We start from the raw sequence: 54726 nt of genomic DNA on the forward strand, positions 1-54726 counted from the left end.
GCGGGTGAATAATTACTTAACTTACTACAACGAAGAACGTATCCAAGAAAAATTAGGCTACCTCACACCGATAAAATATGGTGTGGCGGCAGCCTAATCAAGGTGTTTTTATTAGTGTCTCATATAGCTAGGTCAGTCTATCCTCCTTAAAAACGGTCATCTTCTTTTGTCATGTGCACCTGTTCGCGTGAGGTCAGGAGCGCATCAATCGCGAGTGCGATCGCAGCCGCCCAATGTAGCATCATGCCGAGGAACGGGATGAACCCGAGCACCGATGCCGTAATGCCGACGAGTGCCCCGACCGAAATTCGTTTCAGCCGCGACAGCGAAACAACGAGCAAGACGATATGGAACACGAGCATGAACCCGAGCGGCGTATAGCCCATACTGATGATGAACAGACCACCGATTGCTGGTATACCGAGGAACGCCTCGAAGGCAGCACCGAGCCATTTTAAATTCCGAACCATTTGTCCCACCTCACAGCTCTAACAGATAGAACTCATAGCCGCCGTTCTCCGCGAACCCGGCCCGCTTGTAAATCTCGAGCGCGGCCTTGTTCTCCGTCTCGACATCGAGTTCGAGCTTCGTCCGGCCCATGCGGAACAGCTGCTGGACCATCTGCTTCAACATTTTCGTGCCATACCCTTTGCCTTGCTCGTCCACCTTGACGCCGAACGCGTGGATGCTGCCGGCATCTTCGCCTGCGAGCAGGGCCCGGATGACACCGACGGGACGACCGTCGACCTCACCGATGTACGTCACTCGGTCCGGTGTGTCGATCTGTTGATAGATGTTCTCCGTCACGTCGAGCGGGTCGCCGAACGCCTCACTGAGCGTCTCGATGATGAGCGGACGGTCCGCTTCCGTCGCCTCGCGGAGCGAGACCTCGTTCGGTTTCAAGAACAGCTCGGCTTTTTTGAGAACCAAGTTGTATTCCGAGAACTGGTACGCCGCGCCGAGATGGTCGATGACCGCCTTGCCGTCTTTCGATTTACGGTCGATGACGAACGTGAACGCCTCACAGCCGTTCTGTGTCGCGTCCTGCTTCGCCGTCTCCAAAAGTGCCGTGAAAACGCCTTGTTTCCGGTAGTCCGGATGTACGAGCGCGTTCACTTCGTACTCGTTCGGGAGATACGGGAAGAGCATCATATAGCCGACGAGCGTGTCACCATCATAGACGGCGTAATCGTTCTGACCGACCGCCACATGTCCGAGTTTCACGTCAATCTTGTCAAATGCATTGACCGCTGCCTCGAGCGCCGCCACCTGTTCTGCTTGTCTCACTTCTTCTACTGTCCAATTCATGTGATCACCTCACGTCATATTGTAGCACAATCGAAAAAGCCCGCCGTAGCGGGCAGGCTCATAACGTACGGAACTCGAGCTCCGGAAGCGTCTCAAGCAGCTCCGCGATCTCATCCGTGTGCGCCTCGGCACCCGGGACGGCCTCGGTCGGTTCGACCCAGAAGAACGTCTTGTCGCTCGCACCGAGGTAGTTGCCGTAGCCGACTTCCTCTGCGAACGCCGCTTCCGATAGTTCACGGTCAATCAAGTCCAAATGAAACAACAACTGGTCGTCGCCGTCCTCGACGTTATAGTAGAGGTCGAACGTGCCGTAGCTGTTCTGATCGCCGACATCGACGACGTCTTGCGCCTTCTCGATATAGACGTCCCCACGCTCAATCGCCTCGACGATTTTCGACGGGAGAATGATCTCATAACCGAGCTCACGGTCACGGATCGTCTGCGTCGTATCGTCAGTCCGTCCCCGGGACGAGACGACACCGACCGTTGCGACGAGGGCACCCGTCACGCCGAGCGCGACCGCCCATTTCATTGTTTTGTTCATGTGGATTCACTCCTCTTTAGAATTGCCATGAGACGATTATCGCACAAAATGCCCTTAAATCATTAAATATTCTGAAAAAATGTTTAGCGATGCGTTGACGCACGTTCCGCAATCCCATACGATAAAAGTATCGCATTATAGAAAAGAGGAACTGACATGTCAAACGAACAACAATTGTCACGCGCACAGCTCGACGCGCTCTTAAAGAACGTCTTCGCCCTTCAAATCCCGGTCATTGAGAAGTTCATGACCGACCTGTTCAGAAAGTACGTCTCGACTGCGTCCACGTTCAAACAGGACATGGACACGATGAAAGCGACAGAATGGCATAAGCAGTTCTTCGGTCAGAAAGTGATGCCGCACTTGTTCATCGAGAACCTTGGCTTCGGCGCGTCGTTCCGTCATCAGGAGCAAGACAAAGTCGTCAAAATCCCGGACAATATGACAGTCGTCAAACCGGACTCGGACGACCAGATCGAAGAGATTCTCCAAAACCTCGACAAGACGATGGCGTCGATGGACAACATCAAAAACAAAGGACTCGTCAAAAAGTTCTATAAAGAGACGCTCGAACTCATCTGCCAGCTCGGTAGCCGGACTGGAATGATGGACGAGTTTTATGAGCAAGTAAAAGGCAGCTTAACGAAAGCTTGACCACCTATCCACGTCCTCGGACGTGGATTTTTTTAATGTCCGTTCCTTGTCTCGAACACCGCCAAGCGCTCGATATTGGCCAAAATCGGTTTCGCCTTCCCAATCAACGTCTGCGTCGTCTCAAGCGACAGCGATTGTTGATGCGCCTCCATACTTGCCCACACCTCATAGACGACGATCGACTCATCGTCGAGCGAGACGTTCACCCGGTACGCCGCGCACGTCGGCTCTCGTTCCATCGCCGTAGCCGCCTCGAGCAAAATCGCGAGTAGCGTCTCGCGCTCACCTGGTACGGCCGTCAGTTTCCCAATCAATCCATAGGACATATTCATCCCTCCTTGTCATATCGATTCGCCGCCGGCACCAAACTTTCCTTTACGTTGAATTGGCTACGGCTATGCAGCACGACCCCGACCATGACGAGCGAGATGCCGATGAGCGACAGTCCGGACGGCAGATGCGCTTGGAGAAAAATCAACTCGCCGATGAGCGCGAACAGCACCTCGAGCGCCTGGGTCGCCTCGACCGTGGCCAGTTTCCCCATATCGTGTTTGACGAGGTCGGTCGCCTTGAAGAAGAGCACTGTCGCGACGACGCCCGATAACAGTGCGACGAGTAGCGTCTGCGTCAGTTGCGAGCTCGATGGCGCCCCCGTCGTCAACCCGTAACCGAACAGGAGGAGCCAGACCGGGAGCGAACCGATACACATACCAAGGATACGCTCGAACACGTCGAGGTCGGTGTGGGCCATCATCTTCCGGTTGCCGAGCGGATAGGCGAATGCGGCAATCAATACCGGCACCACCCCAATCCATAGGAAACGCGGCTCAAAGTCGGCGAGGAACTCGACTTGCATCAAGACGACGCCGAACAGGATGAGTCCCGAGAAGCGGAGCGCCGTCCACGGAATCCGCTCCCGCGTCCCGTCACTCCGGCGGAACAGCGGTGACAACAGCGCCCCGGCGATAATTGTCACTTGCCACGTGCCGGCGATAAGCCAAGGTGGGGCGACCTCAGCGGCGAGACAGATCGGGACGTAAAACAGACCGAATCCGACCGTCCCCCAGACGAGCCACGGCCACGGCTCGTCGACGATGGCGCGACGTACCCGCGTCATGCCACCCCGGATGGCCACGACGAGCATGAGCAGTGGGATCATGAACAGGAAGCGGAGCGAGGCGCTATACGCCCAACTGCCCCCGCCGACCTGCATCGATTCATTCAAGACGAACGTGCTCGCAAAGAACAAGGCGGCGAGCACACCTAATAACAATGGACGCATACGTTCTCTCCTTTCTGAATCCCCACTTGTTCCCTATCCGTCCCGCATTTCCCTGCCTCCACCAAAAAAATCAAGCAGCGCCGGCTGCTTGATTCGTCTCAATGAATATCGCGTTTTCGGAAATTCCCACCTTTGACCTCGGACACCTCGTACACGACGACGAACGCCTCGGGGTCGACTTGGTTGATGATCTCCTTCATCTTCCGCTCCTCGAGCCGGTTGATGACGCACGTGATCTCGTATTAGCACTCTTTTGAGTACGCGCCTTGAATCTGGTTGAGCGTGGCGCTCCGGCCGAGCCGGTCCCGTACCGTCTCGACCATGACGTCCGGTACGCTCGTAATGATTTTGAACGTCTTCGCACCGCTCAGTCCTTCCTCGACGATATGAATCACTTTCGAGGCGATGAAGTAGGCGATGGCCGACAGGACCGCTCCTTGCAGGCCGAACACCGTCGAGACGACGATGAAGACGAACACGTTCAAGAAGAGAATCAAGTCGCTCGTCCCGAACGGCAACTTCCTCGACAACAGGACGGCCAGCATGTCAATGCCGTCGAGCGCGCCCCCGTTCCGGAGCGACAGCCCCATCCCTAGCCCGAGAATGATTCCGCCAACGACCGTGACGAGGAGCGTGTCCCCATCGATGATCGTCGGGACGCGGTGCATGATGACCGTCCCGACCGAGAGCGAGGCGATGCCCGTGACCGATAGGATGGCGAAGCTCTTCCCAATCTGCTTATAGCCAAGATAGACGAACGGGATGTTCAGGATGCCAAGGAACACGCCGAGCGGGACACCCGTCAGTTGGGAGCCGACGATGCTGATGCCGGTGATGCCCCCGCCCGATACGCTGTTCGGGATCAACACCGATTCGAGGCCGTACGCCGCGATCATTCCGCCGATGATGTTCATGATGATTTGAAAGCCCATGAGCCAGGCTCGATTGTCACGTTTCATGAGTAACGTCCTCCTTTTGATTTCAACTTTCCTAGTCTAGCATAAAAAAATAGTAGAATAACATCTTCGGTGTCGATGAAAAACTTGTGTCAGATTCTCTGCCGCTTCTGCTTCATCCCGTGTGAGGTTTGCTATACTGAAAAGAAAAAGGAGTGACCCCCGATGCAGCGTCCACCGATGCCTTCCCCGTCTCCGGAGGAAGTGCTCCGTTTGAAACGTGTCCACAATCCGATCAAACCGACCGAACTCCTCGCCAAGGGGCTACTCCTGTTGATTGGGTCGTTCATCTTCGCCATCGGGCTTGAGGCGTTCCTCGTCCCGAACCAAATCATCGACGGCGGCATCGTCGGCGTCTCGATCATCACGTCGTATTTGACGGAAACGAAGCTCGCCATCTGGCTCGTCCTGTTCAACTTGCCGTTCATCTTCTTCGGCTATCGCCAAATCGGAAAGACGTTCGCCATCGTCACGTTGATCGCCATCATGCTCATGTCCGGCTTTACGATTTTGCTCCATACGATCGAGCCGTTCACGGACGACCTGCTATTGTCGACCGTGTTCGGCGGCTTCCTGCTCGGAGCCGGCATCGGCCTCGTCATCCGGGCCGGTGGGTCGCTCGACGGGACCGAGATTTTAGCCGTGTCGTTCACGGACCGGCTCCCGTTCTCCGTCGGCGAAATCGTCATGTTCTTCAACATCTTCATCCTCGGGACGGCCGGCTTCGTCTTCAGCTGGGACCGGGCGATGTACTCGCTCATCACGTACTTCGTCGCCTTCAAGACGATCGATATTGTGCTCGAGGGACTCGACCAGTCGAAGGCGGCGTGGATCATCACGACGGCGCCGGACGACATCGGTCAGGCCATCATGGACCGGCTCGGCCGGGGCGTGACGTACTTGCACGGTGAAGGGGCCTATACGGGCGACGGCAAGAAAGTCGTCTTCACCGTCATCAGTCGATTAGAAGAAACGAAATTGAAGGACATCCTCGACGACTATGACGAGAAGGCGTTCCTCGCCATCGGCAATATCCATGACGTCCGGGGCGGCCAGTTCAAAAAGAAAAATATCCACTAAAAAAATCGGCCCCCCGGGACCGATTTTTTGTTTATCCGATTTTTGCTTGATCGCGCCCGCTCGTCTTCGCCGCGTAAAGGGCGGCGTCGGCCCGTTCGAACACGACCGTGCCCGGCTCGGCCCCGGCGAGCGATGCTCCGAGCGAAACCGTCATCGGGATGTGCATCCCTTCGAACGAGAACGGGGTGTCGCGGATGACCGTGACGATGTCGTCCGCGATCACCCGGACGTCACCGGCATCCTCGAGCACCATCAGAAACTCTTCCCCGCCGTAGCGCCCGACGAAGCCGTCCGGCGGACAGTTCGCCTGTAACGTTTGACCGATGTGATGAAGCGCCGCGTCACCGGCCCGATGGCCATATGTATCGTTCAACTGCTTGAACCGGTCGACATCGATGACGAACAGCGCCCAAGGGAGACCCGACATCTCGACCTCGTTCAATCGTTCGAGCGTCATATAGCGGTTCGGGAGACCCGTCAGCTCGTCAATCGTCGCCCGCTGCGTATGCAGCCGGAACATGCGCAGGTGCGTCTCAATCTGTTTCGCGACCCAGTAACACATCCAACCGCCGAGGAACGTCATGACGAAATACGGCAAGAACACGGTCGTGAACGCCTGGATCGGGACATTACCCGCAATCCGAAACAAGACGAGCACGGCCCCGAACACGAGATAGGCCGAATACAAGTGACCGCGTCGCATCACCAGTCGATTTAACACGAGCGACAACACGAAGAACAAGCCGAGCGTGCCGAACGAGCGGATGAATTGGTCGGTCATGCCGTCGAGACCGAAGCGACCGAGAAGAGTCAGCCCCATCGTGACGGCGACCCCGACCGGTCCGGCATAGGCGCCTGAGAGCGCGAGCGGGATAATCCGGAGGTCGACCCTTGCCTCTCCGACTTGAAACGAGTTGACCGTCAACAGTACGGCCGCGAGCCCCATGGCGAGACCGAACCAGATGCGGACCGCATAAGGAGAACCTGCCTGAATCGGCAACAGCTGGCGCATGAGATACAGGGCCAGCGATAAAACGAGATAGATGATACTGACATTGATGAAAAAAATGTTGATGACTTGACCCAAGCCTTGTCCTCTCCCGCCATTTATTTCCTCCTATCCTATCGTACAAAAGTGACACATGTCACCCTATCCAAATTTTAGGACAGCTAAAAAGCCGGAAGCTCACGCTTCCGACTTGTTTTGCATCATCTGTTTCATCAAGTTGGCGCTGTCGCGGGCCGATTCGTTCTCGGCCTGCATCTGGACGTACACCTCGTGGCGATGAATATCGATATGGCGCGGGGCATCGATGCCGAGCTTGACCTGGTCGCCTTCGATGGCGAGCACGGTGAGCGTCACATCGTCCCCGATATGGATGGCCTCGCCTTGTTTTCGTTTCAATACGAGCATCAGCGCACCTCTTCTTTCTGACCGCCGAGCGGGAACCGAGCCGGGTAGACGTCATCCAAGATGACCTGCTTCCCACGCCGCTCTTTCGTCTCGATGACGATCGGGGCCTTCAAGTTGAGCGTCGAGGCGTCGAACGGATCGCGGAGCGTCACGATGGCATACACCGAGACGTGTTCCGCCTCATCGATGCCGAGCTGCTCTTTCGCGCCGTCGGTCAACTCGAACGCATAGTCCGACTTGTGCCAGAACGGGTTCGTCACGACGAAGGCGCAGGCCGGATCCTCGAGCGACTGGAGCGACCAGAACGGGAGCTCGTCGCCGTACGGGATGAGGGCGAACGTCTTCGATTCTGGGAACCCGGGAATCTCGCTGACGAACGAGATCGTCTCGTCTTCATTTACTTCAATCTTGCCAAAATAGTCTGTCTCAATGAACATGGGTTGTCCTCACTTTCAACGCGTCTCATCATACATGCCACCGACCGGCCACATCTCGAGCGATGCCTGTTGACGGAGCGAGATGTCCGTCGTCCATGGCGTGAACGAGATGTCGGCCGGGGTGAGTGATACATCAATCTGTGCCGGCGTCAGGTTCCACTCGATTTTGACATCCGCCGGCGTATACGTCAACTTCACGCGGTCGAGCGACTTCGGCATGAAGTCCATGTCGACGACCGGGTACGGGGCGCTCGTCTTCTCAGCGGCCATCGCGGCGATCGGGTTGCCGTTCTCGATGCGCATGAGCCGGTCCCCGTCCCGGGCCGTGGTCGATGTCGCTTCCCGGGCCGCCTGTTCCCCGAGCTGACCGAAATGGCGCCCGAGCTCGAGCGCCGCCTTCAAGTTGCTTTCACTGCGCGCGACCGACGAGTCGACCTCGAGCGTACCACCTGTCGTCTGTTGGGTCATCTCGACCTTGCCTTGCGTCATCGACACATCGGCCCGGCCTTGCCGCATCTCGAGGTGGGGCCGGTTCGACGTGATTTGGATGGCGGCCTGCGTCTGCCGCATCTCAAGCCGGGCGATATTCATCGCTTACCGGAGGAAGTCGAGGAGCGTCGGTTGGATGATCCGGGCCCCGGCCGATAGCGCGGCCCGGTGCACCGTCTCGTGAGACTTGAGCTCCATGATGACTTTTTCGATGTCGATGTCCTCGTTATCGGACATGATCGTCTTGGCGATAATCTCATGTTCTTGCAGGCGGTTGTCGACAAGTTCTAACCGGTTGGCACGCGCGCCGAGCTCGGCCCGCTCCGTGATCAAGTTTTGGGCGATGACGTCGAGGTCGGCGAGCTCGTTCGAGAGCACTTCACCAGTCGTGTTCGGGTCGGCCAATTTCGAGACGAGGTCGTGCAGTCCGGCGAACACGTCGCTGCCGAACACCGTCTCCGGCTGCATGTTCACTTGAACGGTGATGCCTTTCGATACTTCGAAGGCGACTTTCCCGCTCGCGGCCGGTGCCCCGCCTGGGTAGATGCTGTTGACGTCCCCGTTAGGGTCGGCAAGGAACGCCTTCAAGGCGTCCATGTCGACGAGCGGCTGGTCCGTCTTCGTGCCGTTGTAAATATATTTCTCGCCCGACTTCGCGTTCGCGAGCGAGCCGATGTGTTCAATCAACTGATTGACCTCACTCTGGATGATTTGACGCTGTGACGACTCGTATGTGTCGTTTGCCGCCTGTGTCGTCAATTCACGAATCCGTTTGACGGCTTCCGTCACTTCGTTCAATGTCGAATCGGTCAAGTCCATCCAGCTCGTCGCTTCACTGACGTTGCGGCGGAACTGGTCGACCTCGCGCACCTCGGTCCGGTAGCGCATGCCCTGCATGGCGACGACCGGGTCCTCGGACGCCTTCTGAATCCGTTTCCCGCTGATGAGCTGTTCCTGGACTTGGGCGAGCTTGTTATAACTGCTCGATAAATGTTTCAAGTTCGTCTGTGTGAGCATCGTCTGTGTGACTCGCATCAAGCATTACCTCCCTACGACACCCATGCCGTTGATGATTTTGTCGAGCATCTCGTCGACAGCCGTGATGTTGCGGGCCGCCGCATTATAGGCGTGTTGATATTGGATCATCATCGTCATCTCTTCGTCGAGCGACACGGCGCTCACCGCTTGGCGGCGCTGGTCCGAGCTCGCCATGAGTGCGAATGTGCTCTGGGCGAGGCGTCCGCTCTGGTCGGCGGCGACGGCCATGTTGCCGATGACGTTCTGATAGTATTTGCCGATCGACGTGTCCGTCTGGACCGACCCGTCGAAGCTGAGCGTGGCCGACTTCAAGTTTGCCAAAGCGAGGGCCCCGCTGCCGTCCCCGATATTGCCATCTTGAGAAGCGGCGATCAAGTCGAGGTTGTTCATGATAGCGTCGCTCACTTTGATTGTCGCAGCGCTCGCCGTCCCTTCGAAGAAGTTCGCCGTTCCGGCGTTGCCTTTGGCGTCCATGTTTGTGCTATGGGCGGTGTTGAACGCCGAAGCGAACTTGCCGGCCATCTCGTCCAAGTCTTTCAACATCGTCGCGTAGACGCCGTTCACGCTGCCTGATTCTGGCGTGTCCGTGCCGTACATCTCGACGAGCGCTTTCCATTTGCCGTTCGGCATCGTGGCGTGCGTGAGTGCCACGTCCGCTCCACTTGCATCGGTCATATCGAGACCGTCGAACGATCCGACCGTGCCGTTGATGCCGTCGACGAGTTTGTGGTCGACGCCATTGATCGAGACGACGATGTCGATGCGGCCCTCAGCGACTTTTTGTGAGTTACCGCGCGACTCCCCGTTCGTATAGTCGACCGGGACGCGTGTGAAGTCCATGTATTGGGCGAGCTCGTCCATATAGCGGTCACGTTCGTCATACAGTTCATTCGGAAGCACGCCGAGCGGCTCCGCATCCCCGATTTGACGGTTGACCTGACTGATTTTTGTCATCAAGTCGTTCACTTTCTTGACGACGACGTCACCTTCTGAGGCGAGGTCGGCCTGCACTTTTTGGAGCGAGGACGACATGTAGTTGAACGTCTCAGCGAGCGTCATCGCCCGTTGGCGCACGACACTGCGCGCGCCGGCGTCATCCGGGTTGACCGACAAGTCTTGGAGCGAGGCCCAGAACAAGTCGAGCGATTTGGCGAGCCCTGTCTCGGAAGGCTCGTTGACGATATCCTCCATCCGACCGAACGCCGCCTCTTTCGTCGCGTAGTAGGCGTTCTTCACCGACTCGTCGCGGTATTGCTGGTCGATCATCAAATCGCGGATTCGGGCGAGCGTCTCGCCGCGGACACCAGTCCCGAACTGCCCGGCCTTCGTTCCCCCGAAGTTGACGCTGAGTTGTTCGGTCATGCCGAGTGACAAGCGTTGGCGCGAGTAACCCGGATTCGAGGCGTTGGCGACGTTATTCCCCGTCGCCTGGAGCGCCCATTGGTGCGTCGTTAAACTGCGTCGCGCCGTTTCTAATCCCATAAATGTTGAGCCCATCAAACTTCCTCCTTATACATCCCGGCTGAACGAGCGCGTCTCGAGCGCCTGTTGACCGTACGTGAAATCATCTGCCTCTGGCATGAGCATGTCCAAATGCCATTCGATATACCGGAGCGACTGTTCGAGCAGGACGGCGTTCAGTTCATTCTGCCGTTTCAGCTCGAGGACGACCGGTCGTAACGCTTCCTTCTCTTCATCGTCCAAAACGAGCGTTCCTTGAAGTCGTTCCGCTTCTTTTTGTTTGATTTGTCGGAGAATCGTCGCCTCTTCCTTGACGAGTGCGCTAAAAGCGGGCATGTCTCCGTTGACGAGCAGTCGTTCTTTGTCATAAGCCAGTTCGAGTAAACGTGTATGTAATGTGAGCATAAGTCTCTCCTTTGTCCAAAAAAAGAGCCGACTAAAGAAAGGGTGTCCCTTGTTTAGTCAGCTTCCGTGCCATCTTATTTATGCGAAGGTCTCCCTCGGACCCCGCTTTCATTCATCCTTGTAGAAAGCGTTTGGCGATGTCGCGCGCGTCCCGTGAATACGTCCCGGCGTTAATCTCCGCCTTCAAGGCGTTGATTTTTTCCAGACGCTCCGGGTGTTTCACCGGTTCTTCAAACCGGGCGCGGGCTTCGGCCGATATCGATAATTGGTCCGTTTGGCGTGTCAGCTCGGGCTTCGTCTCAGGTTGCGTTTTCTTCTCGTAAGTGTTCGGTAAGTGTACCCACTTTGCAGAATCGATGCGCATACGTGTCCCCCCTCTTCTCAGTTGTTAATCCAAACGATAAGCGCGAACGCTCTGTTTCGTGACGCTGGCTTGTAGCCCTTTCAGTTCTTGCTGCATGTCGGTCTGACAGTCCGCGCATACCTTTCCTTGGTTCGTCGGATTGCCGCAACGCACGCAGGCGATGTTCAGTGACGGATTGTCCTTGATGATCAGGCGTCCTTCATGGATGTATCGCGTGATATCAAGTTCGGAGACGCCTGTCGCTTCGACGAGGGCTCCGATCGTCGTCTGTTTGTTGGCGGGTTCGCGGATGAAGTCCCGGACTTTCAAGAAGTTTTGGAAATCGACTTCCGCGCAGGATGGGCAGTATGGCGAGCGGCTTTGTTTCATGAACAGCCGTCCGCACGTTTGACAAGTTGTTGCTTCCACAGTCATTCACCTCTGCCCTTTATATCGGACGCATTTTTAATTTGTTTAGCGTCCGGAACAGGCAAACGGCAGAAACTTGTTCCACCCCGGCCCAGCGCAAGGTGAGCGCCGCCTGATGGAGCGTCGTCCCCGTCGTATAGACGTCGTCGACGAGGACAATTTTGCCACAGCGTGGCAACTGCTGTACAGCGAACGGATTCGTACGGTGCCGCCTTTCTTCTTTCCCAAGTTCACGCTGACTCGAAACCTCGGATTTGACGAGCACCTGCTCCGTCGGTCCAATCATCCTTGCGAGCAGCTCCGCCTGATTGAAACGCCGTGTCCGCATCCGCTCCTCACTGAGCGGAATCGGGACGTAGACGACCCCTGGTTCTCGCGTCGCTCGCAGCACATTGCGTAGCTGTCGCGCCAGAACGACGTCGCCGCCGAACTTATAACGGTGGAGCCAATTCGCGCCCGACTCGTCATAAGCGAAGAGCGAACGGACGGTCAAGTCGAGACCAAGGGCGAGCCAACGGATACAGTCAGGACACGTCGCCCCGTCCGTGGTCGGGTGACCGCAGCGCGGGCAGCCCGAGATGATCGGGGTCAATCTCCCCTCGCAGTCCGGGCAGACCCAGTCTCGCTTCAACAACGTCGCCGGGCTCCACGGGACGGTGAACGGTTTCCGGCAGACGAGACAATTCATCGCCGGTTCGCCTCCTCGATCTCGCGGATGGCCCGGTCTTGCCGGAACGTGCGCTCGTGGTAGAAGAAGACGACATCCCCGGTCGGCGCGGTCGGTTTCCGACCGGCCCGCCCTGCCATCTGGACGAGGGCGCGGGACGAGAACAAGGCGTGGCTGCTGTCGAGGACGGCGACGTTGACCCCGGTCACGGTCATGCCCCGCTCCCAAATCGACGTCGCGAGCACGATCCCGTTCGTCGCCTCGAGCCATTCGAGTGTATCCGTCCGCTCATTGGTATCTGCCGAGACGGCCTGGTAGCCGAACCCGTTCGCCGCGAGCAGTTCCCCATAACGGACGAGGTCCGGCTTCGTCGGGACGAACAGCAAACGTGGGGACCCCTCGTATTGCCCGCTGAAGTCGAGGATGGCTTGCCCCGTCTCACGGACGAGTCGCGGCACCGGCAAGTCGTGGCCGTGATAGCGACGCGATAGCTGCACGGTCGGAAACTGGCGCTGCCAGACGGTCGGCGTCGCCGTCACGAACAAGAATAGGCCTTTCCCGGCTCGGCGGAGCGTCCACCAAAGTGCCAAATCGAAGGCGAACGGGAAGGCATCAGACTCATCGACGAGGACGTAATCGAAGACATGTCGTAAGTTCACGAGCAGCGGCGCCGTCGCGACAGTGATCATCCCAATCGTGTCCTTGTCCCCGCCCCCGTAGCGCCGGGTGACCGGGACGGAGAAGGCGGCCTCGAGCCGGTCGACCCATTCGATGGCGACGTCACGGCGCGGCGAGACGATGAGGACACGCTTCCCTTCATTGACGACGCGCGCGATGACCGGGAATGTCATCTCCGTCTTCCCGGCTCCGCAGACGGCATGGACGAGCCCGCTCGTCCGAGATTCCCACCAGGTGAGCAACTGCCGGCTGATGTGTTGCTGGTCGGTCGACAGCTCGAACGGCATGACGAGTTCCGTCGGTTCGACCGGTGTCGTGATGTCTTCTTCCCCGAGACGGTCGCACTGACAGATACGGCCGAGATGGAGGCAATTCCGGCAATAGCGGCACGCACCGTGGTGGCACGTGAACGAGCGGGTGTCCGCGCTCAGACAGCGTTGACAGATGCCGAAGCGGATGGCGGGCGTGCCGGTCGGAGCGATGATGAGTTGTCCCAATACAATCAGTCCTTTTTGAATGAGGATATCATATGAGAAGCCGTCGGACATGAGGCGTTGTCAGCATGTAGCGGCACCATTCCCGTACGGAACCTGAGCCATTTGCGACTTACGACCGAGGCGAACGGTGCAACATCTCTTTTATACTAAGCGTAGTCCAATAATTGGAAAGCAGGTGTCCGATGCACAAACGACCGCTTCATAACGTCTTGACCGTACTCGGAATGATGGCCGTGTTCTGTCTCGGTTGGTGGGTGTGGTATGTGCTGAACGGCAGTGAGGCGGCCGAACAACGAGCCGTCCGAGCAGCCGAAACGTATGTCGACACGACGTATCCCGAGATGGAACTCGTCGTGACCGACGTGACGTACTTATCCCTGTACGATGCGAAGTATTACGTCTTGTTCGCGTCCCCGTCCCATGTCGAAGCTGAGTTGTGGGTTCGCGTCACTCGAGCCGGAGACGTCGTGGACGACAATATCGGGGATGTCGCGAACGTCTCACGGTCATTGGACAGACGCGACGCCTTCGACTAACACCTATAATCAAAAAACTCGCCAGACGATTTTTCGTCTGGCGAGTTTTTCTCGTTATGCGTTCCGCTTGTAGAACATGATCGCCTCATACGCCCGGAGCGACAACGTCGTCCCGTCGAGCTGCGGCACGTCATAGTTGTGGCTGACGACCTCGGCCTGCGAGAAACCTGCCGGGATCTCATACGTCGTCTCAGGGCCGTAGAAGTTGGCGACGACGAGCACTTCCTCGTCTTCCGTCTTCCGCGTGTACGCCCAGACGTCGAGCGCGTCCGGTGTGAGGAGCGTATAGTCCCCGTCCGTCAACACGTCGAACTCTTTGCGGAGCGAGATCAAGTTCTTGTAGTGGTAGAACACCGAGTTCGGGTCGTCGAGCGCCGTCTCGACGTTGACATCGGTATAGTTCGGCGCCACGTTGATCCACGGCGTCCCGCTCGTGAAGCCGGCGTGCGGCGTCGCGTCCCACTGCATCGGCGTCCGCGAGTTGTCGCGCGACTTCTGTTTGATGGCGGCCATCATGTCCTCGTGCGACACGCCCTGTTCGCGTTTCAAGTTATAGGCGTTGAGCGTCTCGATGTCACGATACTCGTCGAGCGAGTCGAAGCCTGGGTTCGTCATGCCGATCTCCTCGCCTTGATAGATGTACGGTGTCCCTTGGAGGCCATGGAGCACGGTCGCGAGCATCTTCGCGCTCTCGACGCGATGGTCGGTGTCGTTGCCGAACCGGCTGACGACGCGCGGCTGGTCATGGTTGCACCAGAAGATGGCGTTCCAGCCCTTGCCGTGCATCCCTTCCTGCCACGTCGACATGATGTCTTTCAGTTGGATGAAGTCGAACGGGGCGGCGACGAACTTCTCGCCGTTCGGATAGTCGACTTTCAAGTGATGGAAGCTGAACGTCATGCTGAGCTCGCGCTCGTCCGGGCTCGAGTAGCGGACGCAGTGGTCGAGCGTCGTCGATGACATCTCGCCGACCGTGATGACGTCGTGGCCGTCGAACACCTCGCGGTTCATCTCTTTCAAATATTCATGGATACGCGGCCCGTCCGTATAGAATTTGCGGCCGTCCGAGTCGTCTTGCGGAAAGTCCTGCTGCTTCGAGATCAAGTTGATGACGTCGAGGCGGAACCCTTTGATGCCTTTGTCGCGCCAGAAGCGCATCATCTCATAGACGTCCTCGCGCATCTGCTCGTTCTCCCAGTTCAAGTCGGCCTGGGTCACGTCGAACAAGTGAAGGTAGTACTGACCGCTCGCTTCGTCATATTTCCAGGCGTTGCCGCCGAACTTCGACTCCCAGTTCGTCGGTTCGTCGCGCCAGATGTAGTAGTCGCGATACCGTTCGTCCCCGGCGAGCGACTTCTGGAACCATTCATGCTCGGTCGAGGAGTGGTTGACGACGATATCCATCATGAGCCCGATGCCACGCGCCTCGGCCTCGCGGACGAGCTCGTCGAGATCGTCCATCGTCCCGTATGATGGATCGATCGCGTAATAGTCGCTGACGTCATAGCCGTTGTCGTTTTGCGGCGACTTGTACACCGGGGTCATCCAAATGTATTCGATGCCGAGCTCGGCCAAGTAATCGAGCTTCGCCGTCACCCCTTTGATCGAGCCGGTGGCATTGCCTTCCGGGCTATAGAAGCTTTTCGGATAGATTTGATAGACGACGGATTTGCGCCAGTTTGGTTGTGTCATAGATGTAGTCTCCTTTTGTAAGAGTTTTCATTTCGATAGGAAAAGGGGAAGAACCTCCGTCCCTCCCCTTGTCAGTAATCTTCTTATGCGACTTTGTTTTTCTCGATCTCGCCTTTTTTCATGTAACGTTTCGACAGGGCGAGCGTCAACACGAACGGAATGACGAGGGCGATGACCATCCCGACGATAAAGATGAGAATCTTATCGGTGAAGATCGACAGGAATCCAGGAAGACCCCCGACCCCGACAGCGAACGCTTGGACGTCGTTCAATGTGATGAACACCGCCGCGACGGCCGACCCGATCATCGCCGAGTAGAATGGGAACTTGTTCGGCAAGTTCACCCCGAACATGGCCGGCTCGGTAATCCCGAAGAATGCCGAGATCGATGACGTCGAAGCCATACTCTTTTGTTTGGCGTCGTGTTTGAACACGAGGAACATCGCGAGTGCGGCTGCACCTTGGGCGATGTTCGACAAAGCGAGCATCGGCCAGAGGAACGTCCCGTTCGTCTCCGCGATGAGCTGCAGGTCGATGGCGAGGAACAAGTGGTGCATCCCGGTAACGACGAGTGGTGCGTAGAGCAGACCGAACAGGAGTGCCCCGACGACCGGTACCGCTTCGAATACGTTGACGATTCCTGTTGCAATCAAGTTACCGAGGCCACGTGTGAGCGGTCCGACAATCGAAAGCGCAAGGAAACCAGTGATGACGATTGTCGTGATTGGCACGACGAGCAATTGAATCGCATTCGGTACATGTTTTTTCAAGAAAATCTCAATATGGCTCAAAATGAAGGCCGCGGCCAAAATCGGAAGAATCTGACCTTGGTAGCCAACTTTCTCGATTTCGAACAAGCCGAGGATATTGAACGTCGGAACGTCGCCTTCCAGCGCTGCTTGTCCGTAACCCCATGCATTCAAGAGATCCGGGTGGACGAGCAAGAGACCCATGACGATCCCGAGCACTTCGCTGCCGCCGAACCGTTTCGTCGCCGACCAACCGACGAGTGCCGGGAGGAAGACGAACGCCGTGTTCGCCATCATGTTGACGAGATCCCATAACCCTTGTAGGTTCGGATATTCCTCAATCAGCGTCGCACCTTCGACGAACAGTCCTTCTGAGGCGAGCAAGTTGTTAATCCCCATCAATAGACCGGCAACGATGATGGCCGGGATGATCGGCATGAACACGTCCGAGAACACTTTGACGAGTTTCTGGAGCGGGTTCATCTTCTTGCCGCCAGACGATTTGACCTCGGCGACCGTCGCCGCTTCAAGCCCAGCGAGTTTGATGAACTCGGCGTAGACACGCTCGACGTCCCCGGCCCCGATGACGACCTGATACACACCCGAGTTTTCGAATGCGCCTTTGACGAGATCGGCTTCTTTCACTTTCGCTTCATTGACGAGCGACTGGTCTTTCAACGAAAGACGGAGCCGCGTGACACAGTGTGCTGCTTTGTCGACGTTATCCTTGCCCCCGATGGCTTCAAGGATATCCGCGGCGATTTGACGATAATCTGCCTTCATATTGTAGGCCTCCTTTGTTTGAAAACGTTTGTTGAAAACGGTTACTTATGAGTACAAACAAAGTTTAACTTATATAGATAAGTCCTGTCAACAACTTATCTATATAAGTTAGGTGTGACAACTATGTGACAGGCGTTCAGTATTTTTGTTCCCTCTTGCCTTGATTCAAAACGACAAAAAAGACTCCTTTCGAAAAAGGAGCCTTATCGGCGCGCCACATCGCTGAACTGGAACTTGTCGAGCCGGTGGCGGGACTCGGTATATTCGAACTGTCTGCCCTCATAGAGGAACGTGTCGTTCGTGATGACGATGACGTATTCATAATCGTGCAGATCGAGCCGCAACCGGTCGAGCTCGGTCACGTCCTCGGCCGCGATCTTCCGTTTGGCGTAACTGATTTGCATCCCGAGCTCGTGCTCGGCATAGGCGTAAATCGATTGCGCGGCGATCTCTTCTGTCAGGCCGGGCACGAGGTCTTTGACGAAATAGTTCACGTCCAAGATGACGTTCTCACCGTCGAAGTTGCGGACCCGCTCAATCCGGTACATCCGTGTCCCCGGCGTCAAGTTCATCCGGTCGGCGAGCCACGCCGGCGCCTCGATGTCCTCGAACGAGGCGACCGATGTCTGAATCGAGCGACCGAGCATGCTGGCGTACACTTCCGAGAAACTGACGATACCGTTGAACTGGAATTCGATTTGATCGCGCCGCAGCACGAACACGCCTTTCCCGTGATGCTTCCGGACGTAGCCGTGCTCTTGGAGCAAATCGAGCGCTTTCCGGACCGTCCCTCGACTCGCCTCGTACTCGTGCATGAGTTCGGTCTCGGACGGCAGTTTCGATTCCGCCGCATACTCGCCCGTCTTCATCCGCTCGGCGAGGCGCTCATAGATTTGACGATATTTGGCCACAGGCTCACTCCTCTCTATCGAAAAAGACGACCAGATGGCCGTCTTTTGTTTACCATTCGCGGCGATACCACGTGATGCCGATCGCGCCTGGTCCGAGGTGTGTCCCGATGACCGGTCCGAAATGACCGCCCGTGACATGCGCCTGTGGAAACTTCTGTTTCATCGAGGCGATTTCCTCAGCCTGACGTTCCGGGCAGTTGGCGTGGATGATGCCGATACAGTAGCCTGCCCCGTCGCCTTGAATCGACTGTTCCATCATCTCTTCGATGCGACGGACCGCCTTCTTGTACGTTCGAATCTTCTCAAACGGGACGATCATCCGGTCTTGGAAATGCAGCACCGGTTTGATTTGAAGGAACGACCCGACGAGCGCTTGCGCCGCGCTGAGTCGGCCGCCTCGTTGGAGGTGGTCGAGGTCATCGACGACGAAGTACGCCCGAATCAACTCGCGCATCTTTTCAAGGTGAGCCATGATTTCTTGCGCCGACGCGCCTGCATCGCGTAAATGAATCGCTTCCTCGACGAGGAACGCTTGAGGCATACATGAGATCTCCGAATCGAATGCGTGGACGTTGACGTCGACCATGTCGTTCAAGGCGATCATCGATTGATACGTCCCGCTGATGCCGCTCGAGAGCGTGATCGCGATCACGTCCGTCACCTCGTTCGGGAGACGCTCAATCAGTTCAATCGTTTCACCGATGCTCGGCTGGGACGTCGTCGGCAAGTTCCCTGCCTCGATCCGGTCATAAAAAGCCTCGGTCGTGATATCGACGGCTTCGCGGAACGACTCCCCGTCAAAAATCACGCTGAGCGGTGCGACGTGGACGTCGTGGCGCTCACAAAATTCGGCCGGCAAATAGGCGGTACTGTCGGTCAAAATGGCTATGTTTCCCATGCTATATCCTCACTTTACATCGTTTCATTTTCCAATTGAATGTGGATTCCATTCCATATTGTAGCATAAAAACGATGTATTGCATCGGTCGAGGTCAAATCTCGACCCATCCGCGACGGATGGCATCGACGACGGCTTGTGTGCGGTCGTTCACTTCCATCTTGCGGAGTACAGATGAGACGTGGTTCTTGACGGTCTTCTCGCTGATGAACAGCATATCGCTGATGTCGCGGTTCGAGCGGCCCTCGGCGAGCAAGTGCAACACTTCGACTTCACGGCGTGAGAGCAATTGGTATACCGGATCGTCGGTACGGCTCTCGACGTTACGGCCAGCCTGTTCGCCTTTGAATTGGAGTAAACGACGGTACTCTTTCAAGACGTTCGTCGTCACTTTCGGGTGTAAGTAGGCCCCGTCCTTTGCGACCGAACGCACGGCCGAGATGAGCTCGGTCGATGCGACTTCTTTGAGCAAGAACCCAGATGCTCCGGCTTCGAGTGCATGCGTGATGTACGACTCATCGTCGTGAATCGACAAGATGAGGACGCGCGTCTCTGGTGAGAGCACCGACAACTGTTTCGTCGCCTCAATCCCGTTCAATTCAGGCATGTTGATATCGAGAATCAAGATTTCCGGCTTGTGGTCCGCGGCGATGCGAATCGCCTCGATCCCGGTCCGTCCTTCGGCGACGACCGTGAACTCGTCCTCTAAATCAAAAATCCGTTTCAAGCCTTCTCGAAACAGCTCATGGTCATCCACAATCGCGATGCGTGTTTGTAATTGTTCCATCTGGATACTCCCCCTTGTTCTTGTCTTACGTGATCGGAATCGACATGCGGACGACTGTCCCTTTGCCGACTTCCGAATCAATGGTCATGCTTCCGTTCACCAGCTCGATCCGTTCTCGCATCCCCACGATCCCGAATGACTCTTCGCCAATCGAACTCGGCACGAATCCGACCCCATGGTCGCGTACATGAATATGTATCGCATCATGCGCTTGCTCGACGTTGACGATAATCTCCGCCGTCTTCGAATGTTTGATCGCGTTTTGGACGGCCTCTTGGACGAGCCGGAACACGTTAATCTCCAATTTCTCAGGCAGTCGGGCCCGCGACCCCCGGTAGTTGAGCCGGGTCTTGATGGCCGTGTATTCCTCAGTCTGATGGAGATACCGTTCGAGCGTTGGCAAGAAACCGAGGTCGTCAAGCGACATCGGACGAAGGTCGTAGATGAGACGCCGGACGTCGACGAGCGCGCCGCGGATGAGGCGTTTCAGCTCGTGCAGTTCGGCGAACGCCTCGTCTTTCCCCCGCTTGTCGAACGTCTTCTCGATCAAGTCGGCCCGAATCAAGATGTGGGCAAGCGATTGCGCTGGTCCATCGTGCATTTCACGGGCGAGGTGACGACGTTCACGTTCGGCCGCTTCAAAAACGCTGATTGCCATCTCTTGCTTCTTCATCATGTCCGAGTACTCTTGTTGCAGGTCGTCCCGCAGGAAGTTCAGCACGACGGAGACGCGGCTGACGAGCTTGTCGGCCCGCTCAATCGTGTCCTCGAGGATGAGCAGGCGGCGCTCAAGGTCGTTGCGACGCTGTTGGCCGGCCATCTCTTCTTTTTGGATGAGAAAACGCTCGAGCTGCATTTGGTTGGCGCGTTCGTACGCCTCCCGAATCTCTTGTTCGCTATGTATATGAAACTTCTTGCTCACTTGGACGAGTTTGTTCTTCGCCGCTTTCACGAGCAGGTCGAGCCGTTCCGACTCCTCGATGTAAAACTCAATCTTTTGCGTCAACTCTTTCAGTTCGTTCTGAATCAACGAATATTCGTTGGCCGAACTCTCGGTAATCCGGACGATCTCCTCTTTACTTTCCGTCACCGTATCAATCATATTTGTTATGATATGTTCTAAAGCTGTACGATCGGTAATATGATTCACGATGCCATCCCCTAATAATTCGGTAGTAAGTCCTCATCTATTCCTATTATCGTCTGCGGAACGTTCGTTTACAGTGAAACTTGGAGGCTCTCCTTCCCTTTCGCCGCAACTGGCGTTGACGCCTACTTGAATTTTAAAAAAAATATTCAAAAATAGAAAGGAGAATTTTCAGAAATGTCTGCTGAACAAAATTATACTATAAAACAAGACGGAGAATACGAGGTCGTCATTCAAAAGTCAAAATTTATCGCCCACTTCAAACGGGTCACGTCCGAAGAGGAGGCGCAGGCGTTCATCCAAGCCATCAAGAAGGCGCATTGGAACGCCAATCATAACTGTTCGGCCTATATCATCGGCGAACGGAACGAGTTCCAAAAAGCGAACGATGACGGCGAGCCGAGCGGGACGGCCGGGCTGCCGATGCTCGAAGTGCTCCGGAAACGCGAGTTGAAAGACACGGTCGTCGTCGTCACCCGCTACTTCGGCGGCATCAAGCTCGGCGGCGGCGGACTGATCCGCGCTTACGGTGGCACGGTGAGCGAAGGTCTCGACGCGGTCGGCATCGTCGAGCGCATCCCGATGCAACGCTTGACGCTAACGGTCGATTACGGCTGGATCGGCAAGGTCGAGAATGAACTGCGGCAATCGTCGTACCTCCTCGACGACATCGTCTACGCGGACACCGTCACGTTCCACATCTCGGTTCCGGTCGAAGAGACCGAGGCCGCGATGGCATGGCTCGTCGATTTGACGAACGGACAAGGGGGACTCGAGACCCAGGACCAGCGCATCATCGAACGTGATTTTGTGCGGTAGGTCACGTATACTAAAGGAAACGAATGAAATGAGGAGACGACATGGAACAAGACTCCCGCAAGAAACGCCCCGTGTGGAAGATCGTCCTGCTCGTGCTCGGCCTCGTCCTGTTGATTGGCGGGTCGGCCTTCGGCTACTTCGTCTTTAAGGCGAACGAGACGGCGGAGAACACGAACAGCGAGCTGACACGAGGTGACAAGTCGGACCGTCGGGAAGAGACGGTCGACCTGACGAAAGATCACTTCTCCGTCCTACTCGCCGGCGTCGATGGCGGTGCCTCGCTCGAGGAAGGACGGACCGACTCGCTCATGGTGGCGACGTTCAACAAGGAATCGCGCCAAGTGACGCTCGTCAGCATCCCGCGCGACTCATACGTCGACATCGTGACGACGGACGGCGAGTTCAAAGACAAGATCAACCATGCCTACGCCTACGGCGGCATCGACACGACGATTGCGACGGTCGAGAAGCTGTTCGACATTCCGATCGACTACTACGCGACGATCAACTTTGACGGCATCGAGGATCTCGTCGATGCGGTCGGCGGCGTCGAGGTCGATGTGCTCGTCCCGATCTCGGGCCGGGCGACCGGCAACGTCGAGCTCGAACCTGGCGTCCAAATGTTAGATGGAAAAGAAGCACTCGCCTACGCGCGCATGCGCAAAGACGACCCCGAGGGTGACGTCGGACGGGCGAAACGTCAACAGCAGGTGCTCGAGGCCATCATCAACGAGGCGACGACGATCAATTCGTTCACGAAGCTCAACCGGATCATGAATGCGGTCGGCGATAACATCCGAACGAATATGTCCTTGTCCGAGGCGTCACAGCTGCAGCCGTACACGAAGTCGCTCCGGTCGTTCAACCAAGAGACGCTCGCAGGCGGTGACTTGACGCTCGGCGGTGTGTATTACTACGAACTCGACCCTGCCGACTTGAGCGAGAAACGCACACTCTTGAAGAGCGAGCTCGGCCTGCCGGTGACGGCGGAAGACAGTGACAACGGAACCGGCGACGGCTTGAATGAAACGGAAGACGGTTTCAGCGAGACGACGACCTACTGACCAAACAAAAGCCCAAGGACACGATGTCCTTGGGCTTTTGTTGATGCTTCATGTCTTCGGTCGTCCGAGCAGACGCCGGGACGTCTGGATAATCGGCTTATAGTTCGGGTGAATCAACTCGGTCGACTCGACGATCAGCTCGATGACGATCAGGACGATGACGAACGTGATGATGGCTCCGAGCATCGTCGTCTTCGCGAACAGAATCGAGGCGATGCCGAAGAAGAACGTCATCCCATACATGAGCAGGACGGCTTGCCGCGTCGTGAAGCCCATATCGATTAACTGGTGATGCATATGCGACTTATCAGGCGACATCGGCGGACGCCCTTGCACGAGCCGACGGACGATCGCAAAAATCGTGTCCGAGATCGGCAGACCGAGCAAGAGGACCGGGACGACGAGCGAGAACAGCGTCACGTTCTTGAATCCGATCAAGGAGAAGACGGCGAGCATATAGCCGAGGAAGAGCGCCCCGGTGTCGCCCATGAATATCTTCGCTGGATAGAAGTTATGGACGAGAAAGCCGAGCGTGCTCGCCAGGAGCAACAGCGCCATCATCGTCAAATAAACGTTCCCTTGGATGATTGCGAGCAGCGCGATCGTCCCGAGGGCGATGCTCGAGACCCCGGCGGCGAGTCCGTCGAGACCGTCGATCAAGTTGATGGCGTTCGTGATGCCGATCAGCCAGAGCACCGTCACCGGGATGCTCCACGAACCGAGATACAGCTGTTGGTCGAACGGCAGGTTAATCAATTCGATGCGCATACCTGAGTTCAAGACGATGACCGTCGCGATCATCTGGCCCATCAGTTTGACGCGGGCCGTCAGTTGGAAGCGATCATCAATCAAACCGGTCAACAGGATGACGACCGCCCCAATCAAGATGGCATCGTTATAACGGCTCGTCGGCAATAGGAGCGCATAGCCGATAAAGAAAGCGATGAAGATGGCGAGGCCGCCGATCCGTGGCATCGTCCGTAAATGTACTTTTCGGGCGTTCGGGTGATCGACCGCTCCGATCAGAAAAGCAAACCGGCGAACGAGCGGCGTGATCAAGATGGCCATCACAAAACTGACCAACATGGCAATCCATAACATGGGCCAACGTTCCTCTCTCATAAAAAAATAGACTCTGGCGAATTATAGCATATTTCCCGTGAGGCGAGACGTATCAGAAATGTTACAACAAAAAATCCCGACGAGTGAATCTCGTCGGGTCTGGTCAGGCGTGGGCCGGGTGCGTCGTCACGTCATCCGTGGCTTCGTATGTATATAACCCGCGTCCTACTTTTTTGATGTCAGGATTGACGGACTCAATTTTCACCATTAGCTGGTAAATATTGCTAATGTGGTGACGATAACGCAACTCGAGCTCCATTTGAATGTCCCGCACGCTCATCGTCTTCCGTTCCTTCAACAGGTCTGTTACCTGATGGACATAGACCTCGAGTGGATAACGTTGATTGACGCGACGTGGGCGCATTCGTTTTGACGGATCGAGTAGCGATTCTTCTTCCCGCTTGTTCCGGTTCAGTTCCGAAATCAAATACTCGGCCCGGCGTTGCAGCTGGCGATACGACTCTTCGATCTCCATCAGTTCCCGATAAATATTTTCATTCACGTTTGTAGATTCCATGCACAAATCCTCCTCTACACCTAATTGATGTTCCCCATCACCCAAATTCATCAATTATTACCAGTTATTACTTGTTCCCATATAAAAGTGTAACGGTTTTGTAATGTACTTGTCATCTATTTTTAGGCATTTCTATCTATTTTAGGTCTTTTGGACCAACACAAAAAGATGACGACTGTTCGGGGCAGTCGTCATCTCACGGAAGATGATCGTAGTCTTTACGCGCCGACGCGTTCGAGGATGCGTGCGAGCGAGAGTTCATCGGTCGAAGAAACGATGAGGTCTGCATGACCGAGCATCGACTCTTCCCCGACGGCGACAGCAAACATGTTTGCCGCTTTGATTGCAGTTACGCCTGCAGCTGCGTCTTCAACGCCGATGGCATGTTCGGGTTTCACGCCAAGGGCAGAGGCAGCCTTCAAAAACACTTCGGGATGTGGTTTTGATTCGGCGACAGTTGCTGCATCGACAATGTGATCGAAGTAATGACGGACACCAAGTGCGTCTACGACCGCGAATGCGTTTTTAGAAGCCGAAGCCATTCCGATTTTGAGACCAGCCTCTTTAATTTCATCGAGGAATGAAATGATGCCCGGCAACAAGTCGGCTGAAGAGATGTGTTGAATGAGTTCAACGTAATGCTCGTTCTTCTTCTGTGCGAGTTCCGCTTTTTCATCCGGTGTGAAATCGTCCTGTCTTCCACCGAGCGCGAGGATGCGCTCGAGCGAGTCCGTCCGACTCACGCCTTTTAGCGTCTCATTGAACTCGCGGTCAAACGGAATATCGAGCTCTTCTCCAAGTTGTTTCCAAGCGAGGTAATGGTACTCCGCGGTGTCAGTGATGACACCGTCCAAATCAAAAATGACTGCTTCAATCGTCGACATACATGCTTTCCGCCTTTCCTTCTAATGCTTCTGTCGTCAGACTACATTAAGGGAACTTGACAAGTACCCGTTGCACGATTGGTCATTGATGCAAACGGTTGCACTTGTTCGATTTCTATTATAAATGAAAAAGCCATCATCATGCAACCGCTTTCGCAAAAAAATAAAAAAGCAGGAGAAGCAGGTGCTTCTCCCACGACTTATAATTGGATTCCGACGACTTTCACGTTCACCGATAACGGTGTCATGGCAAGCATCGTGTCCATGTCTTGCGTGATGCGTTCTTGCACGGCCGTCACCGTCTTGACGATCGATTGACCGTACGCGATGTAAAGTGACAAGTTGATTGTGACGCCTTCTGACGACTCGTCGACTTTGACGTGCTTCATGAGCGCGCGCTCTGACAATTTCGTATCTTCTTGTGTGAACGACACGTATTTCGTCTCTTTGACCACGACAGCGGCGATCATTTCCACGACGTGGCGTGAGACGTTGACGTCTCCTTCAGTGCTGTGCATTCCATTTTCGTATGGCATGGTGTCACTTCCTTAACTCTAGTTTCGCTTCCCACCTTAAAGTGTAGCGGAAAACCGCCATTTAGAAAAGGGGTTACGATTTGGCTTCCTTCACATCTTGGGCGCGACGGACGTCGATCTCGACGAGTGGCTTCAACAACTTGACGACCGGCGGACTGATAATGACCACGACCATCAAGAACGAGACGCCGAACAAGACGAGCAACTGGAGCCACGATGTCGGCATGAAGCCGGCCGGAACGAACGCCTTCCAGGCTACGACGAGGAAGACGTGCACCAAATAGACGTAAAGACTATACTTCCCGGCCCGGGTGAACACCGGCAGTTCTCGGCCAGGAATCATCAAGGCGAAGCTGATCGCCATGAGCGTCGACACTGTATAGACGATCAAGAAGGCGAACGGTCCGCTCCAGATCGCCTCTGGCACCGCCGTCTCATAGGCGAACCGGAACTTGAACAAATTACCGATATGATAGAATGTGCCCTCCTGTTGGAAGCTCATTGAGGCGAGCAGTCCGAGCGTGAGCGTCGTGAAGACGGCAAAGCCGCCGATCCGGTAACGGTTGCGCTGCTCGGCCCGCTTCGGCAGTTCAAAAAAGTTCATCGTGTTGCGCTCGCTCATCCAGTTCCCGATCAAGAAGAACGGATAGAACATGATGACTTTCCGAAGCGCAAAGAACCCGGTCGACTCGGCTTGGAAGCCGAACAAGAGCGCGAACAAGAGCGCAAACAGCACGTATCCTTTCAATTGTGTCACGTATGGGGTGATGACGTACCAGATGATGATCGCCATCAAATACCAGAGCGCCCAATACGGCGTCAAGATATTTAGCGCAGGGTTCTCGAGCGACAACAGCGGGATGCCCTCGGTGAAGGCGAACCACGAGCCGAGAATCACTTGCCAAATGACGTAGACGACGAACAACTGGATGACGCGCAAATAACGGTTCTCCCGGAAGAAGTAACCGCTCAACATGATGAACAACGGCATGTGGAACGTGTATAAAAATAAATAGACCCATTTCGGCAGGATGTCGTCATACGCGCCGCGTACGTCGGTCAACAAGTGACCGAACACGACGAGCAAGACGAGCACGCCTTTAATATTATCGTACCAATGATTTCGCATGTCTTTCCCTCTAGTTCTTTATTAGTTTTCTGATGTTCTCTCTTTTTTGCCTCATCCATCATAGCCGATTTTTTGAGCTGATGAAATTACGATTCCACAAAAAAATGATGACTTCACTGTCATCATTCCCCGGATTTGCCCTCCGCAAGCCGAAACGTCAAGAAATCTTCAAGCTAGAGCACGTTTCGCGCGTATTCAAATAGACGAGAGTGGGTACAGTATAGTATAGTAGTCTTACTAAATAATCAGAATATTCTAATAAAAGGAGGTGTGGAGAATGGCTTCCGTCATCCGTAACCGTCATCATATGGTGCATGACCCGAAACGTTCATTCTCTAACTTCGGATTTTGGTGGTTCACCGGCGCCTTTTCCGTCGGACTGCTCATCGTCGCCTTCGAACCCATCCGGGAACGATTTACCGCCATCCATCCGATTCTGTCTGCCCTGTCGTTCGTGTTCATCTCGTTCTTCATCGGTGTCGCCATGAAGCTCGCCCGGGACGTCTGGTGGCTTAATTATCTGCTTGAGCGCACATCGAACCGGTATATGTACATCGGCGCGGATACGCTCCGCGGTTGGCAGTACACGCTTGACTCCATCTGGTTATTGACCCGCACGTCACAAAAAAAGCTCGGCCGATTGTATATCCAAATCGACCGAACCGTTCGTTCTGAAGAGGCGAAACGTCTGTTCGCCGCCTATTTGATTGATCGAGGTGTGCTCGTCGTCTATTCGAGACCACCGAAACCGAAGAAGATGGCTTAACCGAGGAACGGTTCTAGCCATGCCCGAGCTGCCTCGACTTCTTCCATGCGCAGCTCGTGCCCACCTCCGTGATAGAAGAGTTCGACGTCCGCTCCGGCACTCCGTAGCGTCGACGTGAGCTCTTCTGTTTCTGTTTTCGGGCAAATCGGGTCACGTTCTCCGGCCGAGATAAACACGTTCGCACCAGCGAGGTCCGGTAACGTAAGCGAGCGGTCCGGGACCATCGGGTGGAATAAGAGCGACGCGTGGAATGCGTTTTGTCGGTACAGCGCCGAGCCGATCAAGTTGGCGCCGTTCGAATAACCGAGCGGAATCATCTTGGCCCGGTCGATGCCGTACTCTGTCGTGGCGTCATCCAAAAACGTCAAGAACCGTTCCGTCTGTTTCTTCAAGTCCTCGAGGTCGAGGACGCCTTCCGCGTGACGGCGGAAGAAGCGGGACATGCCGTTCTCGAGGACGTCCCCGCGCAGCGTCAAAATGTTCGCCTCGGGGGCGAGGATTCGAGCGAGCGGAATCAAGTCCTGTTCCGTCCCTCCTGTACCGTGCAATAAAACGAGTGTCGTCTCGGTCGTGCCTTTGATGAATTGATGAATCATGTCATGTCTCCTCTCGGGATTGTAATCGTCGGTAACGTGCGAGTGATCGCCTCGCGGTCTTGTTCGAACCAAGCCGGGAGTTTGAGTGTCGAGCCGAGGCCCTCCAAGCTCTCATCAATCAAAAAGCCAGGGGCATCGGTCGCCAGTTCGTGAAGAATTCGGCCGCCGTCATGGAAGTAGACCGAGCGGAAATAATGACGCTCTTTCACTTCGGTCGGGCGTAGCCCGAGCTCGAAGATGGCGTCTTGCCATGAGGCATAGTCTTCCCCGTCATTGATGCGCCAGGCGATATGATGGACCGTCCCCGAACCAGGAACCCCGTTCGGCAGGATGGTCTTTTTCACGTCGATGACGTTGCCGTAGTCGGCCGTCGCCTCAAGGCGAATCCATTCTGAATCTTCCCCTACCGTCTCAAAGCCAAACAGCCCCGTCAATAGGCGAACCGTCGCCTCCGGGTCTTTCGACAACAACGTCGCCCCGGCAAAACCAACAATCGCCTCGCGTGACGTCACGCCCGGCACGACCCAACTTGTCTGTTTCGTACTGGTCCGGGCGACAAGCTCGACGACAAGTCCGTCCGGGTCTTCAAACAGGAGCGACGGCTCGCCGAACCGTTCGGTCGCGACCGTACCGACGCCATGGTCGTTCAATCGTTTCTCCCAGAACAACAGACTGCCTTCCGGGACGAGATAAGCCGTGACCCCGACCTGTCCGCTGCCGACGCTACCTTTGCCGATCCCAGGGATCGGGAAGAACGTGATGACCGTCCCCGGCGCTCCTTGCTCGTCCCCGAAGTAGAGGTGATACGTGCCCGGGTCGTCGAAGTTGACCGTCTGTTTGACGAATCGAAGTCCGAGGACATTCCCATAAAAATCTAATGTACGTTGTGGGTCTTTCACCATCGCCGAGATGTGATGGATACCCGCTGATTGCTTCGTCATGTCATGTCCTCCTTTTTATTATCTTGATTTCAAGATAAATCATTTTTGAAGAAATGTGAAACTTTTTGCTCAACATGGCGTACGCTACTAGTAGACACCTATAAGGAGGTACATTCTATGACGTTACAAATTGATCGTGTCTCGAAGCAGTTCGGCGACTTCACGGCCGTCGACGACTTGAGCTTTCATGTCCCAAAAGGCGAGATGTTCGGGCTGCTCGGGGCGAACGGCGCCGGTAAGACGACGACGTTCCGCATGATTCTCGACATCCTCAAACCGAGTGCCGGGACGATTACGTGGGACGGCCGCAACGTCGATCATCGCATCGTCGGCTATTTGCCGGAAGAACGGGGCCTTTATCCGAAGTCACCCGTCCGTGACCAGCTCGTTTTCTTGGCTAGCCTGAAAGGCATGCGGCAGGCCGAGGCGAAGCGGGCCGTCAAGACGTGGCTCGAACGGCTCGAGATCCCTCAGTATGAGACGATGCGCGTCGAACAACTGTCAAAAGGGAACCAACAGAAGATTCAACTCGTGGCCGCCCTGCTCCACAACCCGGAACTGCTTATTCTCGATGAACCGTTCAGCGGGCTCGACCCGGTCAACGTCGAGATTTTAAAACGTGAAGTGCTCGCCCTCCGTGACGCCGGGACGACAATCGTCTTCTCCAGTCACCGGATGGAACACGTCGAAGAGCTGTGCCAACATATCGGCATTTTGAAAGGCGGCCGTGCCGTCGTCAGCGGCGACGTCCCGACGATCAAAACTCGTTACGAGGAGCCGGTACTATTCATCGAGACCGATCGCCCGGACCTGCTTCAAGCCCTCCCGGTCGTCCGGGCGGTCGAACCACATAAGGACGGCCATTTCGTTCGGCTCGACTCGTTCGACGACAGCGATGCGGTGCTCGGTGCCCTCGTGGCGAACGGGGCCGCCATCAAGACGTTCATGCGCCAGCCCGTCTCATTAAACGACATCTTCATCAAGGAGGTCGGCCAACATGTTTCATAACTTCGGACCACTTTACTCGTTCACGTTACGCTCGAAACTGCGCTCGAAGGCGTTCCTCATCTCGACGCTGTTGACGATTCTGTTCATCTTCGGTTTCACGAACATCGACCGATTGCTCGCGAATTTCGAGGACACAGACCAGGCGCAAGCCATCCTCGTCACCGACAATAATGAACTGACGACGCTCATGCAGTCGCTCGGTTATGAGGACATCGAATCGTCCGCGATCTCCGAGTCCGAAGCGCGCGCTGGGCTCGATAACGGCGACTATGAGATCGTCGCCTTCATCGAAGGGGATTCGGCCCGCGTTTTATCGGAACGGCCGGAACCGGATTTCACGACGGTGTTACAGACGGCGCTACGCGAAGTCCGGAACGCCGAACTGATTGAGGCGTCGAACATCGATCCGACCGTCCTCGCGGCGTTGAATGAGCCCGTGACGGTCGAGGAATCGTATCTCGGCCGCGGCGGAGAGAACTCGGACGAGCTGTTCTCGTCGTTCGCCTTCGTCTACGTCATGCTCATGTTGCTCTACGTCTCGATTATCACATATGGGTCGATGATTTCGACCGAGGTCACGACCGAGAAATCGTCGCGTGTCATGGAGCTCATCATCTCGACGACGCACCCGGTGACGCATATGCTCGCTAAAATCTCGGCCATCGGGACGCTCGCCCTGCTCCAAATCGCCATCTTCCTCGGCTTCGGTTACTTCAGCGCCCGCAGCAACGAGATGGCCCAGTCGGTCATCGACAACGCCGGCAACGTCCGCGCCGTCGTCTATCTGTTGACGTTCTTCACGCTCGGCTACCTGCTCTATGCGGCCATGTTCGCCGTGCTCGGCTCGCTCGTCAGCCGGGTCGAGGAGTCGCAACAGATGACGATGCCGGTCATCATGCTGCTGGTCGCCGGGTTCCTCGCCGCCATGTTCGGCTTGAACAATCCGGAGGCACCGATCGTCACGATCCTGTCGTACGTGCCGTTCTTCACGCCGATGCTCATGTTCCTTCGCGTCATGCTCGTCGACGTGCCGGTGTGGGAAGTCGCGTTATCAATCGGCATCATGATCGCCACAATCGGTGTGATTTTGTGGGTCGGCTCGAAATTTTATCGCGGCGGCGTCTTGTTCTACGGCAACAATGCGATTAAACAATGGCGACAAATATTACAGAATCGACAATAACGTTTACAGCATTTTCGTTTTCGTATACTCTAAAGAATGTGCAAAATGAGGAGGAAACGAACTATGCGATCACGATTACTCGCAGCTTTAATCTTTACTTTCATGACGACGCTCACGACGTTCATCTGTTATACCGTCTTCTTGGACGCCGATGCGCTGTGGCAAATCTTGCTCGCATACGCAGGAAGCACGTTCCTCGGGACGCTCGCTTTTTGGTATCCGGTCAGCCGGCGTCCGGAGACGTCGCGGTTCGGCGGCGCGTGGATCGGCATCTTGATCACAGCGACGACGCTCATCGGATTCACCGCAATCCGCTTCACCGTTCGTGGTGACGCCGCGTCCTTACTCGACTGGCAGACGATGCTCGCGAGCCTAGCCTACACGTTCGGTTACGTCGGCTGGGTGCTCACGATTCTCAATATCGTGCTCGGCTTCCTACTTGCCGGGACACGACCGAAAGTACGCTACGACGCGCGCATGGCGCGTTAAGCGACAGAACGGCCACCCATTCGGGCGGCCGTTCTTTTTTATACTCGAAACCAGTTCCAGAACGAAGCACCTTGTGCCACAATCACATAATCCAACCAATCCGAAAAATTGAAGGGCAAGCGGTTCAACCTAGCATCCTCTTCATCAAAGCTCAAAAACTCCCCAATCCACATCCGATTTTCCGTCTCGTTTATGTATTCACAAACCATCCATTCTCCGTCACGTCCTGCCCCTACCGGAAAAAACTGAGCCGAACAGTCCCAGAGTTGCCGATGCTCAAGGATCTCATCGATTGAGAACAATTCGATTGCTCCGCCGTATTCCGGGTCTTCGAACAGTTTGGCTCCGTTCTGTTCGATTAACCATGAACGGACCTCTGCGGGTGTTTCTTTTGGCAACCGCTCTAGCTCCGTCGCAGTAGCTGGACCGTTGAAGGAGAATGTCAGCTGGTTCACGTATCCTTCTTCTAACTGGACCTCCAGCCGATTGTTCATCAATCGTTCTTTCAGTGCTTGAACAGCAATCATCACACTTCTCCTTTCATCCATAATGAAAAACCGTGGTCTCCCACGGCCGTCACTGCAATTTATACGATTTGTCGACGACCCCGAACTCCGTGTATTGGAACGAGTTGTCGACGAACTGGTCCGGTACGAGCTGCTCGATATAACGAGCGAACGGCACAATCCGATGCGTCGGTTCATGCGAGCGTCCTAGGTCGAGCACAGCATCGACGAGCGCCTCGAGCGCTTGATGTGACGTCGGTTCCTCGTCTTCGGCGAAGATGCGACGGAGTTCTTCCTCATGCATCAGGTCGAAGATGCGCATGCGCGCCTCGAGCTGCCGCTGCATGTCCTCGGTCGACTTGCCGTGCATCGCCTCGTCGTAGGCGAGCTTCATCTGTTCGAGCTCCGGGACCGTCCCTTTCATGAGCACTTTGAGCGATTCACCCGTCCAAATATGGCGGGCCAAATAATTCGCGTCGATCTTGAGCGCCTCGGCGAGCGCCTCTATGTAAGGCATCGTCGGGTAGACCTCACTCAGTTCGGTCCGGCGAATAAAGTACGGAGCGACGCCGATACGATCGGCGAGCGCCTCGACCGAGATGCCGGCCCGCTCACGTAAAATTCGAATCCGATCCCCATAACCCCGATACGGTGCGTTCTTTCCATCCATGTGTCTCTCCCCCTCTCTTTTTAGTATAGTTCCCGAATCCATAAAAAAATACTCGGAAGCGTATGCCTCCGAGTAAAATGTGCAACTTATTTTTTCGTCAATTCGACGACTTCTGAAGAACCGGCTGTGACCGTGTCGCCTTCAGCAACGAGTTTGTTGACGCCAAAGCTGTCGTGGTTCGTGATGATCACTGGTGTGATCGTCGACGGCGCGTTCGCTTTGATGAAGTCGAGGTCGAATGTGACGAGCGTGTCGCCAGCTTTAACCGCTTGACCTTCTGTCACGTGCGTTTCGAAGCCTTCACCTTTAAGGTTGACCGTGTCGAGACCGATGTGAATCAAGTACTCGGCACCGTTGTCAGCGTTGATCCCAATCGCGTGTTTTGTCGGGAAGACAGTCGCGATTGTACCGTTGACCGGCGAAACGACTTTACCATCTGTCGGTTCGACGGCGATACCGTCACCCATCATTTTTTGCGAGAACACTTGGTCAGGAACGTTTGTGATGTCAATGACCTTCCCTGTAAGCGGTGAAACCGCGTTAAGTTGTTCTTCTTTACCACCGAATAGTTTTTTAAAGAATCCCATAGCTTAATCCCTCCAACATGTTCTGTTAATCAAAGTCTTAGCTTTTATACCCGAAAAGCTTCCTCTTCAATCCCTACCCTAGAAACGGTATAGTTGTAATAAGGTAGTGCGAATTCGTTTACACATCGTAAGAATACGAGTGTGCAACCGCTTTTGCAAGCCCTTTTTACACTTTATAAAAATTTCACACGATGGAGGCGCTTACAATGACGACTTTCACAAAATTGTCATATGAACGGCCCAATTTGGAGGCTCTAAACAGCCGATTGTCGGACTATTCAGTCGAATTGCAACAAGCCAGCACACTCGAGGAAGCGAACGAATTGATTCGCCAAATCAACCAGGAACGGAACGAATTCGAGACGCAAAGTCAGCTCGTCTCGATCCGCCACTCGATCGACACGCGCGATGCGTTCTACGAGGCCGAGCAGACGTTTTTTGACGATGCCTTGCCGGTGTACGAGAAAGAAGTACAAGCGTATTATCGCGTCTTGACCGAGCACGACCTCCGCAGCCAACTCGAACAGGAATGGGGCAGCCAGTTATTCGAACTCGCCGAGCGCGCGCTCAAGACGTTCGAAGAGTCGCTCATCCCGAAACTACAGGAAGAGAACCGATTGACGACCGCTTATCAGAAGGTCATGTCGGCGGCCCAAATCGAATTCGATGGCAAGACGCTCAACTTGTCCCAGTTCGGCCCGTATCTGCAATCTCCTGACCGTTCAGTTCGAAAAGCGGCGTCCGAGGCCCGTTATACATATCTCGCCGACAACGGCGACGAACTCGACCGCATTTATGGTGAACTCGTACGCGTCCGGACCGACATCGCTCACACGCTCGGCTTCCCGTCGTTCGTTGAGCTCGGTTACGCCCGGATGCAACGTGTCGGCTATGACGAGTCAAACGTCGACAACTTCCGCAAGCAAGTGCGCGACGTCATCGTCCCGCTCGCGACGACGTTAAAAGAGAAGCAGGCGAAACGGATCGGTGTCGACACGCTCACGTACTACGACGAGTCGTTCGTCTTCCCGGACGGCAACGCGACACCGAAAGGCGACGAGGCGTTTATCATCGAGGGCGGGAACACGATGTACCGCGAACTCTCGAAAGAGACGGACGAGTTCTTCCAGTTCATGCAACAGCGCGGCGCTCTCGATCTTACGGCGAAACCGGGCAAGTCCGGTGGCGGGTACTGCACGTACCTCCCGTCAGAAGGTCTCCCGTTCATCTTCTCGAACTTCAACGGGACGGCCGGCGACATCGACGTGCTCACACATGAGGTCGGTCACGCCTTCCAAGTGTACGAGAGCCGTCATTTGACGACGCCAGAATACGCGTTCCCGACATACGAGGCGTGCGAGATTCACTCGATGTCGATGGAATTCTTCTGCTGGCCGTGGATGGAGCTATTCTTCGGCGACCAAGTCGACAAGTACAAGTTCAATCACTTGGCCGGAAGCATCACATTCTTGCCATACGGCGTCCTCGTCGATGAGTTCCAGCACGTCGTCTACCGCAACCCAGAAATGACGGCCGCTGAGCGTCGCCAGGCATGGCGTGACCTTGAAAAAGTGTACCTCCCGCACCGTGACTATGAGACGAACGGTTATCTCGAGTCAGGAGCTTGGTGGCACCAACAAGGGCACATCTTCCAAAGCCCGTTCTACTATATCGACTACACGCTCGCGCAAGTGTGTGCCTTCCAGTTCTGGGTGCGCATGCATGAAGACCGTGAAGCAGCGTGGAGCGATTACCTCACGCTCTGCCAAGCCGGCGGCAGCCGCTCGTTCCTCGAGCTCGTCGAGTTGGCCGGACTCAAGTCGCCGTTTGAGGACGGCGTGTTGAAACAGACGATTGGACAGATTGAAGACTACCTGTTGAAGCATCCGTTAGCGAACTAAAACGAACCCACTCACGTCAGTGTGAGTGGGTTTTCTCGTGCTTGCTTAGGAATACATTCAGATGAAGGCGCAACAACAGTTGAGCCAGTGAGCTCGCCTGTGGTCTTCAAATCACATCTAACGGTTCTTTCCCACTCGGTGGCGGGAACGCCTCGTCGAGCGCATTGAAGTCATCCTCGCTCAGGTTGAGAAGCATCGCCGCGCCGTTCTCTTCGACGTGGGCTTTCTGCCCTGCTTTCGGGATGGCGATGACGTTGCCACTCCGCACTGTCCACGCGAGCAAGGTTTGGGCCGGTGTCGCACTGTACGCTTTGGCGATCTGGTTTACCGTCTCATCGTTGAAGACTTTCTCTTTCACATCGCTTCCTTCGGCGAGTGGGGCGTAAGCCATCATCGGGATGCCTTGCTCCTGTAAAAATGGCAACAAGTCGTATTCGACGCCGCGGCTGCCGAGATGATACAGCACTTGGTTGACGGCGCAATGTTTCCCGTTCGGCAAGGCGAGCAACTCCTTCATATCGTCGACATCAAAGTTCGACACGCCCCACGCCCGGATCTTCCCGTCCGCCTTCAACTGTTCGAGCCCATCGACCGTCTCCTCGAGCGGGATGTTCCCGCGCCAATGGAGCAAATAGAGGTCGAGATAATCGGTACCTAGCCGTTCGAGCGTGGCGTCACACGCCTGGACCAGTTTGTCGCCCCCGGCGTTATGTGGATACACTTTCGACACGAGGAACACGTCTTCCCGCCGGTCTTGGATTGCTTCGCCGACGAGCGCCTCCGATTTTCCTTCCCCGTACATCTCCGCCGTATCGATGACGTGTAATCCGCAGTCGAGTCCCGTCCGGAGTGCCTCGATCTCGGCATCCCGTTTCGATTCGTCTTCCCCCATGCGCCACGTGCCTTGCCCAAGGACTCTCATTTCACGGCCGTCCGGCAGTTCAGCCACGTGTTGTTTCAGTGCCGCCAAAATCAATGTGTGTGGTATGCGGTTCATGCCATCTCCTCCTTCGTCCATTGTTCATGTAACGGTCCGGTCGTCCCGAAAACAGGATCGGTCGCCGGTTTGTCGACTCGTTCGATGCGTAGGATATTGTCCGGTCGTTCTCCCGGTTTCCCGGTCAACGTATCGTAGTCGCGCCCGTCCGGATACGCACCGACGATGGCGAAGTCTGCACTCGCCTCGAGACGGCGATGTCCCGTCCCGGCCGGTAAAATCAAGACGTCTCCCATTTCAAGTGAAACGAGGTCTCCCGTCGCACCGCCGAGTTGGACCGTCGCCCGGCCCGACTTCACGCCCAGCACTTCATGTGTGTTGCTGTGGTAGTGATGGTAATCGAACACGCCGTTCACCCAGCTGTTCCCCCAGCCGTTATGTTCAAACGTCGCCTGCATGCCGTCCGTCTCGTCGAACACGCCCCGATATAACAGCACCGGAAAATCTGGATTGTTCGGAATCGAGCCGTCATCTTCAAATCGATATGTCAACATATCCATAGTTGCCCCCTCCTTTGTCTCTTGAGACTGTACCCGACATAAGGCAACAAAAAACGGCTGCTCGGCACGAGCAACCGTTTCGTCAGGAGATCACGTCTTCCCCAGGCACACATCATATCCAAAATCGGTTGGAAGTATTATCCCAGTCCCCATTTTCCCAGCAACAAGTGCTCAGTGATTGGCACGATTCAGGTCAGACTCAATGTCAATTTGGGGTATGACCCAGACGAGGTCATCGAGGAGCTTGGTGAATATGTGCTCCCCCATTTCCCACCGCTTTCGTAATACTCATGTACTCAAAAAAGACGACTTTCCTACATGGAAGTCGTCTCTTGCGTTACAGCCAGTGGCTCGGTCGCGTGTAAACGGGTGCCAGTCTTGTCTGCCGATCCCCTTTCATCGCGTTCACTTGCATCTGTGTCAAAAACAGACTATCAGTCAACGTTGCTCCTCGCACGTCCAAATCTCGCACGTCTGCCCCCATGAAATCGACATAGGACAGGTCTTTCCCACGTAAGTTAGCACCAATCAACAAGGCGCCTCGATAACACGTGCCTCTCACGTCACGCTGACTCACGTTTCGTCCAATCAAATCGGCCCGATCTTGCTCGTGTCGTGACGTCAACGTCAAGCCGTCCTGTTTCAATCCTTCCGCACGTATGTGCTGACTGAGTCGGACGAACAACGGGCGGACTTGTTGTCGGAATGCCATCAGCGCCGTCCCGGTCAACTGTTCAGGCGGCAACTCACGGAAAGCCAGTAGCTCTTCCAATAACGTCTCGAGTAACCGAGCATCGTGCTCAGGGATCTCCCGGGTCAGGATGTCAGTGATGTAGAGCAACAGCTCATGGACTTGGCTCATGATTGGCACCGTCGCGAACATGCGCGTCCCATCGACCTCCCCCTCCCGCCAGCTTCGTCCGTGAAACGTCACTTGTGACACGAACTGCCCGGCCCCGAGACAGTCGTACACCGTACATCCTTTGAAGCCCCGCTCACGCAGTTCGGAATGGATGTTGCAGGCATACGAATCTGCCAAATGGACACACGGCTGTCCTGCGGGTTTATCCATGGGGAAATCCTCAGATTTCAAGTAGTGGAACGCCACACAACAGAGACCGAAACAATTCGCACAATCCGGTTTGAGCGATTCACGCAGCATATGCAGATCGGGCATCGCCATTCATTGTCACTCCTTCATTGTATGTCTTGACTCTATACGTACAAGTATAAGGAATGTCCCTATTTTTCCATAGCCTTTATTCAATCAATCAAGTTTGCCTTCATCCTTTTCCCCATAAAACAGTTGCTCCCTCGTTCGCCTTTTCTGCTCTGCCTCGGATATTTCTTCGTAAAGCGCAATCACAGCATCGAACGAACTTTCGACGTCGATGCGTTGTTCCAATAGGTGATCAACATAGAATCCGTGACGCAAATTTTCGAGATGGAGTTCCGCTGTTTGATGGAACATCATCTCAAACTGTTCTTTTGCTCTTTGAATCTCGTCATGCGGTTTCCGATCCGTTAAAAGCCGCTGGTCAAAAGGGTCTGTTGAATGAATGAGCTCGTCCCACGCTTCCGGTGACAGTCTGGCTTTCCAATAATCATAGCCCGATTCAAAGCGTTGCAACGGTCGACCTGATGGAAACGATTTTTCGGCATAAGCTTCGTACAGTTTTCGCCAATGCTCGAAAAACCAATTGATCAACGCCATGTCCCAATCCATGAACATTTCTGATTTGTCATGCTCGACGAATTGGACCCTTCCGCCTTGATACGTCACCTCATAACGAATCGTCCCTTGAATGGACTCGTCGCGATAAAACATGTCATGGCGATACCTCATATCATCTAAATCGAGATCTGCCGGTTTCTCATACGCTTCGAGTGCACTCGCAAGTGATTGGACCGCTCCTGTCGTCACATCGGTGAACGTCACTTCAATCCGCTCAATGTTTCGGGGTGTCTCCAGAATCCCTTTGTTGTAACAGAAGGCCAAGACGAGCGGTCGTAGGCTGTCCGTCGACTCGGGAATGACAATCCATTCATGTAGCAGCGGGTCATTGTAATACCCCTCTTTGATTAACGCTTTTGTGTTGAGGCCGCCATTTCCAATAATTGTATATAGCAGAATATCAAGGTCTTAAACTTCACCGTATGGGATCATCCCATAGAAGTTCTCTTCTATCTCGTCACCCGTCCGGAAGTCCCGTCCGCTCCACCACTCCACGACAAAACGCCATCGCTCGACGAGCCACCATACCCACTCACCGCCGCTCATACCGGTTTGCCATTCATTCCGTTCATGGGCGACCCACTCGTCTTTATCGTACGAGACAGACTGAGAGGTCCCGTCTTGGTAGCGGATCTGATAGGTGAAGATACCATGTAACGTGTCTCGGTGAAGCAACGAATACGCCGATTCATTCAAATACAGCATGAAATCGATGAAGTTCACTGCTTCCTCAGACCCTGCCTCTTGAAACCATAGCTCAATCGATTCAATGACTCGTGGTTCCATCTATAGTTCGCCTCCCCATTACTTGTATTCGCACATACAAAAACCAACCTGCTTTCACACAGGTTGGTCCGTTCGCTCAGTTCACTTTATTCTCGAGCTGTTTCAACTTCGTCGAGTAGTACTCGATGATGTCGCGGCGCCGGATGATGCCGATGAAATACTTCCCGTCATCGACGACCGGCACGAAGTTTTGGTCGGTGATCGCATCGACGAGCTCCTCGATTTGCGCCGTGATGGCGACCGGCTTATACCGTACGCGTTGCTTGATATCTTTCAACCGTGTCCGGAGCACTTTTTCGTAATCTTCTTCCCCGCGAAGCTGCTCGGCGAGTGCCCAGAGTAAATCCCCTTCTGTCATCGTCCCGGCGTAAAAGCCGTTCTCGGATACGAGCGGCACCGAGGTGAAGCGATGATGCTTCATCTTCTCGAGCGCTTGCCGTACCGTCGACTCCGGGTCTAGATATTTGACGTCTTCTTTCGGATATAAAAAGAAAGCGATATTCATGTACAATCTCTCCTCAATCTAAAAATCCACCTCTTCATTGTACCATGTATTAGGGTCTAGTCAGCACAAAATGACCATCTAATCTGCATCTGTTCTGTCACAAGGAGGCTCATTCTCTCTATTTCGTAAAGCGTTTCCAAACAATCCGTCTGAAGTTGTTGCGACCACACAAACAGGCACGGCCCCGAACAGCTTCTCCAAAGCCAATCTTGACCGTGAATCAAACATCTTGTCTCACCTATATCGTTGACCAATCTAAACGGAATCACCCGAAACGGCTTCACTGTTGCTATACCCGAGTGAAGGTCATTCTAGCCTTAAAAACCGTAACAAACATGCTACAGATGGCCATCAAAAAAGCCTAGGAACGTCCTAGGCTTGTCTCACTCAAATAAATTCGAGCAACGTCTTGTTGAATTTGTCCATCTCGTCGAGGACGGTACCGTGACCGCTCTCCTCGAACCGTTCGATGCGCGAGTTCGGGATGCCTTTTTCCATCTCGAGCGCAAACTCGAACGGGCAAATTTTGTCGTGCACCCCATGGATGATGAGCGTCTCGACGTTCACTTTTGACAAATCTTCACGCAAATCTTCGTCGCGGAGTGCTTTCGCCGAAGCGATTGTCCCGTGACTCGAGGCGACGAGCGACAGATGATGGAACCAGTTTTGCGTCGGTTTCGAATGTTCTTTCTCGAAGAAAATCTCACCGAAGCCTTCGAGCATCTTCGGCCGGTCTTTCTTTGTGTCCTCAATCAACGCATCGACCTCGGCTTGCGTCATCCCGTACGGATAGTCCGGACGTTGCGTGAACACCGGCGCTGCGGCGCCGGAGAGGACAAGCTTCTTCAAACCGTCATCCGGGAAATCAACCTTGTAACGGATGGCGATGGCCCCGCCCATCGAAAAGCCAACGAGCGTAAAGTCTTTGACACCGAGACCGTTGACGACCATGTGCACGTCAGACGCCATCGTCGCATAGTCATAGCCCGTCGCCGGTGCATCCGACTTACCGTAGCCGCGATAGTCGATCCCGACGTAGCGATAGCCTGCGTCAAGCAGCGCATTCTTTTGATACTCGAACATGTTGTTGTTCGCCGGCCAGCCGTGCAGGAAGACGACGGCGTCGCCTGTCCCGACGTCCTCTACAAAAATATTCGTTCCATCATGTGCCGTAATATAGTTCCCCATTGGTCAAAACCCCCAGTTGGATTGTTGAGCGGCGTGCGTATTTGCCCACAACCCAACTTTTCCCGTTTGACCAAAGTGGAAACCTGTCAACTGTCACGCCAGAGCGATTCAGCTTTCAAGACGTGCTCGATTGCTCCCGCTCCTTCACGTAATACAGACGTCCGCCACGACTCGTCTTCCGGATAGAACATGGCCATGAATTCTTTGCGAATGCCGTTCCGGGCTTCCGGGTCTTTCGTCCCTTCAAAGTAAAGCCGGTTCTCGAGGATGATCGTCAAAAACTCGCGAATCGTTGCTTTCGTCGACGTCCCGAACGTCCCGAACTCGAACAACGCCGAGACGAGTTTCTTATCGGGATGATGCGTGTCTCGCACATAATAGAAATGGTTCGTCGAGTCCCCGAGCACGTCGGTCGGGTCATACGTCTGGATATTTTTCAATCCGTACGTCCGCTTCAGTTCATCCACGTCACGCCCGTCCCGTTCACTGATGACCATCGTCACCTCGTTCGTCGGGCCGAGCGCCGTGTGCCAGTCCATATGGACGACGCGGTCGTAGCGATCAAGCAAATCGTGTTGCACTTTTTTCAAGAAGATGGCGGACGGCTCATCCGACTCACCGCCGTAGTACACACCTTTAGGGAACTGGTATTGGCCCATCCCTTTCGCTTCGGTCATCGCAGCGAACCCGTCGAGTTTAATGCCAGAACCGAGGAACGAGTAGATATGTTCACGCGCCTCGTGATAGTCATCGATGACGCCGTCTGGGACGAACAAGTGACGCATGATTTCATATTCTTTATTGACGTTACGCGGGAGCGACTCTCGGTCGATGACATAGTTTCGATTCAAGTCGACGTTATGTTCATTGACGCGGCGGAATTGTTTCATCCCCCACGGATTGACGGCATGAATGAGACAGATGCCGGTCGATTCGTGCCGGACGTGTTGAAGTTGCGTCTCGACGAACTGGTGTGTCACAGCGGCTCCGGCATATCCTTCGATGCCGTGTTCGCCAATCGTCATGAAGAGCACCGCCTCGCGTGACCCCGCCGGTTCACCGATGATGACATCGATTGTGTCTTCCCCAATCGAGTGGGACATCACGCGTGCGGTCGGATAATAAGGTTTGACGCGGTCGAGCAGGGCGAGAAACTTCTCGCGTGACTCCTCGTATGATGATGAAAAATACTGACTCATAGTGACTCCCTCCATTCTAATCTTCTGTATCCCATTCCCATTCCTGACCCGACTAAAAACGCCTCCTTCCGGAGACATCTTCTGACACCTAATGGGCCCCGGCCTTCGTACCCCGGTTTTGACGGCGGAACTCAAACAAATAGACGAGCGGGGCGAACAGCACGGCACCAAACAACCAGTACGCACCCGGACTCACGAACAGCGTCTCGAACGCCCGGAAAAACCAGGCCATGAGCGAGAAGCCAACGATGAGTTCGGCTGTCCAGATGACTCCACGGCGGACAGCCAGCGTGAGCGTGTTTGTTTTTTGAAAGAGGGCTGCGAGAAAAGCGATTAAAAAGGCCGGAAAACTACTGAACCAAAGCATCCGATTGAGCGTCGATTCGGCAAAATACGTGTTGCCGAGCGACACCGTGATGACATAATGCGCGACGAGCACCAACAAGACGACAACCCAACCGATGAGGACGTCACGTTCCCATTTTTTCATCGTTCTCCCTCCGTTCCACGCAACAGAGCTACCTTTATATTTTCCCGTTTTACCGATGCTTCGGTCACATCCGCATAAAAAAAGACGCGTCCCATAAGGAACACGCCCGATTATTTGTCCATCAAGTGACGAGCCCATTCGGTCGCCCGCTCGAGTTCTCCGTCTTTGAGCGGCCCTTCCTTGTCGAGAACGATGAACGACTCTTTCAACACCGGTTCCGCTCCCTTGTCCAACAGCAATCGTTCAATCCGGGTCGAGGCATGGCCGAACCATTTGACGATTTTTCCGACGAAAAAGCCTTGATCTTCTTCAGCCATGCTCGTATCGAACGCCGCGGCCCGGATACCCCGGAGCGCATGATCCGATAAGCCGTCTAAAAAGGTTTTCACGTCCTCGGTCTCGCGTCCGCCGTGCGTCGGTGAGCCAACGATGAACAAATCGAGGTTGGCAAGGTCGCCGTACCCGACGTGGCTGATCTGCATGATGTCAACTCGGTGCAAGTCGCCGAACCCGTCCTTGATGGCATATGCGACTTTTTCGGTGCACCCGTACATCGAGTCAAAGATGATGAGGATTTTCATAGGGAATCCCTCCATTACACGAAAACACGACACGTCTACAGTTGACTGTTCCCTTAATGAACCGAACCTCATCATGGATTCATTTAATTTTCATGTCTTTTCTTCACACGTATAGACACAAAGACGATCACACCGACAGCAAGCGCCCCATACGCCACCTTATCCAAATGGTCACGCATGCTGAACGGAGCGTCATGCCGATACTCGGCCCGCTTCCACCCAGCCTCGTCCTCGACCGCGAGCACGTCCTCAATCGCTTCCCCGTTCACTTTCCGATAGGTCGTCCCGATCGGATACATGTTCGAGGCGTCCCCGTGATAGCTGCCGTCCATATCGTCGGCCATCGTCCTCACTTCACCGACGACCTCACCTAAGTCGCCCTCCAATACGGCGACATCCATCACCTCATACACCCGTCCGTCCAACACGACGAACGCATACGCCCACGACAAAGCTTGGGCCGACAAGGAGATGGATAGAAACAATAGCACCAATCCGATGACACGTCTCATCGAATCGCCCACACGAACGTCGCCGAGTCGCTCAAGTCAATCTCGTCCGGTTCGAGTTCCGGCATCGCCGCCTCCGAGAAGAGCACCTCGTCATGAAGTGTGAGACGCGTCGGCGAATAAAGATGGAGCTCGCCCCACGTATAGTCGATTTGAAGCAAATCGCCTAGCGTCGCCCCGGCCCCTTTCGCCAACAGTTCGGCCCGATGGCGCGCGTTCGCCGCCGCGCTCGCGAGCAGTTCATCTTGAACCGAATCCGCATCCTTGATCGTGAACGAGATGGACAGCTTCGGTTCGGCTAACGAGTTGCTGACGTGTTCGATGACCGCGGACAACTGTTTCGTATCGAGCGGAAACTCGAGCTTCGTCTTCTGCTGACAGACGTAACCCCGGAACCGAGACTTGTAGTTGCCTTGTTTGTCGCGGTAGCTCTCATAGTCGGTGTCGATCGAGAAGTCGGTCGTTTTGAGCGCTGCCTTCTCGAATCCGGCCTGCTCGACTGCCTTTTGCAGCCGCGTGACGGCGAGTGCCGCCCCGTTCATCGTCTCCTCATAGCGGACAGCTCGTGACGTTAAATCCATTCTCACGACAATCAAATCAGGCTTGGCCGATACTTTCCCTGTGCCTTTCACGGTGATGGTGCGGTCCATATGATTTCCCCCTTCTGAGTTTAAAATCATGTGATTTTTTAGACCAATTGATGGAGCCTCATTCGTGTAAGTAAGTTTCAGCTTTAATCTTCATAGAATTCATCAATCTCCCATCATCGGTGAGGTTGATTATTTTTACGCTTTTCACTTCTCACGCCCGAATTGTCAATGACACCACGAGTCCGATGAGATAGCCGAGTGCTGTTCCTGTCGCAATCCCATACACCAATTCAAATCCGAGTAGGAGCGAACTGATGATGCCAATCCCCGCTCCAAACACTAGTCCGAGTCCTACACCCGACGCTCGCCAATTCTGTTCTGTCATCGTAGTCTCCCCTCTCCTATATATCCCTTCCCGTTAACGGAACCGGTCCATCATGAACGCCTCTACGTCATCGAGTGTTTCAGCCCCACGTAGCGACGGATAGGCGTCTCGACTGAAGACGAGCCCTTCGTCCGTGTTCAGGAACATGTATCGCTCACCGTCCGGAAAGCCGTAATCACTCACATCCATGACTTGAAGCGTGGCCCCGTTTTGTGACCAGACGTGGGAAGTTTCATGCAGTCTCGGCATAAAAATCCCTTCCATGCCGAGGCGAAGCTCGGAGATGATGTCCGCATCCGACTGAAGCACTTTCGAACCGACACCTGCAACGGTGAGTACTTTCATCTCACTCCCCGGCTCAACCTCGCCCCGATAGACGTCTGTCACGCCGATCGTCACGATCGACTGATATTCCTCTTGTCCGTTGAAATCGAGCTCGATGTGGTCAATCTGTTTGACGACGCCTCGCACCACGACAGGCTCCCATTTCGAGAACAGTTCATCTTCACTCATCTCGATCAGGTTTGCCGACGACATCCCGACATCGATGTCCTTTTCATCGATATACGCGACCGACATATTGCTCGAGCTGTCCGACAGCGGGATCTGTTCTTTAAACCCATCCCATGTCACGGCAAAGAGTGTGACGGCAGCGACAGCGATGAGATCGCCCATCCAACGCCTATGTCTCCGTTTCTTTCCCTCGACTTCCATCGATTCCTCGACGAAACGGTCATCGACGTCCCCCATCAAACGTGTGAGCCTCATAGCGCCACCCCTTCCGCTTCGAGTACTTGCTTCAAGTCGTTCCGTGTCCGAAGCAGCACCATTTTCACCTTGCTCTCGCTCACGTTGCGTATCTTCACGATATCCTTGATCGACTGAAAGTGAAAGTAACGCCCCATGAAAATCTGCCGGGTCTCTTGCGGCAACTGGGCCAAAAAGTCGTTCAACAACTCGACGATTTCCGAATCGGTCGCGGCGGAGGCGGCGAGACAGTGCTCGAGCTCGCTCGCGATAAGCGGGACTTGCCCCGCTCCACGCTTCTTGGCGTTCGCTTTCTCATACTTGTGGAGCGCGACGTTCCGGACCAGCTTTGCCAAGTAGGCAGCGAACCGCGCTGGACGTGTCGGCGGAATTGCTTGCCACGCCTTCATGTACGTGTCATTGACGCACTCGTCCGCGTCCTCCCGGCTATGCAAAATGTTATAGGAAATCGTATGACAATAGCCGCCGTACTTTTGCGCCGTCGCCTCAATCGCTCGCTCGGAACGCCTCCAATACAAATCGATAATCGCTTGATCGTCCAATCGAATCCCCCTCTCGATGTACTTACATCTTTATAGACCGGAAATGAAGTCCATCGGTCACAACTTCTTTAATAGTTTTTTTGAGCGGCTCTTCGCGGCTGGACTCCCCGTCTCGAGTTGCGATTCGAGCAAGGTTTTCAGGTCGTCACGGAAGCGTGAATGCACGGCGCTCAAGTCGAAGATCGCCTGCAAGGAGTTGACGATGACGATGGCGCTAGTCTCCGTAGCAATCCAATCGGTGAGCATATGAACGACATCGGCCGCCTCGTCTTCCGTCCACATCAGCCGTGGCATGAGTTGCGCCAAGTGCCACCTCACTTCTTGTTGAGTGGCACGATGTAACTGTTGGAACAAGGACGCTTGATGCGCTTGAAGCAACTTTGGATGACGGCGTGTCACTTTCTCCATCGCGTCTGCGCTCCGCATCCGAACGACGGGACGGTCATCGGTCAAGCCGGTTATCAATTCGTTGAATCGGTCCGGGTCGTTCCCGACGTAGGCGACGACCTCATCGACGTGGCCGACCGAGCGCAAATCTCCGCCACTCAATACTTCTCGGATGTCCATTCTCCCACCTCTTTTCTCATTCTTAGTTTACAAAAAAAGGGACTCAGTAGACACTGAATCCCTTTCCATGCATATTAGTTATTCTCTTGCTTCAAACGGTCGATGATATTATCCGACTTCACTTTCGAAATCGCGTATACCATCGAAGAACCAACGATCAGGAAAATTATGACCGTGACGAACAAGATATCGCCCCACGGCAACGTGAACGGTGCTTCGAACGTGTTGATCTGCGCCCGGTAAATCAGGTACATGATCAGAACACTGACCGGCACCCCATACGCCAATGCTTTCATGCCATAGAAAATGCTTTCATAATACACCATCTTGTTGAACCCTTTCGGTGTCATCCCGACCGACCGCAGCATAGCAAACTCGCGACGACGGAGCGAGACGCTCGTCGAGATTGTGTTGAAGATATTCGCCACCGAGATGAGCGAGATCAAGACGATAAACCCATAGACGAAAATCGATAACAGCAACAACACCTGCTCTTGTTGTTCACGCTGCTCCGACACGTTGAAGATGTATTGGTCCATATTTTGTTCCGCCTCAATCACTTGTTGCGTCGCCTCAGGATTACTCGTGTTCAAGGCGATTGATGGACTTGATTGTTTCATCAATTGACCAATCGCATCCTCTTCAAACGTCCCTTCCCGAACGATCACATCAAGCCATCCAAGTGAGCTCGTCATCACACCGGTCGGGGGGACGTCGGTCATGGCGCCGATTTTGATCGTTTTGAGCGGTGCCGTCTCGTCCGTTGCGTTCTCGTCCCGGAGTTCAAGCGTATCGCCGATTTCGGTCTCAATCGTCTTCGAGTTCACAAATTTCTTCTTGTCGACGTCTTGATACGATACTTCATCAATCAAGACGGCACCCGGCATCTCCCCGTCTTCAAAATTGCTGGCGGATGCCCCGATCTGCTTCAAGTACGCATCGAAACTTTCATCATCTAATTGATAAAGAGAAACGTAGTACACAAATTTCCCATCGACGAACGTGGACACCAAGTCTTCATTCTCGGTGACCGCGCTCGGTAACCGCGCTTCGTCAACCACCGTCTGGACGGTCGTATTCTCGAAGTACGTCCCACCCGTCACATTGTCCAACGTCTCATAGCGACGTAAGTCATCCTTCGTGAGATTCGACCCGTTCACGAGGATATCGAACTCGTACGTGCCTTGTGACATCTCGAGTGACTGTTCGAGCCGGTCCGTGAAGTAACTGACGACTAAAAACAGCACGATACTGATGACGAGCGAGAACACCGTCGCCAAATACCGTTTCCGGTTGCGTTTTGTGTTTTTCAGCCCAATCTCCGCTTCCAATCCGAAGATCCGTCGCACGAGTTTCGAGGTCTTCACGTTCTTCGACGTCAGTCGCACGTCCTGGGTTTGACGAATCGCATCAATCGCCGAAATCTTAGATGCGCGGCGGGCCGGCAGGTAGCAGGAAATGAAGATTGTTACGCTCGAAATGAGGACCGTCAACAAGAGTGTGAGCGGTGTGACGACGACCTCAAACTTCTCCGTCACGTTGAGCGCCTTCTCCGCAAAGGCATTGATGAACAGGAACGTGACCCCGATTCCGGCCACCCCGGCAATGATACCGATTGGGATGCTAATCCCTCCGATGATCAGTCCTTCAAAAAAGACCGAGTTTCGTTTTTGCCGTTTCGTCGCCCCGACACTCGCGAGCATCCCGAGGTAGCGTGAGCGCTCAGATACGCTGATGGCAAAGGCATTATAGATGAGCGAAATCGAGCCGATGACGATGACCGCCATGATGATGCCACCGAACCCGTACAGCGTCTTGCGCAAGCCGTCATCATCGGTCACCCCATAATAGCGAAGCAACGACGCGTTATAGGCAATTCCTTCAATTTTCTGTTCGCGCATCAGTTGTTTCGTTTCTTCATAAATCGAGCCGTTCACGTCGTTCAAGGCGACGAACGTATCGACGATCGCACCGTTCAACGCTTTGTCGTCAATGTATCCGACGACCGTATAGCCCGGCGACCAAGTCGGCTCCCAGGCTGGGCGCGTCATCGTGCCGACGACGGTCAACGTCACCGTATCCTCGATTTTCAACTGTTCAAGCATCGTCTCCCCGTCACGGATCAAGCCATCGTTTTGGGTTAATACGCGACCTGATGATTCGTCCATGCGCTCACCGATCTCGAGCGTCAATTCATCCCCGATATTGTACGTGACTTGCGCATTTTGACGGATGGCCTCAGAAATAACGACTTCGCCTTCTTTGTTTGGCAAGCGTCCCTCCGTCAAGTCGACGGGAAAGTTCTTGAGCCCTGACGTGTTATAGTTCCGGACGTATAAGTACGGTTTATAAGCATTCTGTGAATTCTTTAATTCTGCATAGCCGTCACTTGAAAGGATGACATCCTTCGTCGATGCATCATTTCGAATTGCCTCGACCTGCTCCTCATTCGTGTTGATGTATTGGACGTGCCATTCTCCATTGTCCGCGATGTCTTGACGAATCATCAAGTCTAAGAACGATGAACCGAGTGTCGTCACAGCCGTGATCATCGAGACCGAAATGATGACCCCGATGATGGTGACGAGCGAACGCCGCTTGTTTTCACGCAAGTGTCGAAGCGTCATTTTATTGATGATGTTCATGAGCGGACGACCTCGTTCTTCGCAATCTTCCCATCCTCGATCGAGATGATCCGGTCGGCCTGCAAGGCGATTCGTTCGTCATGCGTGATGATGATCAGCGTCTGATTGAACTTCTTGTTGAACAGTTTGAGGAGGCTCATGATTTCTTCACTGTTTTGACTGTCCAAGTTCCCTGTCGGCTCATCGGCCAAGATGATGGCCGGGTTGCTGATGAGCGCCCGACCGATGGAAACGCGTTGTTGCTGCCCGCCAGACAATTGGTTTGGCAGATGAGTCAATCGGTTCGACAGACCAAGGATGCCGATGATGCGCTCCAAATGGGCGGCGTCGACTTTTTGCTCGTCCAACAACATCGGCAGTGTGATGTTCTCCTCGACCGTCAAAATCGGGATTAAGTTGTAAAACTGATAAATCAAACCGATTTGACGACGACGGAAGATGGCGAGCTGTGTCTCGTCTAACTTGTAAATATCCGTATTGTCGATCAACACCTGTCCACTCGTCGGCACGTCGACACCGCCGAGCAAATGTAACAACGTCGACTTCCCCGAGCCCGACGGTCCGACGATACAGACGAACTCGCCTTTTTTGACCGTGAACGACACGTCATCGAGCGCCCGCACTTCCATCTCGTCTTTTCCGTATACTTTCGATAAGTGTTGCACTTCTAATATGTTCATGGTTGCACCCTCCAGTACTTAATCTACTTTGAGTGTACCGAGCGAGTGTGACACGTCCGTGACTCAAAAGTGACTGTTTCGTCACTTAGACGATTGCTTTGTAGAATCGAATTTGAAACGCGGTCCCGGCTCCACGTTCACTGCGGACGGTCAGTTCACCTTGTTGGCTTGTGATGATGCTGTGGGCCATGGCAAGCCCGATGCCGACGCTGTCGTCACTCGCATTCATACCCTTATAAAAACGTTGGAAAATATACGGGATGTCTTGTTTGGCGATGCCGCTCCCCGTGTCACGGATGACGATTTCCGTGTACAGTGTGTTCTCGCTAAATTCGATGAACAGCTCCCCTTCTTCCGGTGTATGTTCGACGCAATTTTTCAAGATGTTGATGAGCGCCTCGGTCGTCCACTTCAAGTCGCCTTCGAACGTGACATCACGCTCACCCGTAATCTGAAGCCGCTGCATTTTGATATCGATTGGCACGAGCATCGGTTTCGTCACGGCTTGAACGAGTGCGGGGACGGATACCGGTTCCCGTTTGAACTGAATCGTCCCGGCATCGATTTTAGACAGCTTGAGCAGTGACGAGACGAGCCACTCCATCCGCTCGAGCTGCACTTGTACGTTATGCGTGAACTCTTGACGCTTGTCATCTGACAGCCGTGGGTCACTGAGCAAGTCCGCCATGACGGTCATCGAGGTGAGCGGGGTTTTCAGCTGATGGGAGATGTCGGAGAGGGCATCCGTCAACTTCTGCTTGTCCTCTTCGAGATGCGTCCCTTGCTCGGACAGCATCTTCGTCACTTTATAGATTTGGCTCTTCAATAGACTGAGCTCGCCTTCACGGTTGTCGCGGACATCGAGTTTATAATTGCCGTTGCTGATCTCTTGCAGGTAACTCGACAGCTGATTGATTTCCCGATAGCGCCACGTCGTGAACCGATATGTCACGATCAAGAACGCGACCGACAAAAGGAGGACGAGAATGACGGCCTCCATCGATAGGAACAAAGATGCGACGATAGAAGCCACCCCAATCAGCAGCAACAGACTGACTAAATAGATACGGATTTCTCGATTGCGCAACATGTCAGCGTTCCACCTTATAGCCAATCCCGCGAACCGTCTTAATCAACGTCGGCCGTTGCGGGTCGTCTTCGAGCTTCTCGCGTAACCGTTTGATGTAGACGGTCAACGTATTGTCATTCACGAAGTCCCCACCCATGTCCCAAATCTGGTCGAGCAGCTGGGCGCGGGACAACACTTGTCCTGTATGTCTGCCGAAGATGAGCAATAAGCGGTATTCAAGCGCCGTCAATAAAATCTCGCTCCCATCCTTTGTGACTTTGGCGTCTTGGGTATTGATTTCAACCGCCCCGATTGTCAAAACGGGTGAGCTGGCTTGTTTATGGTAGCGGCGCAATACCGAGTGAATCCGTGAGATGAGTTCACGGACCCGGAACGGTTTCGTGATGTAGTCGTCCGCCCCCATATCGAGTCCCATGACGACGTTCACTTCATCATCGAACGCCGTCAAAAAGATGACGGGCGTATCCTGTTTTTGCTTCACGAGCCGACATAAGTCATAGCCGCTCCCGTCCGGCAACGACAAGTCGAATAGACACAGGTCGATCGTATGTAACTGTTGTTCAATCAAACGTGTCGCGTCGGTCGCGTTCTGGCACAACGTCGTCGTGAATTGTTCTTGTTCGAGCGAATATTGGAGACCGGAGGCGATTGTCCGGTCGTCTTCCACGATTAAAATGTGCATGTCTACTCCTCCTGTTTCGTTTCGACTACTCAAACTTCTCTTCCAATTCTATCGAAAAAAGGGACCCAGTATACACTGAATCCCGGTAAAACATTATTCGACTGTCGATGCTGCCTCGGCAAGCGCCGCTTCTTCTCTATGATAGTTCTCAACGAACGCATCGAGATGTGCCCGCACTTCGTCTGTCGATTTTGTGTCCATGAGCTTCACACGGAGGTCACTCGCCCCGCGGAACCCTTTCACGTAAATCTTGAAGAAGCGGTGCAAGTTCGAGATTGAACGCGGCACCTCTTCTTGGAACTTGTCTTGCAGGTCGAGTTGGAGACGAAGCAAGTCGAGGTACTCTTCCATCGAGTGCTCACGCGGCTCTTTCTCGAACGCGAACGGGTTCTTGAAAATCCCGCGGCCGATCATGACGCCGTCGACACCGTACTTCTCGACGAGTTCGAGACCCATCTGACGGTCGAGGATGTCGCCGTTGATCGTGATGAGCGTATCCGGTGCGATCTCATCACGCAGTTTGACGATATCCGGGATCATCTCCCAGTGCGCATCGACTTTACTCATCTCGTTACGTGTGCGCAAGTGAATCGACAAGTTGGCGATGTCTTGCTTCAAGAGATGCGTCAACCAGTCGCGCCACTCGTCGAGCTTCGCAAAACCGAGACGCGTCTTGACGCTGACCGGGATTCCGCCGGCTTTCGCCGCTTGGATGAGTTCCGCCGCGACGTCAGGACGGAGGATGAGTCCGCTCCCTTTCCCGCGTTTGGCCACGTTCGGGACCGGGCAACCCATGTTGATGTCGAGGCCTTTATAGCCCATCTCGGCCATGCCGATGCTCATCTCGCGGAAGTAGTCCGGGTTGTCGCCCCAAATGTGGGCGACCATCGGCTGCTCGTCCTCAGTAAACGTCAAGCGTCCACGCAAGCTGCCTTTCCCTTCTGGATGGCAATAGCTGTCCGAGTTCGCGAACTCGGTGAAAAAGACGTCAGGTCGGCCGGCATGGGCGACGACATGGCGGAAGACGACATCGGTCACGTCTTCCATCGGGGCAAGTATAAAGAATGGACGCGGCAGATCGCGCCAGAAGTTTTCTTTCATAAAAATCATTCCCTTTCGTAGTCAATCCAATAAAATCACTTCATCTATCTTATTATGGACGCGGGAATGTATCAACTGACAATACTTTAAAAAGCTCAGCCTTGTTCATTTTCGATGATTTTAAAGAAGTGAGCAAATCCGTCCTGCAGCAAATACTCTAATATACGATTCGTGTGCTCAGATTCGACAACTTGAACATTCAACAGCGTTTGGAGCACCATCCCATCGATTGCAGCCATCGTCCACGCGGCGACCGCTCTCGTCGAGGGTCCGCGTTCAACGCCGTACGCTCTCACAAAGATAGCTTCGACGCGATTGATCCAATCCTCGTATTTTTCTTTAAACTTATTTTGTAACTCCACATTCCCGAGCATCGCCTCATGAGCCAAATAAAACTGCAAACGGCTTTCCGCATCTTTTTTGAGTCGGTCTTGCATCCCATCAAAGATTTCTTGAATGATTTCGCGGGCCTCTTTCTTATCTTCAATCGAGATGGTCGCGATTCGTCGAATCTCACCTAATCCTTCGTCCATCACGTCATACAGAATAGCCTCTTTCGAACTGTAATAATGATAGATCGCGCCCGTGCTAAAGCCTGCTTTTTTTGCGATTCCTCGAAGCGTCGTACCTTGAATCCCGTTTTCGATAATCGTCGCTCGCGCCGCTTCTAATATCTTTTGTTTTCCTTCGTTCATCATATGCCCGACGCTCCTCACGTAATAATGGCTAATTATATCATAATGATTTGTCTGATTTATGACATGTCCCTGTGACGTACCAAACCGTATTGACATCGCTCTCATTAGTTTGTTACACTTTTCACATAAACATAACGAACGTTCGGTATGTTTAAAGACATCATCTTTTCGTCGTTGCTTCATCACTATCCTTTAGAAATGAAAGGGGCGTTATCGTATGTTCTTCTTTGAGTCTATCCCTTGGTACAATGTCGTGATGTGGTTCGTCGTCTTCGGTCTATTAATCGGGTTGAATGAAATCGTCCGATCTAGCAAAAAAGCAAGTATCTTCATGTTCATGGCCGTACCGATCGCCTTAACCCCGATTTGGTTTTTCACCGCCGATCCTGAAATCACCTCATGGTTCCATTGGGTGAAAGTGTATTCAGCATTGGCCGGAAGCTTGATTTACATGGTCATCCGCTTCACCGATTACCATAAGAAGCATCCATGGTATTTGATGCTCGTCCCAGGTATTTTGGCACTCAACATCGTCGAGGCCGTCGTTCGAGAGTCCCAAGTCGGCATCATGGGATTTGAAGGGAT

The 54726-nt window shown here is 54.3% G+C and carries 66 protein-coding genes and 1 pseudogene (1 of these 67 only partly in view); 12 read left to right on the forward strand and 55 right to left on the reverse strand.

Annotated features, from left to right (window positions below; all coding sequences use genetic code 11):
- Positions 1–4 precede the first annotated feature (4 nt).
- On the forward strand, positions 5–97 hold the full coding sequence (locus KNP71_RS15985; protein ID WP_353048053.1) for an IS3 family transposase: 93 nt from the start codon (positions 5–7) through the stop codon (positions 95–97).
- A gap of 49 nt (positions 98–146) precedes the next feature.
- Here KNP71_RS15985 and KNP71_RS04185 read toward each other — a convergent pair whose 3' ends face one another.
- From KNP71_RS04185 to KNP71_RS04195, 3 genes are read right to left on the reverse strand one after another with little or no spacing between them, the layout of a single operon-like run.
- Complete coding sequence (locus tag KNP71_RS04185) at positions 147–470, reverse strand: hypothetical protein (RefSeq protein WP_214830068.1); 324 nt, start codon at positions 468–470, stop codon at positions 147–149.
- A 10-nt stretch (positions 471–480) separates the two neighbouring features.
- Entirely contained in the window at positions 481–1308 is an 828-nt protein-coding gene (locus KNP71_RS04190; protein WP_214830071.1) for a GNAT family N-acetyltransferase, read from the reverse strand.
- A gap of 58 nt (positions 1309–1366) precedes the next feature.
- Positions 1367–1852 (reverse strand): hypothetical protein, encoded by a 486-nt coding sequence (locus KNP71_RS04195; RefSeq protein WP_214763374.1) that lies wholly within the window; start codon positions 1850–1852, stop codon positions 1367–1369.
- 156 nt (positions 1853–2008) lie between these two features.
- On the opposite strand from KNP71_RS04195, the gene KNP71_RS04200 reads away from it, so the two are divergent.
- The gene (locus tag KNP71_RS04200; protein WP_021066568.1) at positions 2009–2506 is read left to right on the forward strand and encodes a hypothetical protein; all 498 of its coding nucleotides are present in this window, start codon (positions 2009–2011) and stop codon (positions 2504–2506) included.
- 32 nt (positions 2507–2538) lie between these two features.
- Here the strand turns inward: KNP71_RS04200 and KNP71_RS04205 are convergent, their stop codons facing one another.
- From KNP71_RS04205 to KNP71_RS04215, 3 genes and pseudogenes are all read right to left on the reverse strand, one after another.
- On the reverse strand, positions 2539–2832 hold the full coding sequence (locus KNP71_RS04205; protein WP_131472889.1) for a putative quinol monooxygenase: 294 nt from the start codon (positions 2830–2832) through the stop codon (positions 2539–2541).
- 2 nt (positions 2833–2834) lie between these two features.
- Complete coding sequence (locus KNP71_RS04210) at positions 2835–3788, reverse strand: DMT family transporter (RefSeq protein WP_214830074.1); 954 nt, start codon at positions 3786–3788, stop codon at positions 2835–2837.
- Positions 3789–3886: 98 nt separating this feature from the next.
- Positions 3887–4702, reverse strand: a pseudogene (locus tag KNP71_RS04215) (YitT family protein).
- Between the two features lie 207 nt (positions 4703–4909).
- On the opposite strand from KNP71_RS04215, the gene KNP71_RS04220 reads away from it, so the two are divergent.
- The gene (locus KNP71_RS04220; RefSeq protein ID WP_021066564.1) at positions 4910–5824 is read left to right on the forward strand and encodes a YitT family protein; all 915 of its coding nucleotides are present in this window, start codon (positions 4910–4912) and stop codon (positions 5822–5824) included.
- A gap of 31 nt (positions 5825–5855) precedes the next feature.
- Here KNP71_RS04220 and KNP71_RS04225 read toward each other — a convergent pair whose 3' ends face one another.
- The 11 genes from KNP71_RS04225 to KNP71_RS04275 form a co-directional block, all read right to left on the reverse strand.
- Positions 5856–6911: a GGDEF domain-containing protein gene (locus tag KNP71_RS04225; RefSeq protein ID WP_251132744.1), complete on the reverse strand. Its 1056-nt coding sequence runs from the start codon at positions 6909–6911 to the stop codon at positions 5856–5858.
- Positions 6912–7010: 99 nt separating this feature from the next.
- Positions 7011–7238 (reverse strand): carbon storage regulator CsrA, encoded by a 228-nt coding sequence (gene csrA / locus KNP71_RS04230; RefSeq protein WP_021066562.1) that lies wholly within the window; start codon positions 7236–7238, stop codon positions 7011–7013.
- Positions 7238–7675 carry a flagellar assembly protein FliW gene (fliW, locus tag KNP71_RS04235; protein WP_029595007.1) on the reverse strand — a complete coding sequence of 146 codons (438 nt, stop codon included), beginning with the start codon at positions 7673–7675 and terminating at the stop codon, positions 7238–7240. Before fliW ends, csrA begins: the two co-directional genes overlap by 1 nt.
- 15 nt (positions 7676–7690) lie before the next feature.
- Positions 7691–8266 (reverse strand): DUF6470 family protein, encoded by a 576-nt coding sequence (locus KNP71_RS04240; protein WP_131472892.1) that lies wholly within the window; start codon positions 8264–8266, stop codon positions 7691–7693.
- A gap of 3 nt (positions 8267–8269) precedes the next feature.
- Positions 8270–9199, reverse strand: a complete 930-nt coding sequence (gene flgL, locus KNP71_RS04245; protein ID WP_214716468.1) for a flagellar hook-associated protein FlgL — start codon at positions 9197–9199, stop codon at positions 8270–8272.
- Positions 9200–9205: 6 nt separating this feature from the next.
- A complete protein-coding gene (gene flgK, locus KNP71_RS04250) occupies positions 9206–10699 on the reverse strand; it encodes a flagellar hook-associated protein FlgK (RefSeq protein WP_214756325.1) in 1494 nt (497 codons plus the stop codon).
- 12 nt (positions 10700–10711) lie between these two features.
- Positions 10712–11068 carry a flagellar export chaperone FlgN gene (gene flgN / locus KNP71_RS04255; protein WP_029595003.1) on the reverse strand — a complete coding sequence of 119 codons (357 nt, stop codon included), beginning with the start codon at positions 11066–11068 and terminating at the stop codon, positions 10712–10714.
- Positions 11069–11180: 112 nt separating this feature from the next.
- Entirely contained in the window at positions 11181–11432 is a 252-nt protein-coding gene (locus KNP71_RS04260) for a flagellar biosynthesis anti-sigma factor FlgM (protein ID WP_021066556.1), read from the reverse strand.
- 24 nt (positions 11433–11456) lie between these two features.
- The gene (locus KNP71_RS04265; protein ID WP_029595002.1) at positions 11457–11840 is read right to left on the reverse strand and encodes a flagellar protein; all 384 of its coding nucleotides are present in this window, start codon (positions 11838–11840) and stop codon (positions 11457–11459) included.
- A 19-nt stretch (positions 11841–11859) separates the two neighbouring features.
- Positions 11860–12528 (reverse strand): ComFC family protein, encoded by a 669-nt coding sequence (locus KNP71_RS04270; RefSeq protein WP_214830077.1) that lies wholly within the window; start codon positions 12526–12528, stop codon positions 11860–11862.
- Positions 12525–13682 carry a helicase-related protein gene (locus tag KNP71_RS04275; protein WP_214756320.1) on the reverse strand — a complete coding sequence of 386 codons (1158 nt, stop codon included), beginning with the start codon at positions 13680–13682 and terminating at the stop codon, positions 12525–12527. Before KNP71_RS04275 ends, KNP71_RS04270 begins: the two co-directional genes overlap by 4 nt.
- A gap of 182 nt (positions 13683–13864) precedes the next feature.
- On the opposite strand from KNP71_RS04275, the gene KNP71_RS04280 reads away from it, so the two are divergent.
- The gene (locus KNP71_RS04280; RefSeq protein WP_131472897.1) at positions 13865–14218 is read left to right on the forward strand and encodes a hypothetical protein; all 354 of its coding nucleotides are present in this window, start codon (positions 13865–13867) and stop codon (positions 14216–14218) included.
- A 54-nt stretch (positions 14219–14272) separates the two neighbouring features.
- Here KNP71_RS04280 and treC read toward each other — a convergent pair whose 3' ends face one another.
- The 6 genes from treC to KNP71_RS15990 all read right to left on the reverse strand — a co-directional run bounded on the left by treC (position 14273) and on the right by KNP71_RS15990 (position 21188).
- Positions 14273–15910: an alpha,alpha-phosphotrehalase gene (treC, locus tag KNP71_RS04285; protein WP_214756318.1), complete on the reverse strand. Its 1638-nt coding sequence runs from the start codon at positions 15908–15910 to the stop codon at positions 14273–14275.
- Positions 15911–15993: 83 nt separating this feature from the next.
- Entirely contained in the window at positions 15994–17442 is a 1449-nt protein-coding gene (treP, locus tag KNP71_RS04290; protein ID WP_058764222.1) for a PTS system trehalose-specific EIIBC component, read from the reverse strand.
- A 203-nt stretch (positions 17443–17645) separates the two neighbouring features.
- Positions 17646–18311: a trehalose operon repressor gene (gene treR / locus KNP71_RS04295; RefSeq protein WP_251132748.1), complete on the reverse strand. Its 666-nt coding sequence runs from the start codon at positions 18309–18311 to the stop codon at positions 17646–17648.
- A gap of 91 nt (positions 18312–18402) precedes the next feature.
- Positions 18403–19251: a DegV family protein gene (locus KNP71_RS04300; RefSeq protein ID WP_214830083.1), complete on the reverse strand. Its 849-nt coding sequence runs from the start codon at positions 19249–19251 to the stop codon at positions 18403–18405.
- A gap of 94 nt (positions 19252–19345) precedes the next feature.
- A complete protein-coding gene (locus KNP71_RS04305; RefSeq protein ID WP_021066543.1) occupies positions 19346–20038 on the reverse strand; it encodes a response regulator transcription factor in 693 nt (230 codons plus the stop codon).
- Between the two features lie 25 nt (positions 20039–20063).
- Positions 20064–21188: a sensor histidine kinase gene (locus tag KNP71_RS15990; RefSeq protein ID WP_201455031.1), complete on the reverse strand. Its 1125-nt coding sequence runs from the start codon at positions 21186–21188 to the stop codon at positions 20064–20066.
- A 174-nt stretch (positions 21189–21362) separates the two neighbouring features.
- Between KNP71_RS15990 and KNP71_RS04315 the strand changes: the two genes are divergently transcribed.
- A complete protein-coding gene (locus KNP71_RS04315; protein ID WP_214714103.1) occupies positions 21363–22004 on the forward strand; it encodes a YigZ family protein in 642 nt (213 codons plus the stop codon).
- A 41-nt stretch (positions 22005–22045) separates the two neighbouring features.
- Positions 22046–23068: an LCP family protein gene (locus KNP71_RS04320; RefSeq protein WP_029594991.1), complete on the forward strand. Its 1023-nt coding sequence runs from the start codon at positions 22046–22048 to the stop codon at positions 23066–23068.
- A 48-nt stretch (positions 23069–23116) separates the two neighbouring features.
- On the opposite strand, the gene KNP71_RS04325 is transcribed toward KNP71_RS04320, so the two are convergent.
- From KNP71_RS04325 to KNP71_RS04345, 5 genes are all read right to left on the reverse strand, one after another.
- Positions 23117–24169 carry a glycosyltransferase family 4 protein gene (locus KNP71_RS04325; RefSeq protein WP_021066539.1) on the reverse strand — a complete coding sequence of 351 codons (1053 nt, stop codon included), beginning with the start codon at positions 24167–24169 and terminating at the stop codon, positions 23117–23119.
- 124 nt (positions 24170–24293) lie between these two features.
- Entirely contained in the window at positions 24294–24707 is a 414-nt protein-coding gene (locus KNP71_RS04330) for a Rok-like winged helix domain-containing protein (RefSeq protein ID WP_021066538.1), read from the reverse strand.
- A 218-nt stretch (positions 24708–24925) separates the two neighbouring features.
- Positions 24926–25591, reverse strand: coding sequence for a beta-phosphoglucomutase (gene pgmB / locus KNP71_RS04335; protein ID WP_021066537.1), 666 nt, complete (start codon positions 25589–25591; stop codon positions 24926–24928).
- A 200-nt stretch (positions 25592–25791) separates the two neighbouring features.
- Positions 25792–26127: an Asp23/Gls24 family envelope stress response protein gene (locus tag KNP71_RS04340; protein WP_029594988.1), complete on the reverse strand. Its 336-nt coding sequence runs from the start codon at positions 26125–26127 to the stop codon at positions 25792–25794.
- Between the two features lie 73 nt (positions 26128–26200).
- A complete protein-coding gene (locus KNP71_RS04345) occupies positions 26201–27256 on the reverse strand; it encodes an acyltransferase family protein (RefSeq protein ID WP_214830086.1) in 1056 nt (351 codons plus the stop codon).
- A gap of 277 nt (positions 27257–27533) precedes the next feature.
- Between KNP71_RS04345 and KNP71_RS04350 the strand changes: the two genes are divergently transcribed.
- Complete coding sequence (locus tag KNP71_RS04350; protein ID WP_029594986.1) at positions 27534–28022, forward strand: hypothetical protein; 489 nt, start codon at positions 27534–27536, stop codon at positions 28020–28022.
- Here the strand turns inward: KNP71_RS04350 and KNP71_RS04355 are convergent.
- Both KNP71_RS04355 and KNP71_RS04360 read right to left on the reverse strand, forming a co-directional pair.
- Positions 28019–28618, reverse strand: a complete 600-nt coding sequence (locus KNP71_RS04355; protein WP_214830089.1) for an alpha/beta hydrolase — start codon at positions 28616–28618, stop codon at positions 28019–28021. The two genes, KNP71_RS04350 and KNP71_RS04355, sit on opposite strands and share 4 nt — an antisense overlap.
- Positions 28615–29559 (reverse strand): VOC family protein, encoded by a 945-nt coding sequence (locus KNP71_RS04360; RefSeq protein WP_058764237.1) that lies wholly within the window; start codon positions 29557–29559, stop codon positions 28615–28617. The genes KNP71_RS04355 and KNP71_RS04360 overlap by 4 nt, the downstream gene beginning before the upstream one ends.
- A 117-nt stretch (positions 29560–29676) precedes the next feature.
- Between KNP71_RS04360 and KNP71_RS04365 the strand changes: the two genes are divergently transcribed.
- From KNP71_RS04365 to KNP71_RS04375, 3 genes are all read left to right on the forward strand, one after another.
- Positions 29677–30567, forward strand: a complete 891-nt coding sequence (locus KNP71_RS04365; RefSeq protein ID WP_021066531.1) for an ABC transporter ATP-binding protein — start codon at positions 29677–29679, stop codon at positions 30565–30567.
- Positions 30557–31750: an ABC transporter permease gene (locus KNP71_RS04370; RefSeq protein WP_021066530.1), complete on the forward strand. Its 1194-nt coding sequence runs from the start codon at positions 30557–30559 to the stop codon at positions 31748–31750. Before KNP71_RS04365 ends, KNP71_RS04370 begins: the two co-directional genes overlap by 11 nt.
- Positions 31751–31813: 63 nt before the next feature.
- Positions 31814–32239, forward strand: coding sequence for a hypothetical protein (locus tag KNP71_RS04375; protein ID WP_021066529.1), 426 nt, complete (start codon positions 31814–31816; stop codon positions 32237–32239).
- Positions 32240–32277: 38 nt separating this feature from the next.
- Here the strand turns inward: KNP71_RS04375 and KNP71_RS04380 are convergent, their stop codons facing one another.
- From KNP71_RS04380 to KNP71_RS04390, 3 genes are all read right to left on the reverse strand, one after another.
- Positions 32278–32766 (reverse strand): SMI1/KNR4 family protein, encoded by a 489-nt coding sequence (locus KNP71_RS04380; protein ID WP_214830093.1) that lies wholly within the window; start codon positions 32764–32766, stop codon positions 32278–32280.
- A 49-nt stretch (positions 32767–32815) separates the two neighbouring features.
- Positions 32816–33415 (reverse strand): helix-turn-helix domain-containing protein, encoded by a 600-nt coding sequence (locus tag KNP71_RS04385; RefSeq protein WP_214830096.1) that lies wholly within the window; start codon positions 33413–33415, stop codon positions 32816–32818.
- Positions 33416–33501: 86 nt separating this feature from the next.
- Positions 33502–34002: a PTS sugar transporter subunit IIA gene (locus tag KNP71_RS04390; protein WP_029594982.1), complete on the reverse strand. Its 501-nt coding sequence runs from the start codon at positions 34000–34002 to the stop codon at positions 33502–33504.
- A 206-nt stretch (positions 34003–34208) separates the two neighbouring features.
- Between KNP71_RS04390 and KNP71_RS04395 the strand changes: the two genes are divergently transcribed.
- Complete coding sequence (locus KNP71_RS04395; protein WP_029594981.1) at positions 34209–35903, forward strand: M3 family oligoendopeptidase; 1695 nt, start codon at positions 34209–34211, stop codon at positions 35901–35903.
- Between the two features lie 106 nt (positions 35904–36009).
- Here KNP71_RS04395 and KNP71_RS04400 read toward each other — a convergent pair whose 3' ends face one another.
- The 22 genes from KNP71_RS04400 to KNP71_RS04505 all read right to left on the reverse strand — a co-directional run bounded on the left by KNP71_RS04400 (position 36010) and on the right by KNP71_RS04505 (position 54141).
- Positions 36010–36900, reverse strand: coding sequence for an aldo/keto reductase (locus tag KNP71_RS04400; protein ID WP_029594980.1), 891 nt, complete (start codon positions 36898–36900; stop codon positions 36010–36012).
- Complete coding sequence (locus KNP71_RS04405; protein WP_029594979.1) at positions 36897–37400, reverse strand: hypothetical protein; 504 nt, start codon at positions 37398–37400, stop codon at positions 36897–36899. The genes KNP71_RS04400 and KNP71_RS04405 overlap by 4 nt, the downstream gene beginning before the upstream one ends.
- Positions 37401–37737: 337 nt before the next feature.
- Positions 37738–38472 carry a pentapeptide repeat-containing protein gene (locus KNP71_RS04410; RefSeq protein ID WP_198922691.1) on the reverse strand — a complete coding sequence of 245 codons (735 nt, stop codon included), beginning with the start codon at positions 38470–38472 and terminating at the stop codon, positions 37738–37740.
- A 195-nt stretch (positions 38473–38667) separates the two neighbouring features.
- A complete protein-coding gene (locus tag KNP71_RS04415) occupies positions 38668–39399 on the reverse strand; it encodes a hypothetical protein (protein ID WP_214830097.1) in 732 nt (243 codons plus the stop codon).
- Between the two features lie 144 nt (positions 39400–39543).
- Positions 39544–39921 carry a hypothetical protein gene (locus KNP71_RS04420; RefSeq protein ID WP_214756296.1) on the reverse strand — a complete coding sequence of 126 codons (378 nt, stop codon included), beginning with the start codon at positions 39919–39921 and terminating at the stop codon, positions 39544–39546.
- Between the two features lie 76 nt (positions 39922–39997).
- Positions 39998–40426, reverse strand: a complete 429-nt coding sequence (locus KNP71_RS04425; protein WP_128123335.1) for a CBS domain-containing protein — start codon at positions 40424–40426, stop codon at positions 39998–40000.
- A gap of 387 nt (positions 40427–40813) precedes the next feature.
- On the reverse strand, positions 40814–41614 hold the full coding sequence (locus KNP71_RS04430; protein ID WP_214830098.1) for an alpha/beta fold hydrolase: 801 nt from the start codon (positions 41612–41614) through the stop codon (positions 40814–40816).
- Positions 41615–41700: 86 nt separating this feature from the next.
- A complete protein-coding gene (locus KNP71_RS04435; protein WP_214830099.1) occupies positions 41701–42813 on the reverse strand; it encodes a M14 family metallopeptidase in 1113 nt (370 codons plus the stop codon).
- A gap of 88 nt (positions 42814–42901) precedes the next feature.
- Entirely contained in the window at positions 42902–43303 is a 402-nt protein-coding gene (locus KNP71_RS04440) for a hypothetical protein (RefSeq protein WP_214830100.1), read from the reverse strand.
- 110 nt (positions 43304–43413) lie between these two features.
- Entirely contained in the window at positions 43414–43884 is a 471-nt protein-coding gene (locus tag KNP71_RS04445; RefSeq protein WP_251131477.1) for a flavodoxin family protein, read from the reverse strand.
- 83 nt (positions 43885–43967) lie between these two features.
- Positions 43968–44396, reverse strand: a complete 429-nt coding sequence (locus KNP71_RS04450) for a hypothetical protein (RefSeq protein WP_029594972.1) — start codon at positions 44394–44396, stop codon at positions 43968–43970.
- Positions 44393–45043: an SIMPL domain-containing protein gene (locus tag KNP71_RS04455; protein WP_029594971.1), complete on the reverse strand. Its 651-nt coding sequence runs from the start codon at positions 45041–45043 to the stop codon at positions 44393–44395. The genes KNP71_RS04450 and KNP71_RS04455 overlap by 4 nt, the downstream gene beginning before the upstream one ends.
- A 151-nt stretch (positions 45044–45194) precedes the next feature.
- Complete coding sequence (locus KNP71_RS04460; RefSeq protein ID WP_214830101.1) at positions 45195–45368, reverse strand: hypothetical protein; 174 nt, start codon at positions 45366–45368, stop codon at positions 45195–45197.
- 33 nt (positions 45369–45401) lie between these two features.
- Positions 45402–46136: a hypothetical protein gene (locus KNP71_RS04465; RefSeq protein WP_214830102.1), complete on the reverse strand. Its 735-nt coding sequence runs from the start codon at positions 46134–46136 to the stop codon at positions 45402–45404.
- Entirely contained in the window at positions 46133–46678 is a 546-nt protein-coding gene (locus tag KNP71_RS04470) for an RNA polymerase sigma factor (protein ID WP_029594969.1), read from the reverse strand. Before KNP71_RS04470 ends, KNP71_RS04465 begins: the two co-directional genes overlap by 4 nt.
- A 57-nt stretch (positions 46679–46735) precedes the next feature.
- Positions 46736–47245, reverse strand: coding sequence for a hypothetical protein (locus KNP71_RS04475; protein ID WP_214830104.1), 510 nt, complete (start codon positions 47243–47245; stop codon positions 46736–46738).
- A 74-nt stretch (positions 47246–47319) separates the two neighbouring features.
- Positions 47320–49890: an ABC transporter permease gene (locus KNP71_RS04480; RefSeq protein WP_214830106.1), complete on the reverse strand. Its 2571-nt coding sequence runs from the start codon at positions 49888–49890 to the stop codon at positions 47320–47322.
- Positions 49887–50570 (reverse strand): ABC transporter ATP-binding protein, encoded by a 684-nt coding sequence (locus KNP71_RS04485; RefSeq protein ID WP_021066503.1) that lies wholly within the window; start codon positions 50568–50570, stop codon positions 49887–49889. The genes KNP71_RS04480 and KNP71_RS04485 overlap by 4 nt, the downstream gene beginning before the upstream one ends.
- Positions 50571–50655: 85 nt before the next feature.
- Positions 50656–51660, reverse strand: a complete 1005-nt coding sequence (locus KNP71_RS04490) for a sensor histidine kinase (RefSeq protein WP_214799227.1) — start codon at positions 51658–51660, stop codon at positions 50656–50658.
- A 1-nt stretch (position 51661) separates the two neighbouring features.
- Positions 51662–52342: a response regulator transcription factor gene (locus tag KNP71_RS04495; RefSeq protein ID WP_214826667.1), complete on the reverse strand. Its 681-nt coding sequence runs from the start codon at positions 52340–52342 to the stop codon at positions 51662–51664.
- 93 nt (positions 52343–52435) lie between these two features.
- A complete protein-coding gene (locus tag KNP71_RS04500) occupies positions 52436–53443 on the reverse strand; it encodes a tRNA dihydrouridine synthase (RefSeq protein ID WP_214717982.1) in 1008 nt (335 codons plus the stop codon).
- A 95-nt stretch (positions 53444–53538) separates the two neighbouring features.
- Positions 53539–54141 (reverse strand): TetR/AcrR family transcriptional regulator, encoded by a 603-nt coding sequence (locus tag KNP71_RS04505; protein WP_131471916.1) that lies wholly within the window; start codon positions 54139–54141, stop codon positions 53539–53541.
- 217 nt (positions 54142–54358) lie between these two features.
- On the opposite strand from KNP71_RS04505, the gene KNP71_RS04510 reads away from it, so the two are divergent.
- On the forward strand, positions 54359–54726 hold the start of the coding sequence (locus KNP71_RS04510) for a DUF5692 family protein (protein WP_214830108.1). 592 nt of this gene lie beyond the right edge of the window; only the first 368 of its 960 coding nucleotides appear in the window; its start codon is at positions 54359–54361; the stop codon falls past the right edge of the window.

Source organism: Exiguobacterium sp. s56 (assembly GCF_018618255.1).
In the GTDB taxonomy this organism is placed as follows: domain Bacteria; phylum Bacillota; class Bacilli; order Exiguobacteriales; family Exiguobacteriaceae; genus Exiguobacterium; species Exiguobacterium chiriqhucha.

Excerpts from the sequence above, each read along its gene's own strand:
- KNP71_RS04185 (WP_214830068.1), bottom strand. The coding sequence starts at position 470 with ATGGTTCGGAATTTAAAATGGCTCGGTGCTGCCTTCGAGGCGTTCCTC.
- KNP71_RS04190 (WP_214830071.1), bottom strand. The coding sequence starts at position 1,308 with ATGAATTGGACAGTAGAAGAAGTGAGACAAGCAGAACAGGTGGCGGCG.
- KNP71_RS04195 (WP_214763374.1), bottom strand. The coding sequence starts at position 1,852 with ATGAACAAAACAATGAAATGGGCGGTCGCGCTCGGCGTGACGGGTGCC.
- KNP71_RS04200 (WP_021066568.1), top strand. The coding sequence starts at position 2,009 with ATGTCAAACGAACAACAATTGTCACGCGCACAGCTCGACGCGCTCTTA.
- KNP71_RS04205 (WP_131472889.1), bottom strand. The coding sequence starts at position 2,832 with ATGTCCTATGGATTGATTGGGAAACTGACGGCCGTACCAGGTGAGCGC.
- KNP71_RS04210 (WP_214830074.1), bottom strand. The coding sequence starts at position 3,788 with ATGCGTCCATTGTTATTAGGTGTGCTCGCCGCCTTGTTCTTTGCGAGC.
- KNP71_RS04220 (WP_021066564.1), top strand. The coding sequence starts at position 4,910 with ATGCAGCGTCCACCGATGCCTTCCCCGTCTCCGGAGGAAGTGCTCCGT.
- csrA (WP_021066562.1), bottom strand. The coding sequence starts at position 7,238 with ATGCTCGTATTGAAACGAAAACAAGGCGAGGCCATCCATATCGGGGAC.
- fliW (WP_029595007.1), bottom strand. The coding sequence starts at position 7,675 with ATGTTCATTGAGACAGACTATTTTGGCAAGATTGAAGTAAATGAAGAC.
- KNP71_RS04240 (WP_131472892.1), bottom strand. The coding sequence starts at position 8,266 with ATGAATATCGCCCGGCTTGAGATGCGGCAGACGCAGGCCGCCATCCAA.
- flgL (WP_214716468.1), bottom strand. The coding sequence starts at position 9,199 with ATGCGAGTCACACAGACGATGCTCACACAGACGAACTTGAAACATTTA.
- flgK (WP_214756325.1), bottom strand. The coding sequence starts at position 10,699 with ATGGGCTCAACATTTATGGGATTAGAAACGGCGCGACGCAGTTTAACG.
- flgN (WP_029595003.1), bottom strand. The coding sequence starts at position 11,068 with ATGCTCACATTACATACACGTTTACTCGAACTGGCTTATGACAAAGAA.
- KNP71_RS04260 (WP_021066556.1), bottom strand. The coding sequence starts at position 11,432 with ATGCGCATCGATTCTGCAAAGTGGGTACACTTACCGAACACTTACGAG.
- KNP71_RS04270 (WP_214830077.1), bottom strand. The coding sequence starts at position 12,528 with ATGAATTGTCTCGTCTGCCGGAAACCGTTCACCGTCCCGTGGAGCCCG.
- KNP71_RS04280 (WP_131472897.1), top strand. The coding sequence starts at position 13,865 with ATGCACAAACGACCGCTTCATAACGTCTTGACCGTACTCGGAATGATG.
- treC (WP_214756318.1), bottom strand. The coding sequence starts at position 15,910 with ATGACACAACCAAACTGGCGCAAATCCGTCGTCTATCAAATCTATCCG.
- treP (WP_058764222.1), bottom strand. The coding sequence starts at position 17,442 with ATGAAGGCAGATTATCGTCAAATCGCCGCGGATATCCTTGAAGCCATC.
- treR (WP_251132748.1), bottom strand. The coding sequence starts at position 18,311 with ATGAAGACGGGCGAGTATGCGGCGGAATCGAAACTGCCGTCCGAGACC.
- KNP71_RS04300 (WP_214830083.1), bottom strand. The coding sequence starts at position 19,251 with ATGGGAAACATAGCCATTTTGACCGACAGTACCGCCTATTTGCCGGCC.
- KNP71_RS04305 (WP_021066543.1), bottom strand. The coding sequence starts at position 20,038 with ATGGAACAATTACAAACACGCATCGCGATTGTGGATGACCATGAGCTG.
- KNP71_RS04315 (WP_214714103.1), top strand. The coding sequence starts at position 21,363 with ATGTCTGCTGAACAAAATTATACTATAAAACAAGACGGAGAATACGAG.
- KNP71_RS04320 (WP_029594991.1), top strand. The coding sequence starts at position 22,046 with ATGGAACAAGACTCCCGCAAGAAACGCCCCGTGTGGAAGATCGTCCTG.
- KNP71_RS04325 (WP_021066539.1), bottom strand. The coding sequence starts at position 24,169 with ATGTTATGGATTGCCATGTTGGTCAGTTTTGTGATGGCCATCTTGATC.
- KNP71_RS04330 (WP_021066538.1), bottom strand. The coding sequence starts at position 24,707 with ATGGAATCTACAAACGTGAATGAAAATATTTATCGGGAACTGATGGAG.
- pgmB (WP_021066537.1), bottom strand. The coding sequence starts at position 25,591 with ATGTCGACGATTGAAGCAGTCATTTTTGATTTGGACGGTGTCATCACT.
- KNP71_RS04340 (WP_029594988.1), bottom strand. The coding sequence starts at position 26,127 with ATGCCATACGAAAATGGAATGCACAGCACTGAAGGAGACGTCAACGTC.
- KNP71_RS04345 (WP_214830086.1), bottom strand. The coding sequence starts at position 27,256 with ATGCGAAATCATTGGTACGATAATATTAAAGGCGTGCTCGTCTTGCTC.
- KNP71_RS04350 (WP_029594986.1), top strand. The coding sequence starts at position 27,534 with ATGGCTTCCGTCATCCGTAACCGTCATCATATGGTGCATGACCCGAAA.
- KNP71_RS04355 (WP_214830089.1), bottom strand. The coding sequence starts at position 28,618 with ATGATTCATCAATTCATCAAAGGCACGACCGAGACGACACTCGTTTTA.
- KNP71_RS04360 (WP_058764237.1), bottom strand. The coding sequence starts at position 29,559 with ATGACGAAGCAATCAGCGGGTATCCATCACATCTCGGCGATGGTGAAA.
- KNP71_RS04365 (WP_021066531.1), top strand. The coding sequence starts at position 29,677 with ATGACGTTACAAATTGATCGTGTCTCGAAGCAGTTCGGCGACTTCACG.
- KNP71_RS04370 (WP_021066530.1), top strand. The coding sequence starts at position 30,557 with ATGTTTCATAACTTCGGACCACTTTACTCGTTCACGTTACGCTCGAAA.
- KNP71_RS04375 (WP_021066529.1), top strand. The coding sequence starts at position 31,814 with ATGCGATCACGATTACTCGCAGCTTTAATCTTTACTTTCATGACGACG.
- KNP71_RS04380 (WP_214830093.1), bottom strand. The coding sequence starts at position 32,766 with ATGATTGCTGTTCAAGCACTGAAAGAACGATTGATGAACAATCGGCTG.
- KNP71_RS04385 (WP_214830096.1), bottom strand. The coding sequence starts at position 33,415 with ATGGATGGAAAGAACGCACCGTATCGGGGTTATGGGGATCGGATTCGA.
- KNP71_RS04390 (WP_029594982.1), bottom strand. The coding sequence starts at position 34,002 with ATGGGATTCTTTAAAAAACTATTCGGTGGTAAAGAAGAACAACTTAAC.
- KNP71_RS04395 (WP_029594981.1), top strand. The coding sequence starts at position 34,209 with ATGACGACTTTCACAAAATTGTCATATGAACGGCCCAATTTGGAGGCT.
- KNP71_RS04400 (WP_029594980.1), bottom strand. The coding sequence starts at position 36,900 with ATGAACCGCATACCACACACATTGATTTTGGCGGCACTGAAACAACAC.
- KNP71_RS04405 (WP_029594979.1), bottom strand. The coding sequence starts at position 37,400 with ATGGATATGTTGACATATCGATTTGAAGATGACGGCTCGATTCCGAAC.
- KNP71_RS04410 (WP_198922691.1), bottom strand. The coding sequence starts at position 38,472 with ATGGATAAACCCGCAGGACAGCCGTGTGTCCATTTGGCAGATTCGTAT.
- KNP71_RS04420 (WP_214756296.1), bottom strand. The coding sequence starts at position 39,921 with ATGGAACCACGAGTCATTGAATCGATTGAGCTATGGTTTCAAGAGGCA.
- KNP71_RS04425 (WP_128123335.1), bottom strand. The coding sequence starts at position 40,426 with ATGAATATCGCTTTCTTTTTATATCCGAAAGAAGACGTCAAATATCTA.
- KNP71_RS04430 (WP_214830098.1), bottom strand. The coding sequence starts at position 41,614 with ATGGGGAACTATATTACGGCACATGATGGAACGAATATTTTTGTAGAG.
- KNP71_RS04435 (WP_214830099.1), bottom strand. The coding sequence starts at position 42,813 with ATGAGTCAGTATTTTTCATCATCATACGAGGAGTCACGCGAGAAGTTT.
- KNP71_RS04440 (WP_214830100.1), bottom strand. The coding sequence starts at position 43,303 with ATGAAAAAATGGGAACGTGACGTCCTCATCGGTTGGGTTGTCGTCTTG.
- KNP71_RS04445 (WP_251131477.1), bottom strand. The coding sequence starts at position 43,884 with ATGAAAATCCTCATCATCTTTGACTCGATGTACGGGTGCACCGAAAAA.
- KNP71_RS04450 (WP_029594972.1), bottom strand. The coding sequence starts at position 44,396 with ATGAGACGTGTCATCGGATTGGTGCTATTGTTTCTATCCATCTCCTTG.
- KNP71_RS04455 (WP_029594971.1), bottom strand. The coding sequence starts at position 45,043 with ATGGACCGCACCATCACCGTGAAAGGCACAGGGAAAGTATCGGCCAAG.
- KNP71_RS04460 (WP_214830101.1), bottom strand. The coding sequence starts at position 45,368 with ATGACAGAACAGAATTGGCGAGCGTCGGGTGTAGGACTCGGACTAGTG.
- KNP71_RS04465 (WP_214830102.1), bottom strand. The coding sequence starts at position 46,136 with ATGAGGCTCACACGTTTGATGGGGGACGTCGATGACCGTTTCGTCGAG.
- KNP71_RS04475 (WP_214830104.1), bottom strand. The coding sequence starts at position 47,245 with ATGGACATCCGAGAAGTATTGAGTGGCGGAGATTTGCGCTCGGTCGGC.
- KNP71_RS04480 (WP_214830106.1), bottom strand. The coding sequence starts at position 49,890 with ATGAACATCATCAATAAAATGACGCTTCGACACTTGCGTGAAAACAAG.
- KNP71_RS04485 (WP_021066503.1), bottom strand. The coding sequence starts at position 50,570 with ATGAACATATTAGAAGTGCAACACTTATCGAAAGTATACGGAAAAGAC.
- KNP71_RS04490 (WP_214799227.1), bottom strand. The coding sequence starts at position 51,660 with ATGTTGCGCAATCGAGAAATCCGTATCTATTTAGTCAGTCTGTTGCTG.
- KNP71_RS04495 (WP_214826667.1), bottom strand. The coding sequence starts at position 52,342 with ATGCACATTTTAATCGTGGAAGACGACCGGACAATCGCCTCCGGTCTC.
- KNP71_RS04500 (WP_214717982.1), bottom strand. The coding sequence starts at position 53,443 with ATGAAAGAAAACTTCTGGCGCGATCTGCCGCGTCCATTCTTTATACTT.
- KNP71_RS04505 (WP_131471916.1), bottom strand. The coding sequence starts at position 54,141 with ATGATGAACGAAGGAAAACAAAAGATATTAGAAGCGGCGCGAGCGACG.